The following is a 54616-nucleotide window of genomic DNA, read 5'->3' on the forward strand; positions in this document are numbered from 1 at the left end:
AGAGAAGCAGCTTTCCGAATTTTAAAATTTGCTTGGCGACCATAGCATTGTGGACCCACCTGATTCCATGCCGAACTCAGAAGTGAAACACAATAGCGCCGATGGTAGTGTGGGGCTTCCCCATGTGAGAGTAGGACATCGCCAGGCTTTATATTTGAACACTTGTCAGCGACGACAAGTCTTCCACTGCGGAGTGGTAGTTCAGTTGGTTAGAATACCGGCCTGTCACGCCGGGGGTCGCGGGTTCGAGTCCCGTCCACTCCGCCACTTATTAAAAAAGCCCTGCTAGTAATAGCAGGGCTTTTTTACATTTGAAGAAAAGTGTTTTTCTCCAGCAGAATGGGCTCCGTTAAGGTTTTGTCTCCAGTCGGTAAATCTGCATTAAGTACCCTCGCTATTTCGGCATATATTAGAAAGCCTAGTCTGACGACTAGGCTTCGTCGCTTTTGGTGTATGAGCTTCGGATTTTTGCTACAGACCTCATCGCTACCTATTGAGGCGTCTCTCTAGAAATCGACAGGAGCTGCTAGGCTATCTTGTAGATACAAAAACGCCTAGCGTTTGCTAGGCGTTGATAAATAGTGTTTCTAGTACATCGACTACAGTATTTGTTTAAGCACTCTGTCGGCTTTTACACGAGTGATCTTACGAATCAACTTCTGAACTTCCATCGGGTAGCTCTCTATCTTATCTAACTGCTTATAAGTACAGATAAGCTGAGTGTGTTGAAGGATATTATCCACTTCAGCCTGGAACTTGTCTGTTAGGTGGTGGTAGTTATCTTGGATAAAGATACCGTTCTCTAGGTCCAGCTTCCATGCGCGAGGGTTTAGGTTATTACCTGTTAGTAGCATGTAGCGCTTATCGACCCAAATGCCCTTTAGGTGGAAGCTATTGGAATCGTGTTGCCAAAGTCGAATTGATAGATTGCGGCTAGCAATATGAGCTTCATTGGCCTTAGCGAAACGACGTAAGTTCAATTCGTAAAGGTATGGTAAACCACCAATCGTTTTAAACTCTTCTTCTGGTGAGATAAAGAAATCATTTGCTGTCTTATCGCCAACAACAATGCTGACCTTTACGCCACGCTTAAGCGCTTTCTTCACTTCTTTAGCTAGACTAGGTGGGAAGTTGAAGTAAGGTGTGCAGATAAAGATTTCATCTTTAGCTTGAGCTACGAGTTGATTGATTCCCTGATTTAGACGGTTACGTCTCTTACCGATACCAACCAATGGTGTTACAGCAACTTGATCTGCTGAAACCTCCTGACCATCAAATTGATACTGAGATCTTGCCAATGATGCACGAAATTGACGAATCGCTGGTTTCAGTTCTTTGGTTACCGGCTTATTCTTATCAGCCAAGTCATAAACAGCGCTGTCCGCAACCATCTGTTCGTGTACGTAGGTAAACATCGAGTCCGCAAGCGCTGCGTTGTTTAAAACGTGGTAACGATCAAAGCGATAGCGGTCATGGTAATTCAGGTAGATATTGTTAAGGCTTGCGCCGCTGTATATCACGCTATCATCGACGATAAAGCCTTTTAAGTGCAATACGCCAAAGACTTCTTTGCCGCGAACTGGAATGCCATAGACAGGTACAGAGTGCTGATATTTTTCTGCAAACTCTTTATACATGGCCGCATTGCCTTCAGAAGACTCTGCACCAATCAATCCGCGCTGCGCTCGGTGCCAATCGACACAAACGCTTACGTCTAATTCTGGATTCTTTTGCTTTGCTTCATATAAGGCAGTTAGGATCTCACGGCCAGCCTCATCATCTTCAAGATACAAAGCGACTAAACTAATACGAGTCGTTGCGCGAGATATCTCATCAAGTAGGCGAATTCGAAACTCTTGCGCTGATAGTAGTACTTCAAACTTGTCAGGATTCTGCGCTATGGTTGGCAACTGTATGAATGGATTCCTACTGGCAATCATATTGACTGTTTTACCTTAAAAATATGCAAAATTGCGAACCTTTAATTTTACCAAAGGGATAGCACCAAATACTAGATAATCGAGGCATTCTCTAACAATTTTGCTGATAATGCATAGGAATGAGATCTTTTCCGCTATTCGAATAGCGCTTGTATAAAACTCTTAATCCATTTGGCAGATCTTTAGGGTCTACTCGTACGAATTCATGTCGCGCGTAAAAATTGGTGAGATGAGCGTAAGCAAAGCAGTAATCGTCTTCCGTAAGCGTATGTTGCGCACAATAATCCATAAGCTGCGAGCCTAATTGTTTGCCGCGATGTTGTTTTGATATAGCCATACCGGTAAGTAAGCGATTATTTTCTATTGTACGAAAACGCACGACTCCGCACAGCTCGTTATCCAGTAATAAAGAATAGATCAGTTCACTTTTATTCGCTTTTCCCGTTGGGTAATGTTCTTTATAGAAACGTTTAACTAGGGGAACCTTTACTGGGTCTAATTGAGTAATGATGACATTGTTCATTCAGTCACTGCGCCATTGGTTTATCTGCTGTAGAATGACCGCAGTGTAAGTTAATTGAATATCGCCATGCAATTCCATCTCAATGCTAGTTTAAAAAATGTTCATACTTTTTCCATCGATCAGACGTGTGATGCGTTGGTTGAAGTAACCACTACCGAAGAACTGATTTCGCTTTACAAAGACCCTAAATGGTCAGCTTTACCTAAGTTGATACTGGGTAAGGGCAGTAATATGCTTTTTACTGAGCACTTCGCAGGCCTGGTCATTGTGAATAAATTAGCCGGGATTGAGTTGACCGAGACTGACAGTCACCACCTACTGCATGTAAGTGGTGGGGAGGATTGGCCAAGCTTAGTTGAGTGGAGTGTGGATAAAGGGCTTGGTGGGCTAGAAAATCTAGCAATGATACCCGGCTGTTCAGGCTCTGCTCCGATTCAGAATATTGGTGCGTATGGTGTTGAGTTGCAAGACGTATGCGGGTATGTCGATACCCTGTGCCTGGATACTTATACAGTTAAGCGATTAAGCAACGAAGAGTGTCTCTTTGGTTACCGAGATTCTATTTTCAAACATGCTCTCTACGGTAAAGCGATTGTTGTTGCGATTGGTTTAACGTTGCCTAAAGAGTGGGAGCCATGTAATCACTATGGTCCGTTGAAAAGCCTAGCAGCCGATAGTCTCTCTCCTCGTACTATATTTGATGAAGTGTGTGCTATCCGTTCAAGTAAGCTGCCAGACCCTAGAGTACAAGGGAATGCAGGCAGCTTCTTCAAAAACCCTGTGATCACCAAAGATCATTTTGATCGCCTGTTAGCTCTATACCCAAACATTGTCGGTTATGAGAGTAATGATATGATCAAAGTCGCTGCTGGTTGGCTGATTGATCAATGCCAGTTCAAGGGCGTGATAGAAGGTGGTGCTCAGGTTCACCCCAATCAAGCATTGGTTATCATCAATTATGATGAGGCTTCTGCTGTGGATATCCTTAAGCTTGCAGAGCGAGTGCGTCAGTCCGTCTTGAATAAATTCGATATTCGATTGGAACATGAAGTACGTTTTATGGGGCGAGACCGCGAGACAAACCTAGATAAGGCTTTGGAGTCCCTGACATGAGAGAACACAGTACCAAGCTAGCGCTATTGAGATGTCTTGCTGACGGTGAGTTTCATTCAGGTGAAGACCTAGGTGAAATGATAGGTGTATCACGAGCGGCTATCAGTAAGCACATTAAAGGTATTCAAGAGTGGGGTTTAGATATCTACCGAGTACAAGGCAAGGGCTACAAGCTAGCAAGCTGTTTAGATATGCTTGACCAAGAAAAATTGTCTGCAGTTAGTCGCGATGCTTCTCTTGAGCTCATTCCAATCATAGGTTCTACAAACCAGCATCTATTAGAGCGAACTAACACCCTCGAATCGGGTTCTGTTTGTATTGCTGAATATCAAGCTGCAGGACGTGGACGCCGTGGACGAGAGTGGGTATCGCCATTCGGTGCAAACCTCTATCTTTCAATGTATTGGAGACTCGACGCAGGGATGGCTGCCGCAATGGGCTTAAGCCTTGTGGTTGGTGTCGCTGTTGTTGAAGCTTTGGAAGAGATGGGTGTAGAAGGTGTAAAGCTCAAATGGCCGAACGACCTTTACCACAATGACAAGAAGCTTGCTGGTATCTTGGTAGAGCTGTCAGGACAGTCCGGTGGCGCTGCTCATATTGTTATTGGTTTAGGGCTAAACCTATCCATGGATCCTACAACATCAGGTATTGGACAGCCATGGACTTCTCTTAAAGAGGTGTGTGACGGTCAGGTGCCAGACCGAAATCAGTTAGCGCAGGCTCTGATCAATGCCTGGGATAAATCTCTTGTTGATTATGAGCTGAAAGGGATGTCCAATTTTATAGAGCGTTGGAACCGCTTGGATAATTTCTTAGGCCGCAATGTTAGGTTGATCATTGGACCTAGAGAAATTGAAGGTGTTGTTCAAGGCATCGATGAACAAGGTGCTGTATTACTCAAAACTGAGAATGGTGTCGAGAGCTATATTGGCGGAGAGATATCGCTAAGAAAAGGCGATTAAGGCGTTACTACTTTCTTAGTAACACTTCTTCAACCATATGATCGGCGCCTTTACGTAGAATCAAGTGAGCCCTTTCTCGTGTAGGAAGAATATTTTGTTCTAGGTTCAAGCCATTAATTGAACTCCAGATACCTTCAGCTTTATCCAATGCGGCTTGGTTCGATAATTTCGTGTAATGACTAAAGTAAGAGCCGGGCTTAGTAAACGCGCCATCGCGGAACTTCATAAAACGATTGACGTACCACTCTTTAATTTGCTGGCTATCCGCATCGACATAGAGTGAAAAATCAAGGAAGTCTGAAATAAACACGCGATGTGGCTCGTGTGGATAATTCATTCCGGTTTGTAAAACATTAAGCCCTTCAATAATAAGCACATCTGGTAGGTCGACGCACTTAACGTCATCAGTAATATTGTACGTAAGATGCGAGTAAACAGGGGCTGTGACATTTCTCTTGCAAGCTTTTACATCCGAAACAAAGTTCACTAAACGCTTGATATCGTAAGACTCCGGAAAGCCCTTTTTGCTCATCAACCCTTTATCTTCTAACACCTCGTTTGGATATAAAAAGCCATCGGTTGTCACTAGTTCAACTTTTGGGTGGTTTTCCCAGCGAGAGAGTAGGGCTTTAAGCAGACGCGCAGTGGTACTTTTGCCAACAGCTACGCTACCCGCAATACCGATGATAAAAGGTGGCGCTTTCTCTTTCTTATCTAGAAATTGGTGGAGTACCGAGTTTCTATTCTGTCTGGCTGCCACATAGAGGTTCAATAGACGAGATAGCGGTAGATAGATCTCTACTGCCTCTTCCATTGTGAGCTTTTCATTGATGCCTTGAAGCTCTTTTAAGTCGCTCTCAGAAAGTGTCATCGGAACTAAATTCCTTAGCTCAGACCAACGTTCGCGGTCAAATGACATGAATGGGCTCATACAAAACTCTATAGTGGATAACAAAACAAGTGCATCGAAAATACATCAAGCGATAGATAAATAAAATATCTTCCTGTACTAGATGCGGGTTAAAGACGTAAACCTTGAGCTAAATAGCCGTATGTAGGAGTTTGCTCAGAGAATTTTGCACTTTTTTTCAATTTGCTATTGCAAGGTGGAAAATCATTCAATAAAATGCGCCCCACTTGTGCCGACTTAGCTCAGTAGGTAGAGCAACTGACTTGTAATCAGTAGGTCACCAGTTCGATTCCGGTAGTCGGCACCACTTTCTCCCTTCCTTTAAGGCAAGCGAGAGAAAGCTCAAAATTTGGAGAGGTTCCCGAGTGGCCAAAGGGAGCAGACTGTAAATCTGTTGGCACTGCCTTCGATGGTTCGAATCCGTCCCTCTCCACCATATTCTAAAGGTTAAATAGCTCAAACAGAGTTACGTGTTGCGTGCATCGTATAATGGCTATTACCTCAGCCTTCCAAGCTGATGATGCGGGTTCGATTCCCGCTGCACGCTCCAACTCATTTTGTGTGCTGATATAGCTCAGTCGGTAGAGCGCACCCTTGGTAAGGGTGAGGTCCCCAGTTCGACTCTGGGTATTAGCACCAGTCTAAAGCTTCTTCTCCTTTAATAAAGAAAACCATTTTTTTTGGTTGCGTGGTCTTATTTTAAGCCACCTAATCCGTACCTAGAGGGACACCCCATGTCTAAAGAAAAATTTGAACGTACGAAACCGCACGTAAACGTTGGTACTATCGGCCACGTTGACCACGGTAAAACAACTCTAACTGCTGCTATCTGTACTACTCTTGCAAAAGTATACGGCGGTGTTGCTAAAGATTTCGCATCTATCGATAACGCTCCAGAAGAGCGTGAGCGCGGTATCACAATCGCAACTTCTCACGTTGAGTACGACACTCCAGCACGTCACTACGCACACGTAGACTGTCCAGGACACGCGGATTATGTTAAAAACATGATCACTGGTGCTGCACAAATGGACGGCGGTATCCTAGTTGTTGCTGCGACTGACGGCCCTATGCCTCAAACTCGTGAGCACATCCTACTTGGTCGTCAAGTTGGTATCCCTTACATCATCGTATTCATGAACAAATGTGACATGGTTGATGACGAAGAGCTACTTGAGCTAGTTGAGATGGAAGTTCGTGAACTTCTTTCTGAATACGACTTCCCAGGTGATGACCTACCAGTTATCCAAGGTTCTGCACTTGGCGCACTAAACGGCGAGAAGCAGTGGGAAGACAAGATCGTTGAGCTTGCAGAAGCACTAGATTCTTACATCCCTGAGCCAGAGCGTGCAGTTGACCAACCGTTCCTACTACCAATTGAAGATGTATTCTCAATCCAAGGTCGTGGTACTGTTGTAACTGGTCGTATCGAGCGCGGTATCCTACGTGTAGGTGACGAAGTAGAAATCGTTGGTATCAAAGAGACTACTCTTACTACTTGTACTGGTGTTGAAATGTTCCGTAAACTGCTTGACGAAGGTCGTGCAGGTGAGAACGTTGGTGCACTTCTACGTGGTACTAAGCGTGATGACGTTGAACGTGGTCAAGTACTTTCTGCGAAAGGTTCTATCAACCCACACACTAAGTTTGAGTCTGAAGTATACGTACTTTCTAAAGACGAAGGCGGCCGTCACACTCCTTTCTTCAAAGGTTACCGTCCACAGTTCTACTTCCGTACAACTGACGTAACAGGCGACATCACTCTACCAGAAGGCGTAGAAATGGTAATGCCAGGTGACAACGTTCAAATGACTGTTGAGCTAATCGCTCCAATCGCAATGGACGAAGGTCTACGTTTCGCAATCCGCGAAGGTGGCCGTACAGTTGGTGCTGGTGTTGTAGCTAAAATCTTCGCTTAATAGCATTTAGATTTTTGCACACTCTTCATTAGAAGAGCACGCATCTGAAAAGGGGAGCTTCGGCTTCCCTTTTGTTTTCTCGAAAGAAATATTACCTTCCATCTATCTTCTTCCCTCTCGATACAAAACCAACTTCCAATAAATTCCGATTATTTTTCCAACACTACTTGCATACTAAAGTGTGATCTGTATAATGCATCGCACTGGCTAACGCTGGTTGTGAACCAATGAGCACTGAGGAGTAGGTCTTACCTAGTAATGTATACTCAGCTTATGTTCGCGGTTAATAAAAATAGTAAACTTTTTGTTTGCTTCAAAAGTTAACTGACAATGCGTCCTAATTTTGGATGCTACGGTTTCACATAAATCAATCGGCATTCTCTCGTTTTATCGGGCTTGAGTGGCGATATTGTTTGTGTAATTTTTAATAATTGGAGCTCTGTCTCATGCAGAACCAACGTATTCGTATCCGCCTTAAAGCGTTTGATTACAAGCTAATCGATGCTTCAACTGCGGAAATCGTTGAAACAGCAAAACGTACTGGCGCACAGGTTCGTGGTCCTATTCCACTTCCTACTCGTAAAGAGCGTTTCACTGTTCTTACCTCTCCACACGTCAACAAAGATGCACGTGATCAGTACGAAATCCGTACTCACAAGCGTTTGATCGACATCGTTGAGCCAACAGATAAAACTGTTGATGCTCTAATGCGTCTTGATCTTGCAGCTGGCGTTGATGTTCAAATCAGCCTAGGTTAAGGGAGATAAGAATAATGATTGGTCTAGTCGGACGTAAAGTGGGTATGACCCGCGTATTTACTGAAGAAGGCGTTTCTATCCCAGTAACTGTTGTTGAGGTTGAAGCGAACCGTATTTCTCAAGTTAAAACTCTTGAGACAGACGGCTACGCAGCAATCCAAGTAACTACTGGTGCTAAGAAAGCTAACCGTGTAACTAAACCTGAAGCTGGTCACTTCGCGAAAGCGGGTGTAGAAGCAGGTCGCGGTCTTTGGGAATTCCGTTTAGAAAACGGCGAAGAGTTTGAAGTTGGCGCTGAGCTAAACGTAGAACTTTTCAACGAAATTAAAAAAGTAGACGTTACTGGTACATCTAAAGGTAAAGGCTTCCAAGGCGCTATCAAGCGTTGGAACTTCTCTACTCAAGATATGACTCACGGTAACTCTTTGTCTCACCGCGCACCGGGTTCAATTGGCCAATGTCAAACTCCAGGCCGCGTGTTTAAAGGCAAGAAAATGGCAGGTCACATGGGTGCTGAGCGTGTAACGACTCAAAACCTAGAGATCGTACGTGTTGACGCTGAGCGCAATCTACTCCTTATTAAAGGTGCAGTACCGGGCTCAACAGGCGGAAACGTGATCGTAAAACCTGCTGTTAAAGCATAACGTCTAGGAGTAAGTAATGGAATTGATGGTTAAAGGTGCTGATGCACTAACTGTTTCCGAGACTACTTTCGGACGTGACTTCAACGAAGCTCTTGTACACCAAGTAGTTGTTGCATATGCAGCAGGTGCTCGTCAAGGTACTCGTGCTCAAAAGACTCGTTCTGAAGTATCTGGCGGTGGCGCTAAGCCATGGCGTCAAAAAGGTACTGGCCGCGCACGTGCTGGTACAATTCGTAGCCCAATCTGGCGTACAGGTGGTGTTACTTTTGCTGCGAAACCACAAGATCACAGCCAAAAAGTAAACAAAAAAATGTACCGCGGTGCTATGAAGAGCATTCTTTCTGAGCTAGTTCGTCAAGAGCGTTTAATCGTTGTTGATAACTTCTCTGTAGAAGCACCAAAAACAAAAGAACTTGTAGCTAAGCTTAAAGAGCTTGAGCTAAGCGACGTTCTGATTGTGACTGGCGAAGTAGATGAAAATCTATTCTTAGCTGCTCGTAACCTATACAAAGTAGATGCACGTGATGTTGCTGGTGTTGATCCAGTATCACTAATCGCTTTCGACAAGGTTCTAATGACTGCTGACGCAGTTAAGCAAGTTGAGGAGATGCTAGCATGATCACTGAAGAGCGTATCTTAAAAGTTCTACGTGCTCCGCACATCTCTGAAAAAGCAACTATGGCAGCTGAGAAAGCGAACACTATCGTTTTCAAAGTAGCTAAAGATGCAACTAAGAAAGAGATCAAAGCAGCTGTAGAAAAGCTATTTGAAGTTGAAGTTAAGTCTGTAAATACTCTTGTATTAAAGGGTAAGACCAAACGTCAAGGTATGCGTGAAGGCCGTCGTTCAGACGTGAAAAAAGCCTACGTTACTTTGAAAGAAGGTCAAGATCTTGACTTCGTTGGCGGCGCGGAATAACAGGAGTAGTAAAAATGGCTATTGTTAAATGTAAGCCGACTTCCCCTGGTCGTCGTCACGTCGTTAAAGTTGTTAACGCTGACCTACACAAGGGTAAGCCATACGCACCACTTCTAGAGAAAAACTCTAAGAACGGTGGTCGTAACAACAACGGTCGTATTACAGTACGTCACATCGGTGGTGGTCATAAGCACCATTACCGTGTAATTGACTTCAAACGTACTAAAGATGGCATCCCAGCGAAAGTTGAGCGTCTAGAATACGATCCAAACCGTAGTGCTAACATCGCTCTAGTTCTGTACGCAGACGGTGAGCGTCGTTACATCATTGCACCTAAAGGTGTTAACGCAGGCGACCAGATTCAATCTGGCGTAGATGCTGCAATCAAAGCAGGTAACACTCTGCCGATGCGCAACATCCCAGTAGGTTCTACTGTACACTGTGTTGAACTTAAGCCTGGTAAAGGTGCTCAACTAGCTCGTTCGGCTGGTGCTTATGCTCAAATCATCGCTCGCGATGGTGCATACGTAACTATCCGTCTACGTTCTGGTGAGATGCGCAAAGTACTTTCTGAAGGTCGTGCAACGATCGGTGAAGTTGGTAACTCTGAGCATATGCTACGTGAACTTGGTAAAGCTGGTGCTTCACGCTGGCGCGGCGTACGTCCAACCGTACGTGGTGTAGTAATGAACCCGGTGGATCACCCACATGGTGGTGGTGAAGGCCGCACATCTGGTGGTCGTCACCCAGTTTCTCCTTGGGGCGTTCCTACTAAGGGCTTCAAGACTCGTAAGAACAAGCGCACTGACAAGTACATCGTACGTCGTCGCACTAAATAATTTATAAAGAGGAATCGCCATGCCACGTTCTCTCAAGAAAGGTCCTTTTATTGACCTACACTTGCTGAAGAAGGTAGAGAAAGCGGTGGAAAGCGGAGACAAAAAGCCTATTAAGACTTGGTCCCGTCGCTCAATGATCATCCCAACAATGATTGGTTTGACCATCGCTGTCCATAATGGTCGTCAGCACGTTCCAGTTTTCGTTACCGAAGAAATGATCGGTCACAAACTGGGCGAATTTGCACCAACTCGTACTTATCGCGGTCATGCTGCAGATAAGAAAGCTAAGAAGAAATAAGGAGTAGATGATGGAAGCTTTAGCTAAACATAACTTTGCTCGTATTTCTCCACAGAAAGCTCGCTTAGTTGCAGACCAAATTCGCGGTAAGTCGGTAGACCAAGCTCTAGAAATTCTAACTTTCAGCAACAAAAAAGCTGCTGTATTAGTTAAGAAGGTTCTTGAGTCAGCTATCGCTAACGCGGAACATAACGAAGGTGCAGATATCGACGATCTAAATGTCGCTAAAATCTTCGTAGATGAGGGCCCTATCATGAAGCGTATTATGCCTCGTGCTAAAGGTCGTGCGGATCGTATCTTGAAGCGTTCAAGCCACATCACTATTGTTGTAGCAGATCGCTAAAGACTAGGAGAGTAAGCAATGGGTCAGAAAGTACATCCTAATGGTATTCGTCTTGGCATCGTTAAGCCTTGGAATGCTACATGGTTTGCTAATACCAACGAATTCGCTGACAACCTAGACGGCGACTTCAAGGTACGTCAGTTCCTTACAAAGGAACTACAAAAAGCATCATTATCTCGTATCGTTATCGAGCGTCCAGCTAAGAGCATCCGTGTGACTATTCACACTGCTCGTCCTGGCGTTGTTATCGGTAAGAAAGGTGAAGACGTAGAGAAGCTACGCGCAGCTGTAGCTAAAATCGCAGGTGTACCAGCGCAAATTAACATCGCTGAAGTACGTAAGCCTGAGCTAGATGGTCAGCTTGTAGCTGATAGCATCGCGTCTCAACTAGAGCGTCGTGTTATGTTCCGTCGTGCAATGAAGCGTGCGGTACAAAATGCTATGCGTCTAGGCGCTAAAGGCATCAAAGTACAAGTAGGCGGCCGTCTTGGCGGTGCTGAAATCGCACGTTCTGAGTGGTACCGTGAAGGCCGTGTGCCTCTACACACTCTACGTGCAGACATTGATTACGCAACTTCTTCGGCTCACACTCAATACGGTGTGATCGGCATTAAAGTTTGGATCTTCAAAGGTGAGATTCTAGGCGGTATGCCAGCTGCTAACGCAGTAGAGCCAAAAGGCGATAAGCCTAAGAAGCAGCGTAAAGGCCGTAAGTAAGGAGTCGAACGATGCTACAACCAAAACGTACTAAGTTCCGCAAGGTTATGACTGGTCGTAACCGTGGTCTAGCTAAAGGTACTGAAGTAAGCTTCGGCGAATTCGGTCTTAAAGCTGTTGGCCGTGGTCGTCTGACTGCACGTCAAATCGAAGCGGCACGTCGTGCTATGACACGTCACATTAAGCGTCAAGGTCAAATCTGGATCCGTGTATTCCCAGACAAGCCGATTACTGAAAAGCCTCTTGAAGTTCGTCAAGGTAAAGGTAAAGGTTCAGTTGCGTACTGGGTTGCTCAAATCCAACCAGGCAAAGTTATGTACGAGATGAATGGCGTACCTGAAGAGTTGGCACGTGAAGCGTTCCGCCTAGCGGCACGTAAACTGCCTGTTAAAACTACTTTTGTAACTAAGCAGGTGATGTGATGAAAGCACAAGATCTACGCGAAAAGAACGTTGAAGAGCTTAACGCTGAGCTATTGAATTTGCTACGTGAACAGTTCAACTTGCGCATGCAAGCTGCAACTGGTCAACTACAGCAAACTCATACTCTAAAAGCTGTACGCCGTGACATCGCACGTGTGAAAACTGTTTTGACTGAAAAGGCAGGCGCATAATGAGCGAAACTAACCGCATCCAGCAAGGCCGTGTAGTAAGCGACAAGATGGACAAGTCTATCGTTGTTGCTATTGAACGCACTGTAAAACACCCAATTTACGGTAAGTTCATCAAACGCACGACTAAAGTACACGCACACGACGAAGACAACACTTGTGGCCTAGGCGACAAAGTTGAAATCGCTGAGTGTCGTCCTCTGTCTAAGACTAAGTCTTGGACATTGGTTAAAGTTCTAGAAAAAGCGAAGATTTAATCTTTGTAATTCTATAACTTATAAGCGGCTCCAAATAATTTTTTGGAGCCGCTTGTTTTTTGTCTACCCAATTTAAAAAAAGGGTGGTACAATTCGCGTCCCTTTTAAAGAGGCAGCCCGACCCGAGAGGGTCTAGTTTTAATATTTAGCGGAGCACTAACAATGATCCAGATGCAAAGTACACTTGACGCAGCAGATAACTCTGGCGCGCGCAAGGTAATGTGTATTAAGGTTCTGGGTGGCTCTCACCGCCGTTATGCACATATCGGTGACGTCATCAAGGTTACAGTGAAGGAAGCGATTCCTCGCGGTAAAGTAAAGAAAGGTGATGTTCTGAAGGCGGTAGTAGTGCGCACCCGTAAAGGCGTTCGTCGCCCAGACGGTTCTGTCATTCGCTTCGACAGTAATGCTTGTGTATTGTTAAATGACACTACTGAGCAACCAGTCGGCACACGTATCTTTGGTCCTGTGACTCGTGAACTTCGTAACGCGAAATTCATGAAGATTGTATCACTAGCACCTGAAGTTCTGTAAGGAGCGGCAATATGGCAGCTAAAATCCGTCGTAATGACGAAGTAATCATTCTTGCTGGTAAAGATAAAGGCAAGAAAGGTAAAGTAACTAAGGTTCTGACAACTGGTAAAGTTATCGTTGAAGGCATCAACCTTGTTAAGAAACACCAAAAGCCGGTTCCGGCTCTAGGTCAACAAGGTGGCATCGTTGAACAAGAAGCAGCTATTGATGCTTCTAACGTTGCTGTTTTTAACGCGGCTACTGGTAAAGCAGACCGTATCGGTTTCCGTATCGAAGATGGCAAGAAAGTTCGTTTCTTCAAATCTAACGGCGAAACTGTTTCTAACTAATTAGAAGTAATTTGGAGTTCTACTATGGCGAAACTGCATGATTACTACAAGTCGTCTGTAGTCGCTGAGCTTACCAAAGAGTTCAGCTACACAAGCGTCATGCAAGTCCCTAGGATTGAGAAAATCACCCTAAACATGGGCGTTGGTGAAGCAATCAACGATAAGAAACTGCTAGAAAACGCAGCAGCTGATATGGCAACGATCTCTGGTCAAAAGCCACTTATCACTAAAGCGCGTAAATCTGTAGCTGGTTTCAAAATTCGTGAAGGCTACCCAATTGGTTGTAAAGTAACCTTGCGTGGTGAGCGCATGTGGGAATTTTTAGAGCGTTTAATCTCTATCGCACTTCCACGTGTACGTGATTTCCGTGGTGTTAGCGCTAAGTCTTTTGACGGTCGCGGTAACTACAGCATGGGCGTTCGCGAGCAAATCATCTTTCCGGAAATCGACTACGATAAAGTCGATCGTGTCCGCGGTCTTGATATCACTATCACGACTTCTGCGGGTTCCGATGAGGAAGGCCGAGCTCTGCTGGCTGCCTTTAACTTCCCATTCCGTAAGTAAGGGTAGGGTTACTGTTATGGCTAAACAATCAATGAAAGCACGTGAAGCTAAACGTGCAAAACTAGTAGCTAAGTTCGCTGAAAAGCGTTCTGCGCTAAAAGTTATCATTAGCGATGTAAACGCATCTGAAGAAGATCGTTGGAATGCGGTTCTTAAACTGCAATCTCTTCCACGTGATTCAAGTGCATCACGTCAGCGCAACCGTTGCAACCAAACTGGTCGTCCACACGGTTACCTACGTAAATTCGGTCTAAGCCGCATTAAGGTTCGTGAAGCTTGCATGAAAGGCGAGATTCCGGGTCTTCGTAAGGCTAGCTGGTAATTGCCACTTAATCATTTGGAGTAAATCTTATGAGCATGCAAGATCCGATTTCGGATATGCTGACCCGAGTTCGTAACGGTCAGGCAGCAAACAAAGTTGCTGTAAAAATGCCTTCTTCAAAGCTTAAAGTTGCAATTGCTGCATTACTTAAAGCTGAAGGTTACATCGTAGACTTCGCTGTTAACAGCGAAGCAAAACCTGAGCTAGAAGTTACTCTTAAGTACTTCCAAGCTAAACCTGTAATCGAGCAAATCAAGCGTGTATCACGTCCTGGTCTAAGAGTTTATAAAAATAAAGACTCTTTACCTACAGTGATGGGTGGTCTTGGTATTGCAGTTGTTTCTACTTCCAAGGGTCTGATGTCTGACCGTGCTGCTCGTAAAGCAGGTCTTGGCGGTGAAATCATCTGTTACGTAGCTTAAGGAGTAGATTATGTCTCGTGTTGCTAAAGCACCTGTCGCTATTCCAGCTGGCGTAGAGGTGAAACTAAACGGCCAAGAAGTTACTGTAAAAGGTAGCAAAGGTGAGCTTACTCGCGTTCTTAACAGCGCCGTAGTTATTGCACAGGAAGAAACCAACCTAACTTTCGGTCCGAAAGAAGGTGTTACTAACGCATGGGCACAAGCTGGTACAGCTCGCGCTCTAGTTAATAACATGGTTATGGGTGTTACTGAGGGCTTCACTAAGAAGCTAACTCTTAAGGGTGTTGGTTACCGTGCTGCTATGAAAGGCAACTCTGTAGCTCTAACTCTTGGTTTTTCTCACCCAGTAGAGCACGCTCTACCTGAAGGTATTAAAGCTGAGTGCCCTAGCCAAACTGAGATCATCATTACTGGTTGCGATAAGCAAGTAGTAGGTCAAGTTGCGGCTGACATTCGTTCTTACCGTGCTCCTGAGCCTTACAAAGGCAAAGGTGTTCGTTACGCAGATGAAAATGTGCGTACTAAAGAAGCTAAGAAGAAGTAAGGTATCACTATGGATAAGAAAGCATCTCGCATCCGTCGTGCTACACGTGCACGTCGTAAGATTGCAGAACTTGGTGCAACTCGCCTGGTAGTACACCGTACTCCTCGCCATGTTTACGCACAAGTTATCGCGGCAAACGGCTCTGAGGTTATCGCAGCTGCTTCTACTGTAGAAAAAGCGATCCGTGAGCAAGTTAAGAACACTGGTAACGTTGATGCAGCTAAAGCAGTTGGTAAAGCTGTTGCTGAGCGCGCTCTTGAAAAAGGCGTAGCTTCAGTTGCATTTGATCGTTCTGGTTTCCAATACCACGGTCGAGTAGCGGCGCTAGCAGAATCTGCTCGCGAAGCTGGTCTGAAATTCTAAGGTAGGGTTGGAAGATGGCTAAAGAACAACAACAAGCTAATGATTTGCAAGAAAAGCTGATCGCAGTTAACCGTGTATCTAAGACGGTTAAAGGTGGTCGAATCATGAGCTTTACTGCACTAACAGTAGTTGGTGACGGTAACGGTCGCGTAGGTTTCGGTTACGGCAAAGCTCGTGAAGTACCTGCTGCGATTCAAAAAGCAATGGAAAAAGCGCGCCGTAACATGGTTACAGTATCGCTTAACGAAGGCACTCTTCACCACCCGGTGAAAGGTCGTCATTCGGGCTCTAAAGTTTACATGCAGCCAGCTGCAGAAGGTACAGGTGTTATTGCCGGTGGTGCAATGCGTGCTGTACTTGAAGTTGCGGGCGTACATAACGTACTTTCTAAAGCATACGGTTCAACGAACCCGATCAACATCGTTCGTGCAACGATTGGTGCTCTAGTAGACGTTAAGTCACCAGAAATGGTTGCTGCTAAACGTGGTCTAACTGTTGAATCTATTTCGGAGTAAGCACACGATGGCAACTATTAAAGTAACTCAAACTAAAAGCTCAATTGGTCGCCTACCTAAGCACAAAGCGTGTCTTAAAGGTCTAGGTCTTCGTCGCATCAACCATACAGTAGAACTTGAAGATACTCCGTGCGTACGCGGTATGATCAACAAGGTTTACTACATGGTTAAGATTGAGGAGTAATCAGAATGCGTTTGAATACTCTATCACCGGCTGCTGGCTCTAAACCTTCTAAGAAGCGTGTAGGTCGTGGTATCGGTTCTGGCCTTGGTAAAACAGGTGGCCGCGGTCACAAAGGTCAAAAGTCACGTTCTGGCGGCTCTGTTCGTCCAGGTTTTGAAGGCGGTCAAATGCCTCTAAAACAACGTCTACCTAAATTCGGTTTCACTTCTCGTAAGAGCCTAGTGTCTGCTGAAGTTCGCCTAGCTGAGCTAGCGAAAGTAACAGGTGACGTAGTTGATCTTAACAGCCTTAAAGCTGCTAACGTTATCACTAAGAACATCGAATTTGTTAAGATCGTTCTTTCTGGTGACCTAAGCAAAGCTGTGACTGTTAAAGGTCTACGCGTGACTAAAGGCGCTAAAGCTGCAATCGAAGCTGCAGGCGGTAAAATCGAGGAATAATCTCGAGGAACGAGGTACAGATGGCTAAGAAACCAGGACAAGATTTTCGTAGTGCTCAGAGCGGCTTAAGTGAACTAAAGTCGCGCTTATTATTCGTAATTGGTGCACTTTTAGTATTCCGAGCCGGCTCTTTTGTGCCGATCCCTGGTATTGACGCAGCTGTACTTGCCGATTTGTTCGATCAGCAAAAAGGTACCATCGTTGAAATGTTTAACATGTTCTCCGGTGGTGCTCTTGAGCGTGCATCTATATTAGCATTGGGTATCATGCCGTACATTTCGGCATCGATCGTAGTCCAATTGCTAACTGTAGTTCATCCAGCGTTAGCGGAACTCAAGAAAGAGGGTGAAGCAGGCCGTCGTAAGATAAGCCAATATACACGCTACGGCACGCTTGTACTTGCAACATTCCAAGCTATTGGTATCGCAACAGGCTTACCAAACATGGTCGACAATCTGGTTGTTATCAACCAAACCATGTTTACGCTTATTGCTACCGTGAGTTTAGTAACTGGTACCATGTTCTTAATGTGGTTAGGTGAACAAATCACTGAGCGAGGAATCGGTAATGGTATTTCCATTCTGATTTTTGCAGGTATTGTTGCTGGATTGCCTTCTGCAATCGGTCAAACAATCGAGCAAGCGCGTCAAGGTGAATTGCATGTGCTTCTTCTGCTGTTGATTGCTGTATTGTCTTTTGCTGTTATTTACTTCGTAGTTTTCATGGAACGTGGTCAACGCCGTATCGTCGTTAACTATGCGAAACGTCAACAAGGTCGTAAAGTTTTTGCAGCACAAAGCTCTCACTTGCCTCTTAAGATTAATATGGCAGGTGTTATTCCAGCGATTTTCGCATCAAGTATTATTTTGTTCCCAGGAACATTAGCGCAGTGGTTTGGTCAAAATGGTGAAAGCAGCGCGTTCGGTTGGTTAACTGACGTGTCATTAGCTCTTAGCCCAGGTCAACCTTTGTATGTAATGCTTTATGCAGCAGCTATCATCTTCTTCTGTTTCTTCTATACAGCGTTGGTGTTTAACCCACGTGAAACAGCTGATAACTTGAAGAAGTCTGGTGCATTCGTACCCGGTATCCGCCCAGGTGAGCAGACAGCGAAATATATCGATAAAGTGATGACTAGACTAACCCTTGCGGGCGCTCTATACATTACTTTTATATGTCTGATTCCTGAATTCATGATGGTCGCGTGGAACGTTCGTTTCTACTTCGGCGGCACATCACTACTAATCGTAGTGGTAGTTATCATGGATTTCATGGCACAGGTACAGACTCATCTGATGTCACAACAGTATGATTCTGTGTTAAAGAAAGCGAATCTGAAAGGTTACGGCCGTTAATTCGGTGGTAATTATTTCGATTCCATTTACGGAGTTTAGCAATGAAAGTTCGTGCTTCCGTTAAAAAAATCTGCCGTAACTGTAAAGTTATCAAGCGTAACGGTGTCGTTCGCGTGATTTGCAGTGAGCCAAAGCATAAGCAACGCCAAGGCTAATTAGCAGAAATTTTTACTTGAAATACAAGGTAGAGTCGAGTATATTCCTCGGCCTACCTTTTGCGTGCAAAAGAAGTAGTATGCCGCAGCGTATCCATAACGGGCTTTGCTGCGGATAATTCTTTTATGAACCCCTTAGGAGTGAATAATGGCCCGTATAGCCGGCATTAACATTCCTGATCATAAGCATTCTGTAATTGCACTTACTGCAATCTACGGTATCGGTAAAACTCGCTCTCAAGCTATTCTAGCTGAAGTGGGTATTGCTGAAGATGCTAAGATCAGTGAACTAACTGAAGAGCAGATCGATCAACTGCGTGATGGTGTAGCTAAGTACACTGTAGAAGGTGATCTACGTCGTGAAGTATCGATGAACATCAAGCGTCTTATGGACCTTGGCTGTTACCGCGGTCTTCGTCATCGTCGCAGTCTACCACTACGTGGACAGCGTACTAAAACCAACGCTCGCACCCGTAAGGGTCCGCGCAAGCCGATCAAGAAATAGTCGGATAAGGTAGAGTACAATGGCAAAACAACCAACTCGCGCGCGTAAGCGCGTACGCAAGCAAGTAGCTGATGGCGTAGCGCACATTCATGCTTCTTTCAACAACACAATCGTAACTATCACTGACCGTCAAGGCAACGCTCTTGCATGGGCTACAGCAGGTGGTTCAGGTTTCCGTGGTTCTCGTAAATCTACTCCGTTCGCAGCACAAGTTGCAGCTGAGCGTTGTGGTGAAATGGCTAAAGAATATGGCCTAAAGAACTTGGAAGTTATGGTTAAGGGTCCAGGTCCAGGTCGCGAATCTACTGTTCGTGCACTGAACGCTGCTGGTTTCCGTATCACTAACATTGTTGATGCGACACCAATCCCTCATAACGGTTGTCGTCCACCTAAGAAACGTCGCGTTTAAGTTTCGTTTCTAGGAATATTGGAGAAAGATCATGGCAAGATATTTGGGTCCTAAGCTGAAGCTTAGCCGTCGCGAAGGTACTGACTTATTCCTTAAGTCTGGTGTCCGTGCGATCGATACCAAGTGTAAAATTGATAACGCACCAGGTGTACACGGCGCTCGTCGCGGTCGTCTATCTGAGTATGGCGTTCAGCTTCGTGAGAAGCAAAAAGTTCGTCGTATCTACGGCGTTCTAGAAAAACAATTCCGCAACTACTACAAAGAAGCTGCACGTCTTAAAGGCAACACAGGTGCAAACCTGCTTCAGCTTCTTGAAGGTCGTCTTGATAACGTAGTTTACCGTATGGGCTTTGGCGCTACTCGTGCTGAATCTCGTCAACTAGTTAGCCACAAGTCTATCCTAGTTAACGGTAAAGTTGTAAACGTTCCTTCTTTCAAAGTAGCGGCAAACGACGTTGTTTCTATCCGCGAGAAAGCTAAACAGCAATCTCGTATTAAAGCGGCTCTAGAAGTTGCTGAACAACGTGAAAAGCCAACTTGGATTGAAGTAGATGCTGGCAAAATGGAAGGTACATTCAAGCGTATGCCTGAGCGTTCTGACCTATCAGCTGACATCAATGAACACTTGATCGTCGAACTTTACTCTAAGTAAGGTTAAAAAAAGAGAGGACACAATGCAGGGTTCTGTAACAGAATTTCTTAAGCCGCGTCTTGTTGACATTGAACAGATCAATACGACACACGCGAAAGTAACTCTTGAGCCATTAGAGCGCGGTTTCGGCCACACTCTAGGTAATGCTCTTCGCCGCATTCTTCTATCTTCTATGCCGGGTTGTGCCGTAACAGAAGTTGAAATCGAAGGTGTGCTACACGAATACAGCACTAAAGAAGGCGTTCAGGAAGATATCCTGGAAATCCTTCTAAACCTTAAAGGTTTGGCTGTACGCGTTGCTGAAGGCAAAGATGAAGTGTTTATTACACTGAACAAATCAGGCTCAGGCCCTGTTGTTGCAGGTGACATCACCCACGATGGTGATGTAGAGATCGCTAACCCTGAGCACGTAATTTGTCACCTAACGGATGACAATGCTGAGATCGCTATGCGTATCAAAGTAGAACGTGGTCGTGGTTACGTTCCAGCTTCAGCTCGTATCCATACTGAAGAAGATGAGCGTCCTATCGGTCGTCTACTAGTTGACGCTACTTACAGCCCGGTTGATAAAATCGCTTACGCTGTAGAAGCGGCACGTGTAGAACAACGTACCGATTTAGACAAGCTTGTTATCGATATGGAAACGAACGGTACTCTAGAACCTGAGGAAGCAATCCGTCGTGCAGCTACTATTTTAGCTGAACAACTGGATGCGTTCGTAGATCTTCGTGATGTACGTGTACCTGAGGAGAAGGAAGAGAAGCCAGAATTCGATCCTATCCTACTACGTCCTGTAGACGATCTTGAACTAACAGTTCGCTCTGCTAACTGTTTGAAAGCAGAAGCGATTCACTACATCGGTGATCTTGTACAGCGCACTGAGGTTGAGCTACTTAAAACGCCAAACCTTGGTAAGAAATCTCTTACAGAGATTAAAGATGTGCTTGCTTCACGTGGTCTGTCTCTAGGCATGCGTCTAGAAAACTGGCCACCAGCGTCAATCGCTGAAGATTAATCGAAAAGTTAGAAGGATTAGGTCATGCGCCATCGTAAAAGTGGTCGTCAACTCAACCGCAACAGCAGTCATCGCAAAGCGATGTTCAGCAACATGGCTAGCTCTCTTGTTCGTCACGAAGTTATTAAAACTACCGTGCCTAAAGCAAAAGAACTACGTCGCGTAATTGAGCCATTGATTACCCTAGCTAAGACAGACAGTGTTGCTAACCGTCGTCTTGCATTTGCTCGCACTCGTGATAACGAAGTTGTGGCAAAACTATTTAATGAACTAGGCCCGCGTTTCGCGGCTCGCCAAGGTGGTTACACTCGCATTCTTAAATGTGGTTTCCGTACTGGTGATAAAGCTCCAATGGCTTACATTGAGCTTGTAGACCGCCCAGCTGCTGAAGAAGCTGCTGAGTAATCTATACTAGATTCTTAATACAAAAGCCGAGCATTAGCTCGGCTTTTTTGTATCTGTAGAATAAGGAAATCTATACTAAGTAATAGCACCACGATGTTTGGCATTTTTGCTTGTCTTATCTGCTCCATTTTTCAAAAATATCTGATATGACCCCATAAAAGTAGACACTTAATACAGAGCATTGAGTGTAATGAAAGTAAAATCACAAAGACAATATACAGACGAATTTAAACGAGAAGCTGTTCAGCGATCTCTCGATTCTTCTGACACCGTTAAGTCAATAGCACTATCCTTAGGAATATCGCCGGTGCTACTTTCTAAATGGAGATGCCAAATGACGTCGAAGAAGACTAACTCCCTCCCAATACCTAACCACGGTCCCGAAACATCCGTTACACAACTGGAGAAAGAGATCCGTCAATTGAAAAAGAAGCTTGAGATGGCAGAGCTGGAGAATGATTTCTTAAAGGAAGCGAAGGCTTTCTTCGACAGCCAAAAAGAATAAGGTTCGAGTATATCCTTAAGAAGGCCAGTGTGAAGCTTCCTGTCATTCGACTATACCAATGGTTGGGCGTTTCTAAAGCGGGTTATTAGAAGTGGCTAACAAGGAAACCATCGAAGCGAGAGACAGACAATGAGTCTTTAAGTCACTACTTGAGGAGAGAAAGCGAAGCTCAGTATTGTATTCCAGGCTATCGAAAGCTTTGGGAAGCAGCAGTCGCTAACGGCTTTATTTGTAATAAAAAGCGAGTACAGAGGCTTTTGCAGAATATGGGCTATCGCTCTTGCGCGAGCAAGAAGCGATATGGACGAGCGCCAAGACAAAATACGCTTATACCTGCCTATAACATTCTTGCCCGTCAATTTAAGGTGGATAAACCCGATCGAGTTTGGGTGTCAGATATCACTCAGGTGCGCTGTACTGATGGTTGGCAATACCTGTGCGTCGTCTTAGATTTGTTTTCACGCAAAGTGATTGGTTGGTCGACAATTCGTATTAATAACGCAAAGTTAGTGCTAAGAAGCCTGAATAAGGCTTGGGAACAAAGGCAGCCCTTAGGTCACGAGCTTTTGTTTCACTCCGATCAAGGTATACAGTATCGAGCGTTGGAGACGATCCGTTGGCACCGTAAACGAAAGATTAAAGTCAGCATGTCGAGAAAAGGAAACTGTTGGGATAACGCTTGTTCCAAAAGTTTCTTTGCGCAATATAAGAAAGAGTGGATGAACAACTTAGATCAGCTTTCACGACAAGAAATGACGATGCAAAATCGAATTTATATCGATACCTATTATAATCCAGTAAGAAGACATGGGACTCTAGGTGGAGTGAGTCCCATGGACTTTGAACTAATCAACTAAATCCCTGTGTCTACTTTTTAGGGGCCATATCAATATCATATCTCGTATCTCAAATATCTTTTCTTTCACGCATAAAAAAGAGCACCGAAGTGCCCCTATCAGATTTCCATACTAGCTATTAATAATTAGCTATTATTGCCATACAGCAGCAAGTGAATCCATTAGACCGCTTGTTGCGCCTTGCGACTGCAGTGCTTGAAGAACGATTGGCGCAAATGTTGAAACCATCGATGAGTCCATTCCTAGACTTGTGAAGGCACTTTCAACCGCACTTTGCGAGTTAAGTAGTGATGATAGTCCAGTTGACTCAAGAGTCGACATGCCAGGAATAAGTGTCGCGAGTTCTTTGTTGTCGGCTGTGCCAAGTGAATTTTGTGCAAGGGCCAACATTGAACCGATGCCGCCAATTGCTTGATCGCTGGTAACAGAAGCTTGGTCAGCGACAGTATCTGCAAGAGGTGTTGTTTCATTCTGTTGAGACCACATATTCACTGCTGCCATTAGTGCAGTTTGTGATAGTTGGGAATAATTGGTATTTGATGATGAACTGGTTTGTTCTGAGTCGCTAGTGCTAGCGCAAGAGACAACAGCAAGGCTGCTTAAAACTGTGATGAGTACTTTCTTCATTATTCGTCCTTAAGTAATAAAGTAATTTACTCTTTCACTATAAACGAAAAACGGCGATGTAGTCACATCGCCGTTGGATTATTTCAATTTTATTTGCCTATAGTATTTTGTTTTACTATAGGATTTTATAAAAATTAAAGAATTGCTAGAAGTTCTACTTCAAATACTAGAGCAGCAAATGGTGGGATTGCAGCACCTGCGCCGCGCTCACCGTATGCTAGATCTTGAGGGATGTATAGCTTCCACTTAGAGCCAACAGGCATCATTTGTAGAGCTTGTACCCAACCTTGAATTACGCCAGTTACTGGGAATTCAGCAGGTTGACCGCGAGATACAGAGCTGTCGAAAACAGTACCGTCAGTTAGTTCACCGTGGTAGTGAACACGTACTTGCTTGTCTGCAGTAGGGATTTCGCCAGTACCTTCAGTTAGTACTTCGTACTGAAGACCAGACTCAAGAACTGTTACTTCTGAACGAAGAGCGTTGTCAGCTAGGAAAGCTTCGCCGTCAGCAGCAGCAGCTTTAGCTAGTTCTTGACGTGCAGCTTCACCACGAGTGTGTAGCTCTTGTAGTGCGTTGTTGATTTCGTCAACTTCGATAGCTGGCATGTCACCAACTAGAGCTGTTGCAATACCAGCAGCGATTGCGTCAACGTTTAGGCCTTCAAGACCAGAACCAGCAAGTTGTTGGCCCATTTGTAGACCGATACCGTAGCTAGCTTTTTGCTCTACAGTTTCAAATTTTACTTCAGACATGAAAAGTCACTCTTTTTGTCAGTACGAAAAGGGTAAGAATACCAGTATTAGCAGCGTGAAGAAACGGCTAGCCCCTGATCACTTACGCTTTACCGTGTCCAAATCACAGCTATGTCAATTTTCTTGCTTTGGTCTCTGTTGTAGCGGAAAGATCTATACTGTTGGTACTTTGGTTTTTATACTGTAGTTATTCAATGTATAGGACGCTGTGGCATGAATCGTCGTCAAAAGAAAAAACAGAAAGTAGACCACTTAGCAGAATTCAAGGATCGACTGAATCAGGTCAAAGAGAAGTTGAGTTCGATCGATATGAAGAAAATAAAAACCTCAACAGTGCAAACTTGGGGGTCATTGCCGAAGTTACACCAAAGACTGTTGATGGTGATTTCTCCGATCGTACTGATATTACTTTTTGTGCCGCTACCAGAACCTAAAGTAGACGCTGCGCCAACAACATCGCGCGTTGAGCTTGAGATAAACACCGTTGGTTTAAGCGAACAGCAAAATGCCAAGAGCAGTTCATCAGAACTGAGTAACAACAATTGGCAGGAGTACCTCGTAAAGCAAGGGGATACGTTAGCGCAGGTTTTTAGAAACAACGATTTACCGTTGTCGGATTTGAACGCGCTAGTGCGTATTGAAGGCTCAGACAAACCACTAAGTCAGATTCGTAAAGGCCAACTAGTTCGATTCAAACTTGCCGAGACCGGGCAGCTGGACATTCTTCAGTTAGAAAAAGGCGACACTTCGGTAATGTTCTTCCGTTTATCTGATGGTGGCTTTGGTCGCAGTAAATAGATGAATAGTGGTCCTGAGTTAAAGCATTTCACCAGACATAGATAGACAATAGAAAAGAGCTAAGCATTAGCTCTTTTTTTTGGTCGCTTGAAAGGGGCCAGCGGTAAGATGATCAGCATAATTCCAATAAAGGTTAATGTGTCTGGAATCTCATTGAACCATATAGCACCGATCAACGCGACAAACACCAACCCTGAATACTCAGCCAAAGCAATTTGGCTAGAGTGTGCTTTTTGATAGGCAGCAACCGCAAGGCCGTTGTAGCTCAATATCAGTGTTGCACTCAGGGCGATGTATCCCAAGTGTTCGACAGATACCGGTTGCCAGTATAGGAAGCACAGTATCAATGATGCAGGAATAGAGAATAAGGTTGTCCACCACAGCGTAGTGACCACCGTTTGTTCGCTAGGAAGCTTTCTTACCAATACATTAAATAGTGCGAGGGTAAGTGCTGTGCCTAACGCAAACAGTGCTGCCCAATGAAATTGTGATGGCCTCAATACAATTAATGCACCAATAAAACCTATGGTCGTGGCGATAACCTTGCCGAGTGCCGGTTGCTCTTTCAACAGCAACATAGATAGAGGTAACATCAACAGGGGGGCGACGTAAAATACTGCGTTGGCGGTAGCCAAAGACAAGTGGGTGATCGCGACCACCATACACCCACTGCCGATTAGAATTAACTGACCTCGAACGAAGGTGACCTTGGCTTGTTGTAAGCGGCGCTGTGCTTTGTTTTGTTGCAGCCACAGAGGGGTAATGAGCAACAGGGATATCAGCTGACGGAAAAAAATATACTGAAGAGGCGGTACTTCGCCGTTCAATAATTTCACGGCTACGTCAGAGAGCGAGGCAAACAGGTTACCTGCAATCAGCAGTAGGATACCGACAGTGATATTCGACATTACTTCTCTAATCTCATATCGACGTGCGGAATATCGTCTTCCAAGTACATCTCAGAGATCGTCTTGAAGCCGTGGCTCGCATAGAAGTTTTCTAAGTGTTGTTGCGCACCAATATCGATAGTCGTGCTCGGCCAAAGAGCATCACAGCGTGTTAACGCTTCTTTTATCAATTGATGTCCTAAACCATCACCTCTTGCCGATTGCTTAGTCGCCACTCGGCCGATGCTCGTGTTGTCGTAAGAAGTACCTGGTGGTAACAAGCGTGCACACGCCACCAGTTCTGCGTCAGCATAGCCAAGCAAGTGTTCAACACCTGCGATTGTATCTTTACCATCGAGCTCTGGATAAGGGCAATTTTGCTCAACGACGAACACATCTACTCGTAATTTAAGTAGTTGATAAAGCTGTTGTGTTGAAAGTTCAGAGAAGGGAATTGAGTGCCAAGTGATCATGTTTACATCCAGAGGTTATCGATGCTCTGAATGTACTATGTGCGATGATTATTGGCATTAACTATTGTTAATTCGACCTTTAATTCTGCTAAGGCTGATTGCAGTTATACCTAGGTAAGCGGCAATTTGATTGTCGTTCAAGCGCTGTTCAAGGTCGGGATAGTGTTCGCAGAACAGCTGATAACGTTGCTCTGGTGTATAGAGCAGCATGAAGCGTTCTTTGTTTTCCTTATGCATCAGTTGAGTTTCTAATAGCTTTAAATACAAAGGATTATTTGATGCACGCCACTCGATAACCGCATTCATTGGCAGCTCTAACATTGTGATGGGAGTCAGCGTTTCTAATAGGTAAGGAGACGCTTGGTTCTTTATCAAACTCTCGAAGCCAATTATCCAATCTTGTTCCCAGTAGAACTCTTTGCTGTACTGTTTACCGTCATTGGTCAGGTAGCAAGCATGGCACAAGCCTTCAAGCACGAAGTAAATTGATCCTGCCATCTCTCCTTGATTGATTAGGATGTGTCTGGTTGGCAGCTCAAGTGGCTTCGCGACAGCTAGTAGCGATTCAATCTGGCTTTCAGAGAAGTCGAAGCTTTGTAGTTGTTCGATAAAAGAGGTGTGCATGAAAATAACCGATCCCAAATAAGTGCCGAAATCATCGCACTTATTTATGGATAGGTACAGAGTAAGATAAATCAGCGTCGTGCGTGTTGCTGTAGGTAATCTTGAGCAAGTTCTCTGCCCATGTATTTACCCAGAGTCTTCAGCGGTACCTTTTTGAGGTTCACCACAATCAAGCCATCCAAGGCATCATTAAATGATGGGTCAACATTAAAACACACCAGTTTGCCGTTCATCCCTAGGTATTGGCGCAGCAATACCGGTAGGCCTTTTCCTTGTTCCATCCGTGCTAATACTTTTGAAAGTAGGGGGACACTCGCCAGCGACGACAATAGGTGATTCTGCCAGAACACATGACTACTGGTATTAAGCGGTGATGAAGGAGAAACCAGATTCGCTTTTTCTTCATCGTAGTGGTGAATTGATAAGGTGGTCGCGATCAACAGGCGCGCATTGTGGCTGTAATCATTGCTGATACTGACCGGACCAAATAGATGGGTGTATTGAGGGTGTCGAGATACAAAGGTCGCGATGCCTTTCCACAATAGTAACAGTGAGTTCAGGCTCTTTTGGTAAGGTTTACTTACTACTGATCGCCCAAGCTCAATGCTGTTTTCTAGAGTATCAATGAATTCTTGGTTGTAGTTAAACAGGCTACGAGAGTAGAGCTGATCAAGTCCGTGCTCTGCGATGAGTTTGTCGACCATACCGAGTCGATACGCGCCGACCAGTTCTGCCTTAGCTTTATTCCACACAAACAGTTGATGGTAGTAAAGGTCGTACTCATCCAAATCACAGGCAAGCCCGCTGCCCTCTCCGACTTCTCTAAAGCTCTCTTCTCTTACTCGACCAATCTCACGCATTAAGTTAGGAATAGATTGGCTTGGCGTGCAGTAGACCTCGAAGCCCCCTTGCTCAAGTAACTTCATCTCTTCCGGAAGAGAATCGACCTCTATTGACAACACTTCTGGTGGAATAGGCGCAATCACTTGGGTATCAAAAGAGGGGGCTTGGATTGGCGTGTTCGGACTATCTTGTTGACTCATTAGGTAGGTATTGAGTCGTAGGTAGTTGACGATATCCATCTCTTTTTCAAACGATTTTATCTCTGAGTATAGAATCGAAGAACCGATAGAAATCGAGATGGTCGAAGCTCGTTTATTAAGAAGTTCACGCCCGAGTAGAGCGGTTCTCAGTAATGGATGAACACGACCTGCTTGATAGAAAAGCTCACTGTTTTTACCATTGATAAAGATAGGCACCGTGGTGGCTTGGTGACGCTTCACGAATTTCGCGACCGACTTGCTCCACTCGATGTCTGTCAGTGTTTTTACCCCTTTACGGTAGCTCGATACTTCACCTGCAGGGAACACGATCAACAGCCCGCCGTCGGCTAAGTGATGATTGGCATCTCGAATGGCTTTAGCATTGGTTCGTTTCGACTCTTTACTATTAAAGACATCAACGCCAATGAAAAGATCATCCAGTTCAGGTAGTCGCTTGAGCAATTCATTCGCCAACACCTTCACATCCTTCCTGACTGATCCTACGAGATCGGCAAGGATCACACCTTCAATGGCGCCAAGTGGGTGGTTCGCCACAATCACGACAGGCCCTTCTTCCGGGATATTCTCTGTGCTTCCTGATGCAATCGAGTAGTCGATATTAAGTGCCGATAGGGTGTAATTCATGAATTCAAAGCTAGATAACTCGTTTTTTCGATCTTGGTAGAGTCGGTCTAGCTTAGATAGCCCAGTTGCCCACTCGACAACAGACTCACCTAAACCAAAAGGCGTGTAACGTGGTAAACGAAAAGGACTATCAATCATAATGAAGCTACCTTATTGACTAAAGTTGTTTAGGAAACCGTCTTGATTCTTGAAATCTTTCACACTTAAAAAAGCACCGCATAACCACACTAGGCATGCCATGCCAAACAATAATCCACCGTCGTAACCGACAATTTCACCCGCAGCATTGAACTCAGGCATTTGAATGCCGAGCGGCGTAAACAGGTGGAAAAATATCGCACCACTCATGATGCCAACGCTCATAATGGCACCCAGGCCGTGCCAACGCGTGAAGAGCAAAATGGCAGCAATCAATTCAGCGAATCCAATCAAGTAGCCGCCAAACGAGCCGAACCAACTGAGCCCTGACCATGTCGCGAGCGTGCCAAAGATATGCTCTGTCTCGTATGAGCCAGTGAACTTAAAGAACAGCGACTGAATAAACACAAACGCGATAAATGCCGCAGGGATATGTTTGGCTGGAGTGAATGTCATGATTATTCCCTTACTTAATCAGTTGCGGCCAAACTTTATCGGCTTGTTGAATATGCTGTGCTTGGTCTTGCTCCCAACGCAGCTTAATCTCTTGGTCATAGTTGAGGTAAAGCTTGTTATCAACAATCGTCCATTGATGTGGGTCACCCGGTGCAAAGTCACTCTTCGCTGATACTGCCCAAGCGCAATAGCCACCATATTGAGGGGCATATTTTTCAGGATTATTAACAAATAAAGTCAGATTCTTTTCAGAAGAGAAATACCAATCCGCCCCTTTGTACTCGGTGCTGAATTTTTTACTGCCTTCAATGGGCTTACCGGAAGTGAAATACGCGACGGTATCGTAGCCATCGAGCGCCTTACTGCTAAAGAAACCAGTGTAGATTTCATCGGCGGCAAATACGTACGGGCTAACAAGTAGCAGAACCATAGTTAATAGTTTTCTCATGATGGACTCCATCTATAGATTGATTGCGGGTGATAAATCGAACGTAAAGCGCTGTTGATTTATCTGGCATTGCTTAATGGGTTCACAAGGCGAGCCGGGTGCATAAAACATCGAGGCTTGGCCATGTAGATTATGTAAGTGTGTAAAGCTCACCGTATGTGCGTCTTCACGATGCATACAGGTCGCTAAATGATGCTGTTCGCTATGATGGTGGGAGTGAAATTGAAGTAAGTTATGCTGATTCTTGCCTGTTGTCATAAGTTGATCGTATTTTGCTTGTCGGTAGGCTTGTACTCGCTCTAAATCAACACCGGATGAGAAGAGTGGAGAATCAGTGTTGACGATGTGCTGTTGAATACCATCCCACATGTAGGCGATAACCAAACCATTGTTCTGAGTTAAATTCGGCGCGAAAGCCAACAAGGTAAAGGGGGCAAAAGAGTTCAGATCGAGCTTATGAAATGCTTCAGAGAGCTGACTGATATTACGACTCGATGATAGGTTCTTGAGTAACAAACCACGGCTGACTAAAAGTCCATCAGGTACGATGCCTTGATAGTTATTGAGTAGGCATAACGAAAGCCCGAACTCATTGATACTGATCCAGCTACCACCGCCGGTTGGGTCGAGTGGCATGATGATATCGACGCCGTTAACTCGATATTGTTTAGGTGGCATCGCCAGTGCCCGTGTCTTTTGTTCATCACGATTAAAGAAGACCTGATAGCCATTGTCTTCAAGCAGCCAAGATACTGAACACATGATTATTGCTCCCTCAGATAGCTGCTGGTGGTTGGGGCATAACCAAAGGTGTTGCATGTTTCGACATCAAGAAAGGTCGTGATCACCTTGATCATCGCGTAATGATGATTGGCGTGCAGCGCAGCAAAGGTGACTTCTCTTTCTAGCGTAGAAGGTAGGCTTGCAAACACCTGAACATCCATCGAAACCTCGGTTTGGATCATGATAGGCGCTTCGAGATCTCTGCGGTCTAATCGTTCAAGCCAGTTGATCACGTAATGGATCTCTTTTACTGCGATTGACCTGTCGAATTCGACAGGGTGACCACGGCGACGAGTGTTGTAATCAACGGTCGCATTCTCTTTTAAAATAAGCGCATGAAAAAGATCGAGCGTGTGGCGAGTATGCTCACCAATAGAGCTTGTGATGTGCGGATTCGCTCGTGTCAGGTAGTCGCTGTCAGATATCGTTAACAAAAACTCTAAACCCTGATTCAATATCTCTACCGCTCCCTTGATACTAGGAGAGAAAGAAGTGAGGGCGCTCGGTTGGGCTATGGGGTTCATTCATTGTCCTCGTACAAAGTTAGTCAGTGGTCGGATATTGTTGAACAAGACGTCGCTCTTCTTGCCACGCAGCGAATAAGCTCTTGAAAGAAGGAGTCTTATGGCCTCGTTGTTTTTGCTGAGCGCCAATATCAAAAAGAATGCGGTATTGCAGAAGTAGCGTAGAAAATATCTCTCGCAGCGGTGTGTTGCGATCCCAGATATGCCCAGCCTCACTGCTTGCGCCATTGACCTCAAGGATCGTGAAATCCTCGCCGTTCATTAAGCTGTGCATGTCTTTAAACTTGACGTCGAGTCGGCCAAAATGAAAACCATCGAAGTCATCGAATATCTCGTCTAAACGTTCAGTTAAAGCCTGAGTAATGTATTGATTGCCATCGCGGAAGATGCAGCCACGGCTATGGCTACCTGCGAACGCGAGTTGGAACTCTTCGCCCTCTGCGAGCACTTGATCCAATCTATCTTGATGTCTTGGCAGATAGAGGTGACTGAGCTGCCCAGCACGCGGGCTATTTTCAATTAACTGTTTGATTGTCGACTTGCCATCACCCATCACCATTGGCGCATATTTGAGTGTGATCGAGATGATCTCGCCTTGCTTTTTGTTTGGGTAACGAACATAGAAAACGCCAGCTTCTGCCTGATAAGGCGCCTTTTCTTGCAGTAGAAAGCGAGCATTATTTGGGAAAGATTCAACATATTGCTCAAGTTGATCTTGTGTGTTGATTAGCTTGACGCCAACGCCTCGACAGCCAAGATCTGGTTTAGCTACAATCGGGAAATCAAGATCTGATTGTATGAGTGCGCTGCGTGCATCTTCAGCTTGTTTCTTACCGCTGAGATCCGTTTTGGTGAGGGTGATAAACGGAGAGATCCAACGCTGACTTGAAGATCCGGCAAGGCTTAATATCTCGTGTTTTGATTCGCCGACCATGCCGCTTAACTTGATGCTTGGGTTGGCAATGAGCGGTAGCGCCCAGTCAAAGTGCCGTAACCCTTGCATCAGGCTTTGAATCACCACTGGTGTGTAGAAGAACCAAGTTGGAAGAAACTCATAAGGAGAGACACTGCGCACGGTATCTTTTTCAAGCAAAGGCATGCCTGCATTGATTTGATGTGCGGGAATGATGCGAATATCTTGCGGTGAACTCATGATAATCCTCTAGAGTAGGTTTTATTCATTAATCGATTACCGATAAACAGTAAAGCGATGGCACACGGGATGATGATCCATTGATATTCAGAGGCTTGCAGCCACGCTGATGTCCCTAAATAGTAGATGGCAGAGAAGACAATGCCAGTCCAGATCGCAGTGGCACTAATAACGGCAAACAAGAAAGTAGGCAGTGGGATTGCGAAAAAGCCACTTAAGGTAAAGCCGACGGTACGAAGCCCTGGAATAAAGCGGATGACAAAAAGACTGCTGAAAGCGTTTTGACGTAATTTAGTGCGAAGTGCACGAAAGTATCGGTTGGTGAGGGCTTTGTAACGAACGCCTCGGAAATAATTTCCTGATTTACCTAGGTAATAGAGACCGAGATCACCTGTGGCAATGCCGATGAAAATGGCAAGCAACGCATATTGAGGAAGAATCAGTCCTTGTGTTGCTAAACCTGCCGCCGTAACAATCGCAAGATCTTCAAGCAGGTAAGAAAGCGCGATAATGCCAAGCATCAGCCATAGCAGCGACTCTTCTCCTGAGTGTAACCATGCTTGAATGCTCTCGACGGTGCTCATCAAATGTCCTTATCTATCCTATAGATGAATGCCTTAATAGCTATTCATTGAGTGTAGTAAATTAAATAGACAGGAAGAGCCGAGAAAAACTTACAACGAATTGCAGCTTTTTTAATCTGGTTGGGCGCCGTTGGGTATCAACTTAGTATGTTTCGATGAGGGAACGCGATAAGAGGCTGTGATTTTAAAAGCAGTTTGAGAGTGACGAATTATTAGAGGTTCAGAAATAATCTATCTGCTATTCAATTGCTTAAGTTGTTTGAAAACAAAAAGGCTGAGTCGTGAGACTCAGCCTTTAGAATGTTAACTATTAATTACTTGGGTAATCTATTTAGTTAGGTCAATCTGGTAAACAGCGAAACCAACATCGTCAGTCGCAACACGTTTCATCGGGTATTGACCCTTCTCTTTGATGAACTCTGCTGCTTTCTCGCTTGGCGACGTTTCAAAGCGGATATCTAGCTTGTTATCTGTTTTGATTGGCGCAAATGACCAGTTGTTATCAGCAGTTGGGCTTACTTGACCTTGCTCTTTGCTTACGCGAGAGATGTAGTTTGCAAGAACAGTACGGTTCTCATCTGGTGCATCAAATGCGATGAAATCTTCACCTGTACCTGGGAACTTAGCACTGTATGCACGGTAGTTGTTGGTTGCGATCAGGAAGTCTTGCTTCATGTCTATTGGCTTACCTTGGTAAGTTAGACCAACAATACGCTGTGAGTCAGGGTTAACCACTTTACAGTTTGCATCGTATTTCGCAGGTTGAGTGACGTCGATTTGGTAATCAACACCGTCGATAACATCGAAGTTGTAAGTACGGAAGTTATCCCACTCGATCAGCTGTTGTGGTGCAGTTGAGTTCACGTCGATCTGGTTGAATTGACCAGCAGAGCACTCAAGCCACTCTTTTACTTCGTGACCTGTTACCTTCATCGCCACTAGAGTGTTCGGGTAAAGGTATAAGTCAGCTGCGTTACGAAATGTCAGTTGACCAGATTCAACTTCAGTGAAGTTAGCTGGGTCATTCTTACGACCGCCCGCTTTGAATGGTGCAGCTGCTGAAAGTACTGGCGTACCATCTAGGTCAGGATCGCCTTGGATGAACTGCTCAACGTAATCTTTCTGTGCAAGGTTAACAATTTGTACTGTTGGGTCGTCTTGTACTAGAGATAGGAAGCTGTACATCACATCGTCTGCTTTACCAATTGGTTGGTTAACAAACTCACGCGTACCTGCGTGGTCTTTTTCTAGTGCTGTTACGATGCCTTCATCAGCTGCAGCAAGCGATTTTTTCTCAACCTTGTCGTAAATAGGGCGTGCTTCTGATTGGCCTTTAACCACTTCCCACTTACCGTCTTTTTGTGCAAGTGTTAAGTCCATAACACCCACGTGGCTACCCCAACGACCTGGCATGACTGCCGCAACACCGTTCATGGTGCCATTTTCGTTATCAACACCTTGGATATTGTCGAATCCTTTACCTGGGAATACCGCGTGAGAGTGACCGAATGCGATAGCATCAATGCCTTCTACTTCAGAAAGGTAAAGCGTAGAGTTTTCTTCGCCAGCTTTGTATGGGTCTTGAGATACGCCAGAGTGAGGGATTGCAACGATAACGTCTGCACCTTCAGCCTTCATTTGAGGCACTAACTCGTTAGCGGTTGCAATGATGTCACGAGCAGTAACTTTACCTTCAAGGTTCTTCTTATCCCACGTCATGATTTGTGGTGGAACGAAACCGATGTAACCCACTTTGATCTCATGTTCTACGCCAGCTGTATCTTCAAACGTGTGTGTCTTGATGATGTAAGGCGTGAAGTAGTGCTCTTTGGTTTCTGCGTCGTAAACGTTAGCACTGATGTATGGGAAATCAGCGTCGTTGATAGACTCTTCTAGGAACTCAAGACCGTAGTTGAATTCGTGATTACCGATGTTTGCTGCATCATAGCTTAGTTGGTTCATTGCTTTGTATGCAGGGTGAACTTCACCTGCAACGATGCCTTTGTCTGCCATGTAGTCACCCATTGGGCTACCTTGCAGCAAGTCACCGTTATCAACTAATACGCTGTTGGTTACTTCGTTTTGAGCTTCTTTTACTAAAGTTGCAGTACGTGCTAAGCCGATTTTTTTCGATGGCTTGTCTTTGTAGTAATCGTAATCCATTAGGTTGGTATGGATGTCCGTTGTCTCTACGACACGTAGTTTAATCACTTCATCGGTATCTGGTGTTGTTGTACAGCCTGCTAGAGTCAAACCAAGCCCCGCAAGTACAGCCAATGACAAAGGTTTCATTGCAACTTTCATTTTGTAGCTCCAAAGTGGATAGTAGAAAATTCGTTGCGTAATGTAACAAAATGGAATGAAACAATGATTACAACGAATGTTAATTCGTGACTTAGATCGATTACTTTATGGTGTTCTGCAAGACGCCTCCCAAAGCTGCTCAATCGATGCGCAATTGGTATCAATTATATTAGTCCATTCATTTCACTTGCTTATCGATAAATTTAATCCCTTATCAGCTTTTCGAATAAAAAATGAAATTTTAGAATTTCCAGTAATATGAGAGGCTCGTCATAATGCCTATATCAAGGACGTATCAGGCAGATGAATAGCAAGGATAGCTCAACACGAAGCTTCTGTTTTCTTCTAGTGCCAATACTCCCATTCACTCAAGTGGATGAGTTAAATCCCATGCTTGGCAAGACCAAGTAATGAATTGCTCGTAACGCGAGCCTTAAAGGAAGCACTGAAATGGACCAAGAACGTTTAACCCACTTAAAACAGCTCGAAGCGGAAAGTATTCATATTATCCGTGAAGTGGCGGCTGAGTTTGATAACCCAGTGATGATGTACTCCATCGGTAAAGATTCTTCTGTGATGCTTCATTTAGCTCGCAAAGCGTTTTACCCAGGCAAGATTCCATTCCCATTATTACACGTTGATACGGATTGGAAATTCCGCGAGATGATTGAGTTTCGTGACCGCACAGCAGAAAAGTACGGTTTTGACCTTTTAGTACATAAGAACCCTGAAGGTATCGAGATGGGTTGTAGCCCATTCGTACATGGTTCTTCGAAACACACAGACATCATGAAAACTCAGGGCCTTAAGCAGGCGTTAAACAAGTATGGGTTCGATGCCGCTTTCGGTGGTGCGCGTCGTGATGAAGAGAAATCTCGAGCGAAAGAGCGTGTTTACTCATTCCGCGATAAGAACCACACATGGGACCCAAAAAACCAACGTCCAGAGTTGTGGCACACCTACAACGGTCAGGTAAATAAGGGCGAAAGCATTCGCGTATTCCCTCTGTCAAACTGGACTGAACTGGATATTTGGCAATACATCTATCTAGAGAGTATCGATATCGTTCCACTTTACCTTTCTGATAAACGCCCAGTTGTTGAGCGTGATGGCATGCTGATCATGGTTGATGATGAGCGAATGGAGCTGCAAGAAGGTGAAGTAATTGAAGAGAAAAGCGTTCGTTTTCGTACTTTAGGCTGTTACCCACTAACCGGAGCGGTTGAATCTGAGGCGAATACGCTAACAGGCATTATTGAAGAGATGCTGGTGGCGACGTCTAGTGAGCGTCAAGGTCGAGCTATTGACCATGATCAGTCGGGCTCTATGGAGCTGAAAAAGCGCCAAGGTTATTTCTAAGAATCTAAGGAAAGAAAAATGAATAGTGCAGTAGAAGCCGAATTGGCTGAACTAGGGATTGAAGGTTATCTAAGTCAGCATCAGCATAAATCTATGCTTAGATTTTTAACTTGTGGCTCAGTCGATGATGGTAAAAGTACGCTAATCGGTCGCTTGCTCCATGATACAAAACAGATTTATGAAGATCAGCTAGCAGCCGTTCACTCGGATAGCCAACGAGTGGGTACGACAGGTGAGAAACCTGATTTGGCACTGCTTGTTGATGGCCTGCAGGCTGAGCGTGAGCAAGGAATTACGATCGATGTGGCTTACCGTTACTTCTCGACTCAAAAACGTAAGTTCATTATTGCTGATACTCCAGGGCATGAGCAGTACACGCGCAACATGGCAACAGGTGCTTCAACCTGTGATCTAGCGGTGATCTTAATTGATGCTCGTAAGGGCGTTCTGGATCAAACACGTCGTCACTCGTTTATTTCTAACCTGCTTGGTTTGAAGCATTTCATTGTCGCTATAAATAAGATGGATCTCGTGGATTACGCACAAGATCGTTTTGAAGAAATTCGCGATGAATACCTAGAGTTTGCTGAAAACCTAGAAGGCGAAACTAACATTCAGATCTTGCCAGTTTCAGCGCTTGAAGGCATCAACGTTGCTGCACCAAGTAAAGAACTAGCATGGTTCGAAGGCCCATCTCTATTAGAAGTGTTAGAGAATGTCGACATCGACCAAAAACGTTCTGCAGGTGAATTCCGATTCCCAGTTCAGTACGTAAACCGCCCTAACTTAGACTTCCGCGGTTTTGCAGGCACTGTGGCTTCTGGCCGCGTGAGTGTCGGTGATGAAATCAAGGCGCTGCCGTCTGGCAAAACCTCTAAAGTTGCACGCATTGTGACCTTTGATGGTGATTTGGAATCTGCGCAAGCGGGTTTAGCGGTAACGCTGACCCTTGAAGATGAGATCGATATCAGTCGCGGTGATTTGATTGTGCTGGAAAACGCTCAGATTGAATCTACTAACCACGTATTGGCTGACATCGTGTGGATGACAGAGCAACCGTTGCAACCGGGCAAAGCTTACGACATCAAGATCGCAGGCAAGAAAACTGTCGGTCAGGTTGAAACGGTTCGTCACCAATATGACATCAACAACCTGTCGACTCACGCTGTCGATGAGTTGCCACTGAATGGCATTGGCTTGTGTGAATGGTCACTGAACGAGACTGTCGCGCTGGATAAATACCGTGAGAGTGCTGATACCGGTGGTTTCATCGTTATCGACCGACTAACCAACGTGACGGTTGGTGCGGGTTTGATTCGAGACCGTTTGGACTCTGTTGAACAGCAAGTCGGTAACATCTCTGCATTTGAACTTGAGTTCAACGCTCTGGTTCGTAAGCATTTCCCTCATTGGGATGCCAAAGATTTAAGCCAATTACTGAAGTCATAAACGACCAAGTAACAGCTTATTGAATCAGGCGGAAACCGATCGTTTCCGCCATAAAGGACGGGTATATGTGGCAACAAGGATTTGTATTAGCGATTTTGCTCGGCATCATTACTTGCCTGCTCGTTACCCGTATTAAGCCAAGCTTTATCTTTGCTGGCGCGGCGTTTATTGCTTTTATGGCTGGCATGATCGACTTGTCGAGCCTAGCTAATAATTTCACTAACTCCTCGTTACTGACTTTAATTCTTCTGATCCTCGCATCAAGTGCGTTGGAGAAAACTCGCTTAATCAGTTGGGTTAGCCGCAATATCTCTGAAGGTAGGCTAGGCACAGTGGTTGCGAAGTTGGGTATTTCCACAGCGCTACTTTCTTCTTTTACTAATAACACTGCGGTGGTTGTCTCTTTGATCGGAGCGATCAAACGTAATCAGCAACATGCGCCATCTAAACTACTTATCCCATTGTCATACGCTGCCATTTTAGGTGGAACGCTGACATTGATCGGCACCTCAACCAATTTGATCATTAATAGCTTTGTTGAAGATGCCGGACTGCCGAGCTTAAACTTTTTCACACCAACCTTGATCGGTCTGGCGGTCTTGGTCGGTGGCGTGTTGATCCTTATCCCTCTGAGTTATTTCTTACCAAGCTACGATGATGGTTCCCAAGATGATTTGCCTTACTTCTTAGAAGCTAGAGTTGAGCCGGGCTCACCACTAGTTGGCCGCAGTGTAAGTGAGAATAACCTTCGAGCATTGAGAAAACTGTTCTTAGCAGAAGTGATTCGCGACGGTAAGACCACGGCATCGATTGATCCTGATTTTATTCTTCAAGCTCGTGATCGATTGCTGTTTTGTGGCGATGTCGAGAGTGTGGCGACACTACAAGAAATTCAAGGTTTAACCCTGTTTGGTCAGCATCATTTGAATGGTCAGAGTTTTGTTGAAGTTGTAGTGAGCTCGTCGGCAAGCTTCTGTAATAAAACATTAAAAACCAGTCAGTTTAGAGACCGTTTCGATGCGGTTGTGGTTGCTATTCGTCGTGGCCATGAACGCCTTGAAGGTGGTCTTGGAAACATCATATTGACCGCTGGTGATACTTTGATTTTGGTTCCCGGCAAACGCTTTGAAGAGCAGCGTCAGCAACACAACAAAGAGTTTGTGTTGATGAATGACTTAGATTCGAGTGCCAAGCTTGATGCAGATAAGTCGACGTTCGTGTTGCTTGGTTTTGCCAGTGTGATTGGCCTCGCTCTGGTTGACGCAGTACCAATTATCAAAGGCTTAGCTGGTTTTCTATTGTTGCTGGTGGCATTTGGCGTGGTACAGCTGGGTGAGCTCCGCCGCCGTTTCCCAGTCGATATTGTGGTGATCGTGGGCTCTGCACTTTCTATTGCCCAACTGATGATTTCATCGGGTTTGTCTGAGCGCATGGGGCTGATGTTCATGGAGGCATTTAATGGTTGGGGCGTATTCGGTGCGTTAGTTGCGACCTACTTTATGACCTTGGTTCTGACTGAGCTGGTGACCAATAATGCGGCCGCAGCACTCTCATTTCCGATTGGCTACAGTATGGCAGTAGGCTATGGCGTTGACCCTATGCCATTCATTATGGCGGTACTGTTTGGTGCCAGTGCCAGTTTTATCTCTCCATACGGCTACCAAACCAACTTACTTGTTTATAGCGTAGGTAATTACCATTTAACGGATTATCTACGTATTGGTATTCCAATCTCGATTGTTTATTCGGGTTTGGTATTGACCCTAATTCCTTACTTTTTCCCATTTTAATGCTGTTTATTTAAAGGACTAATTATGACCGCAGTACTCAAACCTAAAGATGAGAATGTTGTGTGGCATCAACACTCGATTGATAAAACATTTCGCGCGGATCTGAAATCACAAAAGCCAGCCGTGCTCTGGTTCACGGGGTTGTCTGGTTCTGGTAAATCGACAGTCGCTGGAGCATTAGAAAATCGCTTAGCACAGCTTGGTTACCATACTTACTTATTGGATGGTGACAATGTGCGTCATGGCTTATGTAGCGACCTTGGCTTCTCTGAACAAGATCGTCGAGAGAATATTCGTCGTATTGGCGAGCTTGCTAAATTGATGGCAGATGCAGGCTTAATTGTGCTGTCTGCTTTTATTTCTCCACATCAAGCGGAACGACAACTTGTGCGAGATTTATTACCTGAAGGCGAGTTTCTTGAGGTGTTCGTTAATACACCATTAGAGGTTTGCGAACAGCGTGACCCTAAAGGTTTGTATAAGAAAGCACGTGCGGGAGAAATTCTTAACTTCACAGGGATTAGTTCGACTTACGAAGCGCCAGAGAACCCTGAGATTGATCTACCAGCAGGAGAGAAGACGATCGATGAATTGGTAGAGTTGTGTATTGATGCGTTGGAGAAGCGAAATATTTTAGCCAATTGAGATCGTTGGTATGACTAAGGCTGCCAACTTGCTTATCGTTTTATTCATGACTGATAAGTAGTGCAGCCTTGGTTTACCGAGACAAGAAACCTACCTTTTAGATTCTCTTTATTCTTCTCAATACACTTCACTTTTTACACCGTCTATTTTTTACACCGTCGATTGTCTAGACGGTGTAATTCACGCTGCTTTTTACTTCTGTCTGAACCGTGAATTTTTGGCTTAATAGCGCAATCAATTGGTCGTAATACTGCGTGTTTGGCTTGTTGCCAAGTAAGGTACAAAGCTCATTACCTGTTGGGCTGAATCGGTAGTAAACCAGCTTCACCCCTTTTGATAACGGTGCCAGTGACATACTCTTACCTTGATAGGTTAGGTGCAGAGCTGGATCGAAATCAATTTCTCCAGACTCTAACTCAGTGCCCAGAATGATACCGAGTTCAATCAAATGGAGCAGACTAGAGTAGGGAAGGTTATGCCCACCAAGGTTGATGGTGTTGGTGGTGTCCCTTTTGCCAAAACTAAATAGTCCTGCGTGAGATTTGAAGCCGAGTAAGAGCTTTCTGCTGTTATCGCTACCAAAGCTACAACCCAGTGATGCAGCTCTTTGTAGGGTCAGTGCTTCCTTTGGCGTCATGTCTTTTAAGATCTGAAGCGCCTTCATCGACGTCGAGCCTGGGTTAGTGACCTCTCGTTTCAGTACTTGAGCCCATAGCCTTTGCATCGATGTATTGTGGATCTCTTGTGCCATATCGAAAAAGCGGTACAGCCAGTCCTGATCCGGGTCTCCGGCCGCTTCATCCTTACATGAAGAGTGCGCCAACTTTAGAATCTGTTCTAGGTTTTTTTGGCGAAGCTCTCTACGTTTTTTCTCTCGCAATAGTGCCCGTTCGATAAGGGTACTCTCACCTCTATCGTTTGGCTTTGCATTGTGACTAATTAAAGAATCGAGGCTGAAGCTTTGTGCGATGTGCAGCATTCTGCTGGCACTATCGGCAATATGAGGCTTTTTCTCATGCTTGTGCTGTGTATCGCTAGCATGCTCGATGATCACTGGCTGTTTGGTTTCTGACATAAGAGTACCCTAAGGAAACGACTTAACTGTCTAAAATGTAACTCTTTATCTTATTGGTGGCTAGATTTTGCGTGCAGAGTTGAAGGTTTCAACAAAATTTTACTGTTGCCAATGATAATAAAATGTTAAATTTGTTGCAGTTCTCAAGGAGGAGTTATGAATCAAGTCAATGATAACAAGCTGAAGAAACAGCTTTGTATAGGGTTATTACTCGCGACTTATGTCGCTGTGCTAGCTTACTTATCTAATTACATTGCGTAATTCAGAAGAAAATTATCGTTATTAAACTGTTATTGAATGATATCACTCGTTCAGTGACGGCAGCTCATCCTTGAGCCACCCTTCTAATGACTACATGTCGTCATATTCTTCAATCGCAGTACCTTCAATAAGATAACCGGTCTGCGCTAAGTCATGGCTGATCGACTCAGTTTTCAGCGTACCGACTAAATAAATCACATCCCATAACTGCTGTATTGGTGCACCTTTCGGGAACTTCACGTAGATGATTTGGTTCGGTGGTGGCGGTGGTACGTGGATACATGCGCCAAAGTAGGGTACTAGCAGAAACTCAGTGATCATATTCTCATCACCTTCCAATGGAATCACAAAACCAGGAATCTTTACTGTGCTGCCATTCAGTTCTGGGCGAACAGCACCAAGTGTCGATTGTTGAGGTTTGTCCATACTATTGTGGTCAACCATCGGCATGCCAAATGAATCTAGTTGAGCACGCTCTGATTCTGGAATCAAATCAATCCAATCAAGTGTTAACACCGATTCGTCGTTCTGAGTGGTTTCAGCGTGAGCTGTGCTGATAAATGGGAACAGAAGTAGCCCAAATATCAGGAGGAATTTGCGTTGCATCGTAGGTTCCTATTTTAGATTCGAATAGTCATGCCATCAGATAATGACTGACGGTAAGCCCTGAAAGCGGGAATAAAGCCGATAATGATTCCGGCAACTTGCACCAACATAAGCAGTTTCCACTCATGAGGTGTGATTGCGGATATCGATATGTTGATACCATAACTTTGTTGCACAATAGGAGCAACCACTGCGATCAGAGCAAACAACACCGCAACACCTAATGTAATGCCAAGGAAGGTTAGCGCACTGGCTTCACTGATCAGTAAACCAAACACATGACGAGGTCTGGCACCCATCGCACGCAGAATGGCCATCTCTCGACGTCTTTCTTGCAAGCTAGTGAGTAGACTACTCAGCATCCCTAGCAGTCCCGCGACTACAACAAACCCTGAAACAATCAGTAGTGCTTGTTCTGCTACTGCCATCATTCCCCATAATTCGTGCAGAGCAATGCCTGGCATAATGGCGCTCAAAGGTTCTTGGCGGTAGTTATTGATTTCTCGTTGCAGTGCAAAGGTTTGGATCTTCGAGTTAAGGCCAACCATCATCGCGGTAATCTGCTTTGGTTGGAAGTCACGTTGCTTTAGCGCTTCAGCATCCGGTGTGTGCCCGAGGTTAGCTCCCGATTCCCAACCAACGTGAATCGCTTCAATGGCCTCTAACGAAACATGTACCGTTTTATCTACTGGTGTGCCGGTTGGCGCGAGTATTCCGACAATGGTGAAGGGCAGATTGTCGTGGCGACTGAAGGCGACATCACTGATACCGTGCGCCAGAATGATGTGATCACCAATCTTGTAATCTAACTTCTTCGCGACATCGGCACCAATCACGACATCAAATAGCTGATTAAACTCTTTACCTTGCTGAAAAGTAAGTGGTTGCTTACTTCCATAGCGATAATTCTCGAAGTAGCTATGGTTAGTGCCCATTACGCGGAAGCCTTTATGTGAATCACCCAATGAGATTGGGATCGCCCACTTTACAGCGTTGTGCTGGCTAAATTCTTCATAGCTTTTCCAGTCGATGTTGTTGGTCGCATTACCGATTCGAAATACGGAATAAAGCAGCAGGTTTACCTGACCTGAGCGGCCACCGACGATAAGGTCAGTACCTGAAATCGTATTCGCAAAGCTGCTCTTAGCTTCGGTTCTTACACGTTCCACACCGAGCAAGAGAATCACTGACACCGCCACGGTGAGAATAGTCAGAATGGCTGTGGCTTTACGGTTGAGTACGCTTTTTAAGGCTAAGTGAGTAATTACTTTCATACGACAACCTTAGCTTGGTTAACGGTTTTTAAATCTATGGTTCGAGTGAACAGTTTTTCTAGTGTTGGATCGTGACTAACAAAGATCAAGGTTGAACCCGCCTGATTCGCTTGTTCTAGCAACAGTTCGATAAAGGCTTCTCGGTTGTCATGATCCAGAGCCGATGTCGGTTCGTCGGCAATAATGATTTTGGGTTGGCCGATCAAAGCACGAGCGGCAGCAACACGTTGTTGTTGACCAATACTCAACTCGGTAACGGGCTTGTCCATGAGGGCTTGAGGTAGCTTTAATCTGAGCAACAACTCTTGAGCGGTGGCTTGCAGGCTGTTCTGACTTTTAGTGACTTGCTGCTTACGAATCTTAGAAAACTGACAAGGAAGCGTCACGTTGTCGATGACTGACAAGTAAGGAAGCAGGTTAAATTGTTGGAATATATAACCAATATGATCGGCTCTGAATTTGTCTCTCTGGCGAGGTGTTAGCTGTGTGAGATCTTGGCCAAGGATAGATACTTCGCCTTGTTCAGCTTGGTTGATTCCGGTCAGTAACCCTAACAATGTTGATTTCCCGCAACCACTAGGCCCTTTGATGAAAAGGTGCTCTTGGGCTTGGATATGCAGTGAGGTGATCTCTAGCGTTGGGGGCAATTCAGGCTTCCAACGAAAGCTGATATTTTCGAGTTTGACCACAAGTGATGAACTGTCAAAAGACATATTAGCTCCAATAATTAAAGCGGTGTCTCTACTGGACAGTTATCAGAATAATAAATTCCCAGAGCACACCGATTTGTACAGCCAAGTAAGTGAACACTTACTTGGCTGCTTATCTACGTTTAATTCAATCTAATGCTAATTAGAATCGAAAACTAATACGATCTGCGTTAAGCACTTCTTGAATTTGAGCACTGTCAGTTAGCAGGTTTACAGTCATTGATTTTGTGTTGCTGAACTTAGAGAACCACTGAGTATTCACGGTATCCAGTTTTTCAATGTCAGAACATTGGTAGTGGTACTCGACAGTGAACTCACCGTGGCCGCCTTCTGAGTGGTCATGGCCTTCGTGGTCATCATGATCGTGCTCAGCATGGTCATGGCCTTTGTGGTCGTCATGATCGTGTTCTGCGTGGTCATGGCCTTTGTGGTCATCATGATCGTGTTCTGCGTGGTCATGGCCTTTGTGGTCATCATGATCGTGTTCTGCGTGGTCATGGCCTTTGTGATCATCATGATCGTGTTCTGCGTGGTCATGGCCTTTGTGGTCGTCATGATCGTGCTCTGCGTGGTCATGGCCTTTGTGGTCGTTATGATCGTGTTCTGCATGGTCATGGCCTTCATGGTTATCATGATCGCCTTCCAAGGTGTTAGTCACTGACTTGAACTTCAGAGTACAACTTGCATTATTGAAACCAAATAGATCTTCTGGCTTGTTTAATTGCGCGATAGCTTGTTCAAACACTTTCTTTTGCTCAGCCGTTTCTGGAGCATGCTCAAAGCCAACCACATCAGCACCGGGTGCTGTCACTTCAACAAGTAGCTCTTGTCCATCTTGAGCGATGTTCACTTCAACTTTACCGTGCACGTGTGCTTCGTGAGAGCGGAATTCTTCGTTAGCTAGAACACTAGCAGAGACAGTCATGCCGATAACAACGGCTAAGATAGTAGGTTTCATGTTTTTTTCCTGAATAAAGGTTAATTAAAAAGTAGTGGTAATTAAGCGATATTTACAGGAGGTGAGCGTGCCAAATAAGCGAAATATAGGCGTTGTAACGAAATAACTGGCTCTGTGATAGCGACAGTAAATTCCGAATGGAACTCTGGGAGCTGTGGAAGTGAGTGTGCCGTAATAAACTGATTTATCGAAAACAGCTCACAATGGTGTGAGGTGTGGTGTTCTGGTGCGATATCTACTACGTGCGTTGCAGCTAACACGCTTAACATGAGCATAAGCCCAAGCAAGAAGCCTGTTTTGCGTTTCACATTGTTAGGTGTTTTTTGCCACATCAGGATGATTAACCACAGAATTAAAAAAGGATACTGTTATAATATAACAATATCCTTTGCTTAGGTCTCGAAAAAGACGCGATTATCTTATTAAAGACTCGCTTTAATCAATTCAATGACTTGAGTGACTTCTGCTTCGTTTAATGCACCTTCTTTTACAAACAAGATTTTACCTTGCTTGTCTTGAACGATAATCGCTGAGCTTTCTTCTTTCAGAGCCCAAGATGACGCAACGGCGCCGTCTTCATCTAGAACCATAGAAGACCATGGAAACTCTTCTTTGCTACTTTCTGCTGACGATTTAACAAAAGAACCCGTACCCCAGATAGCATCATCTTGGTTGATGATGGTGGTGGTTTGGTAGCTGTCTTCTGAGAACTTCGAGGCGGTAATGGCGGCCATCAATGGTGCGTTTAGCTCTTTAGAGCTGCTGCGGCCAGCGATAGCTTGAACGACACGAACTTTACCTAGGAGATTGTTGGTTGCCCAAGCTTGATATCCGGTATTTCCGTCGTTTAGTACGATTTCACCATAGTTGCTAACATCGACAGCAGGCAGAGTTGCACCTACAGATAGATTGTGAGCATTGGCGAAGAGTGGAGAGGCTGCGGCTAAAAAAGCCAGTAGAGTTTTGTTTTTCATTATATTTTTGTTCCGCTTATTGGTTTGCACTGGAAGTATAATATGAAATTTGAAAAATGCCTCTTTAACTTTTTTATCGTACGGCGTGGAAAGAAGTTGCAGGCTTGTTATCAAAAGGTATAATGCATCAATATCGAGATGAACAATAGATTATCTTGCTGTTTGCTAAAGGAATTAGCGATTAAATCTGCTTTGAATAGTGATGCTGTTCAGGTATGTAACTGTAGTACTCAAATGGAATTGAGGTTGTATTATGTTAAGAAAATTTTCTACTTACCGTCCACATCAAGTGGCGCGTTTCGTTAAAGTCCTGTTCAAAGGCCAGTTTGCTATTGAAGGTATCGGAGAGTTTCGCTTCGACCAAGGCAAAGTGCTTCTCCCTGAAGTTTCAGACAAACAAAAGCTCACCATTTTTAAAGAAGTTAACGGCACGATTGCTGCGCTGCCGGTGTAACTGCGCTTTATCGATTTGTTTACACCGAATAGATAACAATGAAAAAGGGCTTCTTAATGGAAGCCCTTTTTTGATGGATGTCGTTTTAGTTTGCGGTCTAGCACTGTTTATTGTGGTGGGAAGCAGACACCGGTGCCACCCAACCCGCAATACCCATTTGGATTTTTAGCTAGGTATTGCTGGTGGTAGGTTTCTGCGAAAAAATATTTTCCAGCAGGCAGAACTTCCGTCGTGATCTCGTTGCCTAAAGATTCAGTCATTGCTCGTTGATATTCACGTTTAGAGTGCTCAGCGATAGATTGTTGTTCTTCACTGAAGGTGTAAATCGCGGAACGGTATTGAGTCCCTAAATCGTTGCCTTGGCGCATTCCTTGAGTTGGGTCATGACGCTCCCAAAAGGTTTCAAGTATTCGAGCTAGAGAGGTTTGTTCACTATCAAATATGACACGAACGACTTCGGTATGGCCGGTTTGCCCAGTACATACTTGTTCATAAGTGGGGTTAGCTGTGTATCCGCCAGCGTAACCAACGGATGTTGAAATAACGCCATCCAATTGCCAAAACAAACGCTCAGCTCCCCAGAAGCATCCCATACCAAACAGGACTTCTTGTTGAGAGCCCGTAGGCGTATCGAGCAGGTCGGTTTGGTTAACGAAATGGCGCTCAGTGATTCGAATTGGGTCAGCATTTCCCGGTAGTGCGGTTGCTGCAGAAACCAGTTGTTGTTTGTTTAGCATGTTATATTCCTTTTCGCATACGTTTACCGCGCTGGCTTTTATTTACTGTGGGTTCATATTAACGGTTGGTCAAGATTGAATAAGTCTTTAAATTAGACCGTGTTATTCCAGGATTTATTACAGACTCAATGCTTTTTTAGCGGTATTATTTCTTTTCACTTATTAACGTATTGATAACTTCTTCACCCATTAAACATGATAAGAAAAACTTTACCAGTTCTGATTGGCACTCTACTGTCATCGACGCTCGCTTTCGCTGATGTTTCCCTTGAAATTAAAGGGCTGGATGGAGCGCTTGAGGATAATGTTGATGCTTATCTTAGTGCGATCCCTGAAGAAGAGTATTCGGTTTCATTAAGGTTCCAGTCTCGCTTGGAATCTATGATAAAAGAAGCCCTGAATGCGTTAGGCTACTACCAACCTATTATCACGTTTACTCACTCCGAAGATGATACCGAGTTGACCGTTACGGTTGAGGCGGGAGAGCCTGTTGTTATCTATACTTCCGATATCGTTCTGACTGGTGAAGCCAAAGATGATCCAGACTTTTTAGCCTTGATTGCCAAGAGTAAGTTGTCCAAAGGTTCGATTTTGAATCATGGTAATTATGACTCTTTGAAATCGTCGATACGCAACCTTGGCTTAGCGAAAGGCTATTTCGATGGGGCATATGCTCTCAGTAAGCTAGAAGTCGCCCCTGAATTAAACCGAGCTTATGTTCGTCTTCATTATAACAGTGGTATACGCTACCACTTTGGTACCACTCAGGTTACTGGTAGCCAGATTGAAGAAGATAAGGTGCAGTCACTCAAACCATTTGAGGATGGCGAACCTTACTCGATAACCAAAGTCGGTGAGTACAACCAAAACCTGTCCAATACGGATTGGTTTTCTTCTGTTTTTGTTGAACCTGATTTAAGCCAATTGGGCGAAGGCCGTGAAATTCCGATGAAGGTCAGCCTTGCTCCGCAAGCGCGTAACCAAATCGAAACAGGTATCGGTGTATCAACAGACCTTGGTGTAAAAGGCACTCTAAAATGGAAGAAACCTTGGGTTAACGAGAAAGGTCATAGCTTTAATAGTAGCCTGTCGATCTCCAAGCCCGAGCAGACGATTACCGCGACTTATAAAATCCCATTGGATGACGTGCTTAATGACTACTATCAAATTAAGTACGGTATGAAGAATTTGGATAATCGAGATACCAAAAGTTTGGAGTCAAACTTAGCCTTAGAAAGATATTGGCGTCTGGATAATGGCTGGCAACGTACTGTATTTATTCGATACTTGGTCGAAAACTATGAACAAGGTTTGCAAGATGACTTAGCGCAATTCGTGTTGCCGGGTATCTCTTTCTCGCGAACTCGAACGCGTGGTGGGTCGATGCCGATGTGGGGCGATAAACAAACCATTATGGTTGAGGCTGCTGATGACACCTTATTATCGGAAACTAAGGTGGTGCGTTTTCAAGGGCAAACAGCATGGATTCGCAGCATTGGTAATAATCACCGCGGTTTAACTCGCCTTCAATTCGGCGGTAACTTTGCCGACGAGTTTGAAAAGCTGTCTCCCTCTCTAAGATTCTTTGCTGGTGGTGATAATAGCATTCGTGGTTATGGCTATGAGTCTATCTCTCCTCGAGATGAAAGTGGCGCACTAACCGGCGCAAAATACATGGCAACCAGCTCGTTTGAATACCAATACCGCTTAGTTGGAAACTGGTGGGGTGCTGCATTCTACGATATTGGTGATGCATTCAATGATAAGCCAGAGTGGAAGCACGGCACCGGTGTCGGGGTGCGTTGGGCCTCTCCTGTAGGTCCTGTGAGTTTAGACTTTGCTTGGGGCCTAGATGCGAAGAAAGGCGATGAGTTCCAACTGCACTTTAGTTTAGGGCCTGAATTATGATTAACGTTGTGGGTAAGTGCATAAAATGGACTTCGATTTCATTGACGTCTATTTTACTATTGTTGATAGCCTTGCTCGGTTTTGTTTTGTTCACCAATCCGGGGTTGAACACCGTGCTGTGGGGCGCTGAAAAAGCATTGCCACAACTTAAAGTGGAAAGTACTAAAGGCGCTCTTTTTCCAAGCTTTACGCTTAATAATGTCCAGTTCAAAGATGATAGCCTTCATATCGATACTAAGGTTCAAAAGCTGAACTTGGCTATTAATCCACGCTGTCTGCTCGATCCTAAGCTGTGTGTCGATCGTTTAGCTATTCAAGGGTTGGACTTCGCATTTACTGAATTACCGCCAGCTTCTACAGAAGAAGCAGAGCCTACACCGCCCGTAACATCGGTGAAAACACCACTACCAATAGTGATCAACCGTATTGCTTTGTCTGATATCAAACTGAATATCTTGGGGCATGAAATTGAATGGAGCTTGTTCTCCACAGCTCTGAGTATGCAGGGTGAAAAGCTGACGGTATCGCCAACCTTGTTCAATGACCTCAAAGTTAAGCTTGCTGAGTCGACAAAAGAACCGCAAACCGAAAAGGTAGAGCCAGAATCAACCGTTAAAACAGCGATCGAGCTGCCTGAAGTCTGGATTCCTTTACAGGTTGTACTGGAGCGTTTTGACCTCAACCGTTTCACCTTAGAACAAGAAACCCCAATTGTAGTGAACCACCTTGGGCTAGAAGCTCGAGCAGGTAAACATACGGTAGATGTTTCCACTCTAGACCTCGATATGCCACAAGCAAGCGCTAATCTTGCGGCTAAGGTTGAGCTTAAAGGTGGTTACCCGTTAGATCTTTCTTTAGATGCTTTGGTGAAAGAAACCGACCTTGCTGGCCAGAAACTGTCGCTGAAGGCGCAAGGCAGCGTGGCTAAACTGCATCTAGATTCTCAGTTTTCTGAATCGATTGAGGCAAAACTGTCTGGGGATATTCAACCCCTAGAGCCAACTCTACCATTTGACCTTCTTTTAGAGGGAGGTAAAGCGCAATGGCCTCTTACCGGAAAAAGCGATTACCAAGCTGCAATTGAGAAATTCAAAGCCAATGGCTCATTAGATGGTTTTAATGTGCAGCTCAAAGGCGAAGCTGATGGTAAGGATATTCCTGCGTTAGCTATCGACCTACAGGGTAAAGGTACCACTGAGCAGATTGAGCTCGAGCGTCTAAAGCTGAACACGCTAGGCGGTGAACTTAACGGTGTCGTTAAAGCGAACTGGAAGAGTCTCGTTAACTGGCAAGCTGACGTGACACTCAAAGATATTCAACCGGGCCTACAGTGGCCAGAAGCCGAGGGTAACATTAGCGGAAGCATAGTCACCTCGGGTGAGTTGACGGAAGCGGGCGGTTGGGCGATTGAGCTACCTAAGCTTGATATCGAGGGTATCTTGCGTGATTACCCGTTGGACATCGAAGGTCAGTTGTCAGCGTCGGATCGTAGTGCAAGTGGTGAGCCTAAACTGCAAACCAGCGGCTTGAGCTTGGCTCATGGTGTTAACTCGATTAAGGCACAGGGACAGCTTGATAAGCAATGGGATATGGGCGTTGATATTTACTTCCCTGAGCTGGTGAAAAGTGTTCCAGACTTGAAAGGACAAGTGATTGGTAACATCCAACTTAGCGGCCCCACGAAAGAGCCTGAAGTCGATCTTGCACTTAATGTTGATAAGGTCGATTGGAATAACGAAGCAACACTAGAATCCCTATCGCTTAATGGTTCGGTGGTTCCCCTACCATTGCCTGAAGCTCAAGCCGATCTTGTATTAAAAGCTAAGAACCTAACCTATCAAGATCAAAGCGTGGAAAGCATTGATCTTACGGTGAGTGGTGGCGAAAAGAAACACACAGTGACACTTGATGTGATATCCGACATCGTGTCGACTAGCTTGGCTATCTCTGGAGAATTGATTCAGAAGCCTTCTCTTATTTGGGATGGCTCGTTAGACAGAGTCAAAATCACCACTCAGCAGGGGCCTTGGGTATTAGACCAGCCTGTCGCGATAAAGGCGGATGTCGATAAGCAGTTTGCCGACGTTCAAGCGCACTGTTGGAAACAATCTAGTTCGAGTGTGTGTCTGGATGAGGATATCCGCGCCGGAAAATCAGGTGAGGCCAAGATTGCAATCAACCAGTTCGACTTCGAGCAGATCAAAGCCTTTGTTCCTAAAGAGACGCAACTGCAAGGTTTAGTGAATGTTAAAGCTCATGCCAAGTGGTCTGAACAAGGTGAGCCTGAGGTTACGGTAAGCGTTGATATGCCGAAAGGTCAGGTTGTTCAACAAGTTGGCGAGCCAATCACACTGGGTTGGGAAAGTGTTGCATTGAATGCCCAGCTAAAAGACAACAAACTGGATGCCGATTTTAATTTGGATGTTTCTGACAATGGTGATCTGTCTGGAACGGTGTCGCTACCGGATATTCTTGTCGAAGACAAAATGGTCGATGCTGCAATTAAGCTGACCACGTTCCACCTCGATTTCTTGCAACCAATCCTAGGTGAGTACAGCCTATTGAAAGCCGACCTTGAGAGTGATCTTCAAGTTAAAGGCTCTTTGATGCACCCTCAAGTTTTTGGTCAGTTCTCGGTTGATGGTATTCAAGTCAAAGGCGATGTGACGCCTATTGATGTGAAAGATGGCCGTATCGATCTCGACTTTGATGGTTATAGTGCAAAACTGGATGCGAATGTAGAAACGCCTGACGGTCATCTTGATATTGAGGGGAGCGGAGATTGGCAAGATCTTAAAGCATGGCACTCTAACGTTAGAGTTTTTGCCGATGAGTTGATGGTTGATATCCCGCCGATGGTCAAGGTTAAGGTCGTACCTGATATGACTATTGATGTCACGCCCGAGCTGGCAAAAATTACGGGTGACATAGCACTACCATGGGGACGAATTGTGGTAGAAGACTTACCACCGTCAGCGGTTGGTGTGTCTTCCGATCAGGTGATATTGAACAAAGATCTTGAGCCTGAAAGTGAAGATACGATCCCATTCAATGTGATGACCAATATTAATATCTCCATTGGTGATGACTTTAAATTGTCTGCCTTCGGTCTTGAAGGCGACTTGGTTGGTAAGCTCAATGTAGCTCAAAAAGACCAAGGCCCATTCATCACTGGTGAAGTGAATATCGTCGATGGTACTTACCAATCATTCGGGCAAGACCTCTTGATCGAAGAGGGTAAAATTCTAATGAATGGTCCACCGGATCAGCCATATGTAGCCATTAATGCGATTCGTAACCCTGATAATACTCAGGATGATGTGACCGCAGGTATTCGAGTGACAGGCCCTGCGACAGAGCCGACCATCGAGATTTACTCTGATCCAGCGATGCCACAAGCGAACGCGCTGTCTTATATTTTGCGTGGCCAAGATATCGATGGTGAGTCGAGCGGTTCGATGACAACAACCTTGATCGGTTTGAGTTTGGCGAAGAGTGGTAAGGTTGTTGGCGAAATCGGCGAAGCCTTTGGTGTACAAGATTTACAACTGGATACAGCAGGCTCTGGGGATGACTCTCAGGTTACGGTAAGCGGCTATATTCTCCCAGGTTTACAGGTGAAATATGGTGTGGGTATCTTTAACTCGTTAGGCGAGTTTACCGTTCGTTATCGATTGATGCAGGATCTCTACGTTGAGGCAGTATCGGGTCTAGACAGTGCTGTGGATCTTCTCTATCAATTTGAATTTGAGTAACACTTTGAGCGGTGATTGATTAGCGGATGACGAATACTAGGGAGTGAGTATGCAGCACCTCGTTTTTGTTTATGGGACATTGAGAAAAGACCAATCGAACCACCACTATTTAAAACAGTGTGAGTGTTTAGGAAGGTTTGACACACCTGAGGAATACGCACTTTTTGATTTAGTTGCGTATCCGGCGATGATTTTCGGAAAGAAAAGTGTCGCTGGCGAGGTCTATATCATTAACGACGAAATTTTGGAGTCGCTCGATCGGCTAGAAGATGTTCCTGTTGAGTATCGTCGCGAGCAAATAGAGACTATATTTGGATTAGCATGGGTATATTTGTATCAGCTTGATCTAACAGCTAATAAAGAAATACTTTCGGGTGACTGGTGTAAGCAGAACAACCCGCTATAGTGAATGAACTACTGGAAGCATTCTGACGCAATAGCTAAAAGTCTCAATGTACAGGCTAGTCTTTTCCACTAGGAGGAAATTATGAAATATCTATTATTAGTGCTATCAGTAATGTTATTTGGTTGTGCGCAAACTCCGCCACCAACGTCAATGAACACAGCCGATTGGCAGAGCTTTGGCGAAGAAATGGCGCTAAAAGGAAAAACCAAGCAGACTGAAGCAAGTTTGGCTGAAGCCGCGTCTTCACCATCCATTGATGCAGACTTATATGGCGCTTATGGTCAGGGTTATGAAATGGGTAAAACTCAGTATTGTTCTCAAAACCCGAGAGCGCTAGGGCGCCGTGGTGAGACTTACCTTGGGATTTGTGACGACGTCGATAAATGGTTCCGTTTCAACTACGAACGTGGTGCTGAATCAAAGTATAGCGTTCAATAATTCGGTGATTGTTTAACGCAGCGAACAACAAAAAGCCAGCATATGAATGCTGGCTTTTTTGATGACGTTAATTTTATAAATAAACGAATGGTTTAGTCTGGGTTAAGCTCAAGAAACTCTTCTACTTTTTTTACCATGCTCTTCGAACCGACAAAGAAAGGTACACGTTGGTGTAGCTCTGTTGGTTTGATATCCATGATGCGTTGGGCACCATCGGAGGCGATACCACCAGCTTGCTCCATTATGAAGGCTATTGGGTTGCACTCATACAATAGACGCAGCTTACCTTGAGGATGGCTTTCTGTACTTGGGTACAGGTAGATGCCGCCTTTAAGTAGGTTACGGTGAAAATCAGAGACAAGAGAACCAATGTAGCGAGAAGTGTAAGGACGATTATCACTTGGTTCGCTTTCCTGGCAGTACTTGATGTACTTCTTAACACCTGTAGGGAAACGAATGTAGTTACCTTCGTTGATTGAGTAAATCTTACCTTCGTCAGGGATCATCATATTTTCATGAGACAGGCAGAAGGTACCCAGTGATGGGTCGTAGGTGAAGCCATTTACGCCAGCACCAGTTGTGTATACCAGCATGGTTGAAGAGCCGTAAATCACGTAACCAGCAGCTACTTGCTTATGCCCTGGTTGTAGGAAATCTTCTTGTGTTGGTGGAGTACCAATCGGTGATACTCGGCGGTAGATTGAGAAAATTGTACCAACCGATACATTCACATCGATGTTTGAAGAACC

Annotated in this window: 66 protein-coding genes, 5 tRNA genes, 1 rRNA gene and 1 pseudogene (1 of these 73 cut by a window edge); 48 read left to right on the forward strand and 25 right to left on the reverse strand. The window is 44.8% G+C overall.

Annotation, left to right across the window (positions count from 1 at the left end; all coding sequences use genetic code 11):
* The first annotated feature begins 31 nt into the window (after nt 1–31).
* Nucleotides 32–147: ribosomal RNA gene (rrf, locus tag L4C44_RS19990) — 5S ribosomal RNA — on the forward strand.
* Nucleotides 148–190: 43 nt separating this feature from the next.
* A tRNA-Asp gene (locus tag L4C44_RS19995) sits at nt 191–267 on the forward strand.
* Nucleotides 268–599: 332 nt separating this feature from the next.
* Here the strand turns inward: L4C44_RS19995 and pssA are convergent.
* Complete coding sequence (gene pssA, locus L4C44_RS20000; protein WP_146492021.1) at nt 600–1940, reverse strand: CDP-diacylglycerol--serine O-phosphatidyltransferase; 1341 nt, start codon at nt 1938–1940, stop codon at nt 600–602.
* 91 nt (nt 1941–2031) lie between these two features.
* Nucleotides 2032–2463, reverse strand: a complete 432-nt coding sequence (locus L4C44_RS20005; protein ID WP_428805624.1) for a GNAT family N-acetyltransferase — start codon at nt 2461–2463, stop codon at nt 2032–2034.
* A 66-nt stretch (nt 2464–2529) separates the two neighbouring features.
* On the opposite strand from L4C44_RS20005, the gene murB reads away from it, so the two are divergent.
* Both murB and birA read left to right on the forward strand, forming a co-directional pair.
* The gene (gene murB / locus L4C44_RS20010; protein WP_146492022.1) at nt 2530–3576 is read left to right on the forward strand and encodes a UDP-N-acetylmuramate dehydrogenase; all 1047 of its coding nucleotides are present in this window, start codon (nt 2530–2532) and stop codon (nt 3574–3576) included.
* Nucleotides 3573–4538 carry a bifunctional biotin--[acetyl-CoA-carboxylase] ligase/biotin operon repressor BirA gene (gene birA, locus L4C44_RS20015; protein ID WP_146492023.1) on the forward strand — a complete coding sequence of 322 codons (966 nt, stop codon included), beginning with the start codon at nt 3573–3575 and terminating at the stop codon, nt 4536–4538. Before murB ends, birA begins: the two co-directional genes overlap by 4 nt.
* Nucleotides 4539–4545: 7 nt before the next feature.
* Here the strand turns inward: birA and coaA are convergent, their stop codons facing one another.
* The gene (gene coaA / locus L4C44_RS20020; RefSeq protein ID WP_019823834.1) at nt 4546–5469 is read right to left on the reverse strand and encodes a type I pantothenate kinase; all 924 of its coding nucleotides are present in this window, start codon (nt 5467–5469) and stop codon (nt 4546–4548) included.
* A gap of 210 nt (nt 5470–5679) precedes the next feature.
* Between coaA and L4C44_RS20025 the strand changes: the two genes are divergently transcribed.
* The 34 genes and pseudogenes from L4C44_RS20025 (at nt 5680) to L4C44_RS20190 (ending at nt 22826) form a co-directional block, all read left to right on the forward strand.
* Nucleotides 5680–5755: transfer RNA gene (locus L4C44_RS20025), tRNA-Thr, on the forward strand.
* Between the two features lie 44 nt (nt 5756–5799).
* Nucleotides 5800–5884: transfer RNA gene (locus L4C44_RS20030), tRNA-Tyr, on the forward strand.
* Between the two features lie 39 nt (nt 5885–5923).
* Nucleotides 5924–5998: transfer RNA gene (locus tag L4C44_RS20035), tRNA-Gly, on the forward strand.
* Nucleotides 5999–6011: 13 nt separating this feature from the next.
* Nucleotides 6012–6087 (forward strand) — tRNA-Thr (locus L4C44_RS20040).
* Nucleotides 6088–6182: 95 nt separating this feature from the next.
* Nucleotides 6183–7367 (forward strand): elongation factor Tu, encoded by a 1185-nt coding sequence (gene tuf / locus L4C44_RS20045; RefSeq protein ID WP_010435158.1) that lies wholly within the window; start codon nt 6183–6185, stop codon nt 7365–7367.
* A gap of 446 nt (nt 7368–7813) precedes the next feature.
* Nucleotides 7814–8125 (forward strand): 30S ribosomal protein S10, encoded by a 312-nt coding sequence (gene rpsJ / locus L4C44_RS20050; protein WP_004736761.1) that lies wholly within the window; start codon nt 7814–7816, stop codon nt 8123–8125.
* A gap of 14 nt (nt 8126–8139) precedes the next feature.
* Nucleotides 8140–8769, forward strand: a complete 630-nt coding sequence (gene rplC, locus L4C44_RS20055; RefSeq protein ID WP_004736763.1) for a 50S ribosomal protein L3 — start codon at nt 8140–8142, stop codon at nt 8767–8769.
* Nucleotides 8770–8785: 16 nt separating this feature from the next.
* Nucleotides 8786–9388: a 50S ribosomal protein L4 gene (rplD, locus tag L4C44_RS20060; protein ID WP_004738803.1), complete on the forward strand. Its 603-nt coding sequence runs from the start codon at nt 8786–8788 to the stop codon at nt 9386–9388.
* On the forward strand, nt 9385–9687 hold the full coding sequence (gene rplW / locus L4C44_RS20065; protein ID WP_004736765.1) for a 50S ribosomal protein L23: 303 nt from the start codon (nt 9385–9387) through the stop codon (nt 9685–9687). Before rplD ends, rplW begins: the two co-directional genes overlap by 4 nt.
* Nucleotides 9688–9701: 14 nt before the next feature.
* Entirely contained in the window at nt 9702–10526 is an 825-nt protein-coding gene (gene rplB / locus L4C44_RS20070; protein ID WP_010435149.1) for a 50S ribosomal protein L2, read from the forward strand.
* Nucleotides 10527–10545: 19 nt separating this feature from the next.
* A complete protein-coding gene (rpsS, locus tag L4C44_RS20075; RefSeq protein WP_004736729.1) occupies nt 10546–10824 on the forward strand; it encodes a 30S ribosomal protein S19 in 279 nt (92 codons plus the stop codon).
* Nucleotides 10825–10834: 10 nt separating this feature from the next.
* Nucleotides 10835–11167 carry a 50S ribosomal protein L22 gene (rplV, locus tag L4C44_RS20080; protein WP_004736732.1) on the forward strand — a complete coding sequence of 111 codons (333 nt, stop codon included), beginning with the start codon at nt 10835–10837 and terminating at the stop codon, nt 11165–11167.
* 18 nt (nt 11168–11185) lie between these two features.
* Nucleotides 11186–11884 carry a 30S ribosomal protein S3 gene (rpsC, locus tag L4C44_RS20085; RefSeq protein ID WP_004736734.1) on the forward strand — a complete coding sequence of 233 codons (699 nt, stop codon included), beginning with the start codon at nt 11186–11188 and terminating at the stop codon, nt 11882–11884.
* Nucleotides 11885–11895: 11 nt separating this feature from the next.
* The gene (rplP, locus tag L4C44_RS20090; RefSeq protein WP_004736736.1) at nt 11896–12306 is read left to right on the forward strand and encodes a 50S ribosomal protein L16; all 411 of its coding nucleotides are present in this window, start codon (nt 11896–11898) and stop codon (nt 12304–12306) included.
* Nucleotides 12306–12497: a 50S ribosomal protein L29 gene (gene rpmC / locus L4C44_RS20095; RefSeq protein ID WP_004736737.1), complete on the forward strand. Its 192-nt coding sequence runs from the start codon at nt 12306–12308 to the stop codon at nt 12495–12497. Before rplP ends, rpmC begins: the two co-directional genes overlap by 1 nt.
* The gene (gene rpsQ, locus L4C44_RS20100; RefSeq protein ID WP_004736739.1) at nt 12497–12751 is read left to right on the forward strand and encodes a 30S ribosomal protein S17; all 255 of its coding nucleotides are present in this window, start codon (nt 12497–12499) and stop codon (nt 12749–12751) included. Before rpmC ends, rpsQ begins: the two co-directional genes overlap by 1 nt.
* A 162-nt stretch (nt 12752–12913) precedes the next feature.
* Nucleotides 12914–13285: a 50S ribosomal protein L14 gene (rplN, locus tag L4C44_RS20105; RefSeq protein WP_004736740.1), complete on the forward strand. Its 372-nt coding sequence runs from the start codon at nt 12914–12916 to the stop codon at nt 13283–13285.
* Nucleotides 13286–13296: 11 nt separating this feature from the next.
* A complete protein-coding gene (rplX, locus tag L4C44_RS20110; RefSeq protein ID WP_004738792.1) occupies nt 13297–13614 on the forward strand; it encodes a 50S ribosomal protein L24 in 318 nt (105 codons plus the stop codon).
* A 24-nt stretch (nt 13615–13638) separates the two neighbouring features.
* The gene (gene rplE / locus L4C44_RS20115; protein WP_004738790.1) at nt 13639–14178 is read left to right on the forward strand and encodes a 50S ribosomal protein L5; all 540 of its coding nucleotides are present in this window, start codon (nt 13639–13641) and stop codon (nt 14176–14178) included.
* A 16-nt stretch (nt 14179–14194) separates the two neighbouring features.
* Entirely contained in the window at nt 14195–14500 is a 306-nt protein-coding gene (gene rpsN / locus L4C44_RS20120; RefSeq protein WP_004738789.1) for a 30S ribosomal protein S14, read from the forward strand.
* 29 nt (nt 14501–14529) lie between these two features.
* On the forward strand, nt 14530–14922 hold the full coding sequence (gene rpsH, locus L4C44_RS20125) for a 30S ribosomal protein S8 (protein ID WP_017061309.1): 393 nt from the start codon (nt 14530–14532) through the stop codon (nt 14920–14922).
* Nucleotides 14923–14932: 10 nt separating this feature from the next.
* Nucleotides 14933–15466 (forward strand): 50S ribosomal protein L6, encoded by a 534-nt coding sequence (gene rplF / locus L4C44_RS20130; RefSeq protein WP_017061308.1) that lies wholly within the window; start codon nt 14933–14935, stop codon nt 15464–15466.
* A gap of 9 nt (nt 15467–15475) precedes the next feature.
* Nucleotides 15476–15829, forward strand: a complete 354-nt coding sequence (gene rplR / locus L4C44_RS20135; protein WP_004738784.1) for a 50S ribosomal protein L18 — start codon at nt 15476–15478, stop codon at nt 15827–15829.
* Nucleotides 15830–15843: 14 nt separating this feature from the next.
* Nucleotides 15844–16344, forward strand: a complete 501-nt coding sequence (rpsE, locus tag L4C44_RS20140) for a 30S ribosomal protein S5 (RefSeq protein WP_017061307.1) — start codon at nt 15844–15846, stop codon at nt 16342–16344.
* 7 nt (nt 16345–16351) lie between these two features.
* Entirely contained in the window at nt 16352–16528 is a 177-nt protein-coding gene (gene rpmD / locus L4C44_RS20145) for a 50S ribosomal protein L30 (protein WP_004736756.1), read from the forward strand.
* A 5-nt stretch (nt 16529–16533) separates the two neighbouring features.
* Nucleotides 16534–16968, forward strand: a complete 435-nt coding sequence (rplO, locus tag L4C44_RS20150) for a 50S ribosomal protein L15 (RefSeq protein WP_004736758.1) — start codon at nt 16534–16536, stop codon at nt 16966–16968.
* A gap of 20 nt (nt 16969–16988) precedes the next feature.
* On the forward strand, nt 16989–18323 hold the full coding sequence (gene secY / locus L4C44_RS20155) for a preprotein translocase subunit SecY (RefSeq protein WP_004738781.1): 1335 nt from the start codon (nt 16989–16991) through the stop codon (nt 18321–18323).
* 41 nt (nt 18324–18364) lie between these two features.
* Nucleotides 18365–18478, forward strand: a complete 114-nt coding sequence (gene rpmJ, locus L4C44_RS20160; RefSeq protein ID WP_000868186.1) for a 50S ribosomal protein L36 — start codon at nt 18365–18367, stop codon at nt 18476–18478.
* A 148-nt stretch (nt 18479–18626) separates the two neighbouring features.
* The gene (rpsM, locus tag L4C44_RS20165) at nt 18627–18983 is read left to right on the forward strand and encodes a 30S ribosomal protein S13 (protein ID WP_004738779.1); all 357 of its coding nucleotides are present in this window, start codon (nt 18627–18629) and stop codon (nt 18981–18983) included.
* Nucleotides 18984–19002: 19 nt separating this feature from the next.
* A complete protein-coding gene (gene rpsK, locus L4C44_RS20170; protein WP_004738778.1) occupies nt 19003–19392 on the forward strand; it encodes a 30S ribosomal protein S11 in 390 nt (129 codons plus the stop codon).
* 31 nt (nt 19393–19423) lie between these two features.
* On the forward strand, nt 19424–20044 hold the full coding sequence (gene rpsD, locus L4C44_RS20175) for a 30S ribosomal protein S4 (protein WP_004738777.1): 621 nt from the start codon (nt 19424–19426) through the stop codon (nt 20042–20044).
* A 22-nt stretch (nt 20045–20066) separates the two neighbouring features.
* Entirely contained in the window at nt 20067–21059 is a 993-nt protein-coding gene (locus L4C44_RS20180; protein ID WP_004729813.1) for a DNA-directed RNA polymerase subunit alpha, read from the forward strand.
* A 24-nt stretch (nt 21060–21083) separates the two neighbouring features.
* Nucleotides 21084–21464 (forward strand): 50S ribosomal protein L17, encoded by a 381-nt coding sequence (gene rplQ / locus L4C44_RS20185; RefSeq protein WP_004729812.1) that lies wholly within the window; start codon nt 21084–21086, stop codon nt 21462–21464.
* A gap of 190 nt (nt 21465–21654) precedes the next feature.
* Nucleotides 21655–22826 (forward strand): annotated as a pseudogene (locus L4C44_RS20190) (IS3 family transposase).
* A 132-nt stretch (nt 22827–22958) separates the two neighbouring features.
* On the opposite strand, the gene L4C44_RS20195 reads toward L4C44_RS20190, so the two are convergent.
* Nucleotides 22959–23453 (reverse strand): DUF2780 domain-containing protein, encoded by a 495-nt coding sequence (locus L4C44_RS20195; RefSeq protein WP_428805625.1) that lies wholly within the window; start codon nt 23451–23453, stop codon nt 22959–22961.
* A 134-nt stretch (nt 23454–23587) separates the two neighbouring features.
* A complete protein-coding gene (gene bamJ, locus L4C44_RS20200) occupies nt 23588–24208 on the reverse strand; it encodes a BamJ family beta-barrel-assembly machinery protein (RefSeq protein WP_008220519.1) in 621 nt (206 codons plus the stop codon).
* Nucleotides 24209–24421: 213 nt separating this feature from the next.
* Between bamJ and L4C44_RS20205 the strand changes: the two genes are divergently transcribed.
* Entirely contained in the window at nt 24422–25006 is a 585-nt protein-coding gene (locus tag L4C44_RS20205; RefSeq protein ID WP_428805626.1) for a LysM-like peptidoglycan-binding domain-containing protein, read from the forward strand.
* A gap of 59 nt (nt 25007–25065) precedes the next feature.
* Here L4C44_RS20205 and L4C44_RS20210 read toward each other — a convergent pair whose 3' ends face one another.
* The 11 genes from L4C44_RS20210 to L4C44_RS20260 all read right to left on the reverse strand — a co-directional run bounded on the left by L4C44_RS20210 (nt 25066) and on the right by L4C44_RS20260 (nt 35068).
* Nucleotides 25066–25914 (reverse strand): DMT family transporter, encoded by an 849-nt coding sequence (locus L4C44_RS20210; protein ID WP_210446789.1) that lies wholly within the window; start codon nt 25912–25914, stop codon nt 25066–25068.
* The gene (locus tag L4C44_RS20215) at nt 25914–26366 is read right to left on the reverse strand and encodes a GNAT family N-acetyltransferase (protein ID WP_428805627.1); all 453 of its coding nucleotides are present in this window, start codon (nt 26364–26366) and stop codon (nt 25914–25916) included. Before L4C44_RS20215 ends, L4C44_RS20210 begins: the two co-directional genes overlap by 1 nt.
* Nucleotides 26367–26423: 57 nt before the next feature.
* Nucleotides 26424–26990, reverse strand: coding sequence for a Crp/Fnr family transcriptional regulator (locus tag L4C44_RS20220; protein ID WP_285953126.1), 567 nt, complete (start codon nt 26988–26990; stop codon nt 26424–26426).
* 71 nt (nt 26991–27061) lie between these two features.
* Nucleotides 27062–28816 (reverse strand): bifunctional lysophospholipid acyltransferase family protein/GNAT family N-acetyltransferase, encoded by a 1755-nt coding sequence (locus tag L4C44_RS20225; RefSeq protein ID WP_428805628.1) that lies wholly within the window; start codon nt 28814–28816, stop codon nt 27062–27064.
* 12 nt (nt 28817–28828) lie between these two features.
* Complete coding sequence (locus tag L4C44_RS20230) at nt 28829–29272, reverse strand: hypothetical protein (RefSeq protein WP_017096575.1); 444 nt, start codon at nt 29270–29272, stop codon at nt 28829–28831.
* Between the two features lie 10 nt (nt 29273–29282).
* Nucleotides 29283–29720: a YHS domain-containing (seleno)protein gene (locus tag L4C44_RS20235; protein ID WP_146489843.1), complete on the reverse strand. Its 438-nt coding sequence runs from the start codon at nt 29718–29720 to the stop codon at nt 29283–29285.
* A gap of 12 nt (nt 29721–29732) precedes the next feature.
* Nucleotides 29733–30482: an NRDE family protein gene (locus L4C44_RS20240; protein WP_327785109.1), complete on the reverse strand. Its 750-nt coding sequence runs from the start codon at nt 30480–30482 to the stop codon at nt 29733–29735.
* 2 nt (nt 30483–30484) lie between these two features.
* A complete protein-coding gene (locus L4C44_RS20245; RefSeq protein WP_428805629.1) occupies nt 30485–31027 on the reverse strand; it encodes a hypothetical protein in 543 nt (180 codons plus the stop codon).
* Between the two features lie 19 nt (nt 31028–31046).
* Nucleotides 31047–32180, reverse strand: coding sequence for an ATP-grasp domain-containing protein (locus L4C44_RS20250; RefSeq protein WP_146489840.1), 1134 nt, complete (start codon nt 32178–32180; stop codon nt 31047–31049).
* The gene (locus L4C44_RS20255) at nt 32177–32764 is read right to left on the reverse strand and encodes a DedA family protein (RefSeq protein ID WP_146489839.1); all 588 of its coding nucleotides are present in this window, start codon (nt 32762–32764) and stop codon (nt 32177–32179) included. The genes L4C44_RS20250 and L4C44_RS20255 overlap by 4 nt, the downstream gene beginning before the upstream one ends.
* Before the next feature lie 327 nt (nt 32765–33091).
* A complete protein-coding gene (locus L4C44_RS20260) occupies nt 33092–35068 on the reverse strand; it encodes a bifunctional 2',3'-cyclic-nucleotide 2'-phosphodiesterase/3'-nucleotidase (RefSeq protein ID WP_428805630.1) in 1977 nt (658 codons plus the stop codon).
* Nucleotides 35069–35482: 414 nt separating this feature from the next.
* On the opposite strand from L4C44_RS20260, the gene cysD reads away from it, so the two are divergent.
* The 4 genes from cysD (at nt 35483) to cysC (ending at nt 40311) form a co-directional block, all read left to right on the forward strand.
* Nucleotides 35483–36427 carry a sulfate adenylyltransferase subunit CysD gene (gene cysD, locus L4C44_RS20265; protein ID WP_261383389.1) on the forward strand — a complete coding sequence of 315 codons (945 nt, stop codon included), beginning with the start codon at nt 35483–35485 and terminating at the stop codon, nt 36425–36427.
* Nucleotides 36428–36445: 18 nt separating this feature from the next.
* Nucleotides 36446–37876 (forward strand): sulfate adenylyltransferase subunit CysN, encoded by a 1431-nt coding sequence (gene cysN / locus L4C44_RS20270; protein ID WP_285953131.1) that lies wholly within the window; start codon nt 36446–36448, stop codon nt 37874–37876.
* Nucleotides 37877–37941: 65 nt separating this feature from the next.
* Nucleotides 37942–39666, forward strand: coding sequence for an SLC13 family permease (locus L4C44_RS20275; RefSeq protein WP_285953132.1), 1725 nt, complete (start codon nt 37942–37944; stop codon nt 39664–39666).
* 24 nt (nt 39667–39690) lie between these two features.
* Entirely contained in the window at nt 39691–40311 is a 621-nt protein-coding gene (gene cysC, locus L4C44_RS20280; protein ID WP_146489834.1) for an adenylyl-sulfate kinase, read from the forward strand.
* A 166-nt stretch (nt 40312–40477) separates the two neighbouring features.
* Here the strand turns inward: cysC and L4C44_RS20285 are convergent, their stop codons facing one another.
* The 7 genes from L4C44_RS20285 to L4C44_RS20315 all read right to left on the reverse strand — a co-directional run bounded on the left by L4C44_RS20285 (nt 40478) and on the right by L4C44_RS20315 (nt 46169).
* Nucleotides 40478–41386: a TIGR03899 family protein gene (locus tag L4C44_RS20285; protein ID WP_428805631.1), complete on the reverse strand. Its 909-nt coding sequence runs from the start codon at nt 41384–41386 to the stop codon at nt 40478–40480.
* Between the two features lie 351 nt (nt 41387–41737).
* Nucleotides 41738–42253: a DUF3299 domain-containing protein gene (locus L4C44_RS20290; RefSeq protein ID WP_061019147.1), complete on the reverse strand. Its 516-nt coding sequence runs from the start codon at nt 42251–42253 to the stop codon at nt 41738–41740.
* Nucleotides 42254–42267: 14 nt separating this feature from the next.
* Nucleotides 42268–43527, reverse strand: a complete 1260-nt coding sequence (locus tag L4C44_RS20295) for an ABC transporter permease (RefSeq protein WP_285953133.1) — start codon at nt 43525–43527, stop codon at nt 42268–42270.
* Nucleotides 43524–44240, reverse strand: coding sequence for an ABC transporter ATP-binding protein (locus L4C44_RS20300; protein ID WP_146489831.1), 717 nt, complete (start codon nt 44238–44240; stop codon nt 43524–43526). The genes L4C44_RS20295 and L4C44_RS20300 overlap by 4 nt, the downstream gene beginning before the upstream one ends.
* 139 nt (nt 44241–44379) lie before the next feature.
* A complete protein-coding gene (gene zrgA / locus L4C44_RS20305) occupies nt 44380–45195 on the reverse strand; it encodes a zinc uptake protein ZrgA (protein ID WP_428805632.1) in 816 nt (271 codons plus the stop codon).
* Between the two features lie 41 nt (nt 45196–45236).
* Complete coding sequence (locus tag L4C44_RS20310; RefSeq protein ID WP_428805633.1) at nt 45237–45527, reverse strand: DUF2607 family protein; 291 nt, start codon at nt 45525–45527, stop codon at nt 45237–45239.
* 90 nt (nt 45528–45617) lie between these two features.
* Nucleotides 45618–46169, reverse strand: a complete 552-nt coding sequence (locus tag L4C44_RS20315; RefSeq protein ID WP_102480206.1) for a YtfJ family protein — start codon at nt 46167–46169, stop codon at nt 45618–45620.
* Nucleotides 46170–46422: 253 nt separating this feature from the next.
* On the opposite strand from L4C44_RS20315, the gene L4C44_RS20320 reads away from it, so the two are divergent.
* Nucleotides 46423–46623, forward strand: coding sequence for a DUF1107 family protein (locus L4C44_RS20320; RefSeq protein WP_004735283.1), 201 nt, complete (start codon nt 46423–46425; stop codon nt 46621–46623).
* A 107-nt stretch (nt 46624–46730) separates the two neighbouring features.
* On the opposite strand, the gene msrA is transcribed toward L4C44_RS20320, so the two are convergent.
* On the reverse strand, nt 46731–47360 hold the full coding sequence (gene msrA, locus L4C44_RS20325) for a peptide-methionine (S)-S-oxide reductase MsrA (RefSeq protein ID WP_146489828.1): 630 nt from the start codon (nt 47358–47360) through the stop codon (nt 46731–46733).
* A gap of 195 nt (nt 47361–47555) precedes the next feature.
* Here msrA and tamA point away from each other — a divergent pair, with 195 nt between their 5' ends.
* The 4 genes from tamA to L4C44_RS20345 all read left to right on the forward strand — a co-directional run bounded on the left by tamA (nt 47556) and on the right by L4C44_RS20345 (nt 53867).
* A complete protein-coding gene (gene tamA / locus L4C44_RS20330; RefSeq protein WP_146489827.1) occupies nt 47556–49268 on the forward strand; it encodes an autotransporter assembly complex protein TamA in 1713 nt (570 codons plus the stop codon).
* Nucleotides 49265–53023, forward strand: a complete 3759-nt coding sequence (gene tamB, locus L4C44_RS20335; RefSeq protein ID WP_428805634.1) for an autotransporter assembly complex protein TamB — start codon at nt 49265–49267, stop codon at nt 53021–53023. The genes tamA and tamB overlap by 4 nt, the downstream gene beginning before the upstream one ends.
* Nucleotides 53024–53072: 49 nt before the next feature.
* A complete protein-coding gene (locus L4C44_RS20340; RefSeq protein ID WP_146489825.1) occupies nt 53073–53429 on the forward strand; it encodes a gamma-glutamylcyclotransferase family protein in 357 nt (118 codons plus the stop codon).
* 81 nt (nt 53430–53510) lie between these two features.
* Nucleotides 53511–53867, forward strand: coding sequence for a DUF2799 domain-containing protein (locus tag L4C44_RS20345; RefSeq protein WP_146489824.1), 357 nt, complete (start codon nt 53511–53513; stop codon nt 53865–53867).
* Nucleotides 53868–53959: 92 nt separating this feature from the next.
* Here L4C44_RS20345 and fbp read toward each other — a convergent pair whose 3' ends face one another.
* On the reverse strand, nt 53960–54616 hold the 3' portion of the coding sequence (fbp, locus tag L4C44_RS20350; protein ID WP_060983522.1) for a class 1 fructose-bisphosphatase. 354 nt of this gene lie beyond the right edge of the window; the window shows 657 of its 1011 coding nt (coding positions 355–1011); its start codon lies off the right edge, out of view; its stop codon occupies nt 53960–53962.

Source organism: Vibrio satsumensis, assembly GCF_050337435.1.
GTDB classification, from domain to species: domain Bacteria; phylum Pseudomonadota; class Gammaproteobacteria; order Enterobacterales; family Vibrionaceae; genus Vibrio; species Vibrio satsumensis.

Bases quoted from the DNA above. Each gene is read 5' to 3' on its own strand.
- L4C44_RS20245 (WP_428805629.1), bottom strand. From the start codon at position 31,027: ATGAACCCCATAGCCCAACCGAGCGCCCTCACTTCTTTCTCTCCTAGT.
- tamB (WP_428805634.1), top strand. From the start codon at position 49,265: ATGATTAACGTTGTGGGTAAGTGCATAAAATGGACTTCGATTTCATTG.
- L4C44_RS20240 (WP_327785109.1), bottom strand. From the start codon at position 30,482: ATGTGTTCAGTATCTTGGCTGCTTGAAGACAATGGCTATCAGGTCTTC.
- L4C44_RS20260 (WP_428805630.1), bottom strand. From the start codon at position 35,068: ATGAAAGTTGCAATGAAACCTTTGTCATTGGCTGTACTTGCGGGGCTT.
- zrgA (WP_428805632.1), bottom strand. From the start codon at position 45,195: ATGAAACCTACTATCTTAGCCGTTGTTATCGGCATGACTGTCTCTGCT.
- pssA (WP_146492021.1), bottom strand. From the start codon at position 1,940: ATGATTGCCAGTAGGAATCCATTCATACAGTTGCCAACCATAGCGCAG.
- L4C44_RS20310 (WP_428805633.1), bottom strand. From the start codon at position 45,527: ATGTGGCAAAAAACACCTAACAATGTGAAACGCAAAACAGGCTTCTTG.
- L4C44_RS20295 (WP_285953133.1), bottom strand. From the start codon at position 43,527: ATGAAAGTAATTACTCACTTAGCCTTAAAAAGCGTACTCAACCGTAAA.
- rplW (WP_004736765.1), top strand. From the start codon at position 9,385: ATGATCACTGAAGAGCGTATCTTAAAAGTTCTACGTGCTCCGCACATC.
- rplX (WP_004738792.1), top strand. From the start codon at position 13,297: ATGGCAGCTAAAATCCGTCGTAATGACGAAGTAATCATTCTTGCTGGT.
- L4C44_RS20285 (WP_428805631.1), bottom strand. From the start codon at position 41,386: ATGTCAGAAACCAAACAGCCAGTGATCATCGAGCATGCTAGCGATACA.
- rplN (WP_004736740.1), top strand. From the start codon at position 12,914: ATGATCCAGATGCAAAGTACACTTGACGCAGCAGATAACTCTGGCGCG.
- L4C44_RS20225 (WP_428805628.1), bottom strand. From the start codon at position 28,816: ATGATTGATAGTCCTTTTCGTTTACCACGTTACACGCCTTTTGGTTTA.
- L4C44_RS20180 (WP_004729813.1), top strand. From the start codon at position 20,067: ATGCAGGGTTCTGTAACAGAATTTCTTAAGCCGCGTCTTGTTGACATT.
- secY (WP_004738781.1), top strand. From the start codon at position 16,989: ATGGCTAAGAAACCAGGACAAGATTTTCGTAGTGCTCAGAGCGGCTTA.
- cysN (WP_285953131.1), top strand. From the start codon at position 36,446: ATGAATAGTGCAGTAGAAGCCGAATTGGCTGAACTAGGGATTGAAGGT.
- rpsC (WP_004736734.1), top strand. From the start codon at position 11,186: ATGGGTCAGAAAGTACATCCTAATGGTATTCGTCTTGGCATCGTTAAG.
- L4C44_RS20235 (WP_146489843.1), bottom strand. From the start codon at position 29,720: ATGAGAAAACTATTAACTATGGTTCTGCTACTTGTTAGCCCGTACGTA.
- L4C44_RS20250 (WP_146489840.1), bottom strand. From the start codon at position 32,180: ATGAGTTCACCGCAAGATATTCGCATCATTCCCGCACATCAAATCAAT.
- L4C44_RS20230 (WP_017096575.1), bottom strand. From the start codon at position 29,272: ATGACATTCACTCCAGCCAAACATATCCCTGCGGCATTTATCGCGTTT.
- L4C44_RS20210 (WP_210446789.1), bottom strand. From the start codon at position 25,914: ATGTCGAATATCACTGTCGGTATCCTACTGCTGATTGCAGGTAACCTG.
- L4C44_RS20205 (WP_428805626.1), top strand. From the start codon at position 24,422: ATGAATCGTCGTCAAAAGAAAAAACAGAAAGTAGACCACTTAGCAGAA.
- rpmD (WP_004736756.1), top strand. From the start codon at position 16,352: ATGGCAACTATTAAAGTAACTCAAACTAAAAGCTCAATTGGTCGCCTA.
- L4C44_RS20345 (WP_146489824.1), top strand. From the start codon at position 53,511: ATGAAATATCTATTATTAGTGCTATCAGTAATGTTATTTGGTTGTGCG.
- rplQ (WP_004729812.1), top strand. From the start codon at position 21,084: ATGCGCCATCGTAAAAGTGGTCGTCAACTCAACCGCAACAGCAGTCAT.
- rpmJ (WP_000868186.1), top strand. From the start codon at position 18,365: ATGAAAGTTCGTGCTTCCGTTAAAAAAATCTGCCGTAACTGTAAAGTT.
- L4C44_RS20275 (WP_285953132.1), top strand. From the start codon at position 37,942: ATGTGGCAACAAGGATTTGTATTAGCGATTTTGCTCGGCATCATTACT.
- rpsH (WP_017061309.1), top strand. From the start codon at position 14,530: ATGAGCATGCAAGATCCGATTTCGGATATGCTGACCCGAGTTCGTAAC.
- tamA (WP_146489827.1), top strand. From the start codon at position 47,556: ATGATAAGAAAAACTTTACCAGTTCTGATTGGCACTCTACTGTCATCG.
- L4C44_RS20340 (WP_146489825.1), top strand. From the start codon at position 53,073: ATGCAGCACCTCGTTTTTGTTTATGGGACATTGAGAAAAGACCAATCG.
- L4C44_RS20005 (WP_428805624.1), bottom strand. From the start codon at position 2,463: ATGAACAATGTCATCATTACTCAATTAGACCCAGTAAAGGTTCCCCTA.
- rplE (WP_004738790.1), top strand. From the start codon at position 13,639: ATGGCGAAACTGCATGATTACTACAAGTCGTCTGTAGTCGCTGAGCTT.
- rpsE (WP_017061307.1), top strand. From the start codon at position 15,844: ATGGCTAAAGAACAACAACAAGCTAATGATTTGCAAGAAAAGCTGATC.
- msrA (WP_146489828.1), bottom strand. From the start codon at position 47,360: ATGCTAAACAAACAACAACTGGTTTCTGCAGCAACCGCACTACCGGGA.
- L4C44_RS20255 (WP_146489839.1), bottom strand. From the start codon at position 32,764: ATGAGCACCGTCGAGAGCATTCAAGCATGGTTACACTCAGGAGAAGAG.
- rpsS (WP_004736729.1), top strand. From the start codon at position 10,546: ATGCCACGTTCTCTCAAGAAAGGTCCTTTTATTGACCTACACTTGCTG.
- L4C44_RS20315 (WP_102480206.1), bottom strand. From the start codon at position 46,169: ATGAAAAACAAAACTCTACTGGCTTTTTTAGCCGCAGCCTCTCCACTC.
- bamJ (WP_008220519.1), bottom strand. From the start codon at position 24,208: ATGTCTGAAGTAAAATTTGAAACTGTAGAGCAAAAAGCTAGCTACGGT.
- rplC (WP_004736763.1), top strand. From the start codon at position 8,140: ATGATTGGTCTAGTCGGACGTAAAGTGGGTATGACCCGCGTATTTACT.
- murB (WP_146492022.1), top strand. From the start codon at position 2,530: ATGCAATTCCATCTCAATGCTAGTTTAAAAAATGTTCATACTTTTTCC.
- L4C44_RS20195 (WP_428805625.1), bottom strand. From the start codon at position 23,453: ATGAAGAAAGTACTCATCACAGTTTTAAGCAGCCTTGCTGTTGTCTCT.
- cysC (WP_146489834.1), top strand. From the start codon at position 39,691: ATGACCGCAGTACTCAAACCTAAAGATGAGAATGTTGTGTGGCATCAA.
- rpsM (WP_004738779.1), top strand. From the start codon at position 18,627: ATGGCCCGTATAGCCGGCATTAACATTCCTGATCATAAGCATTCTGTA.
- L4C44_RS20320 (WP_004735283.1), top strand. From the start codon at position 46,423: ATGTTAAGAAAATTTTCTACTTACCGTCCACATCAAGTGGCGCGTTTC.
- L4C44_RS20215 (WP_428805627.1), bottom strand. From the start codon at position 26,366: ATGATCACTTGGCACTCAATTCCCTTCTCTGAACTTTCAACACAACAG.
- rplD (WP_004738803.1), top strand. From the start codon at position 8,786: ATGGAATTGATGGTTAAAGGTGCTGATGCACTAACTGTTTCCGAGACT.
- coaA (WP_019823834.1), bottom strand. From the start codon at position 5,469: ATGAGCCCATTCATGTCATTTGACCGCGAACGTTGGTCTGAGCTAAGG.
- rplR (WP_004738784.1), top strand. From the start codon at position 15,476: ATGGATAAGAAAGCATCTCGCATCCGTCGTGCTACACGTGCACGTCGT.
- L4C44_RS20220 (WP_285953126.1), bottom strand. From the start codon at position 26,990: ATGCACACCTCTTTTATCGAACAACTACAAAGCTTCGACTTCTCTGAA.
- rplB (WP_010435149.1), top strand. From the start codon at position 9,702: ATGGCTATTGTTAAATGTAAGCCGACTTCCCCTGGTCGTCGTCACGTC.
- tuf (WP_010435158.1), top strand. From the start codon at position 6,183: ATGTCTAAAGAAAAATTTGAACGTACGAAACCGCACGTAAACGTTGGT.
- rpsQ (WP_004736739.1), top strand. From the start codon at position 12,497: ATGAGCGAAACTAACCGCATCCAGCAAGGCCGTGTAGTAAGCGACAAG.
- rpmC (WP_004736737.1), top strand. From the start codon at position 12,306: ATGAAAGCACAAGATCTACGCGAAAAGAACGTTGAAGAGCTTAACGCT.
- rplP (WP_004736736.1), top strand. From the start codon at position 11,896: ATGCTACAACCAAAACGTACTAAGTTCCGCAAGGTTATGACTGGTCGT.
- L4C44_RS20290 (WP_061019147.1), bottom strand. From the start codon at position 42,253: ATGCAACGCAAATTCCTCCTGATATTTGGGCTACTTCTGTTCCCATTT.
- rplF (WP_017061308.1), top strand. From the start codon at position 14,933: ATGTCTCGTGTTGCTAAAGCACCTGTCGCTATTCCAGCTGGCGTAGAG.
- rpsJ (WP_004736761.1), top strand. From the start codon at position 7,814: ATGCAGAACCAACGTATTCGTATCCGCCTTAAAGCGTTTGATTACAAG.
- rplV (WP_004736732.1), top strand. From the start codon at position 10,835: ATGGAAGCTTTAGCTAAACATAACTTTGCTCGTATTTCTCCACAGAAA.
- rplO (WP_004736758.1), top strand. From the start codon at position 16,534: ATGCGTTTGAATACTCTATCACCGGCTGCTGGCTCTAAACCTTCTAAG.
- rpsD (WP_004738777.1), top strand. From the start codon at position 19,424: ATGGCAAGATATTTGGGTCCTAAGCTGAAGCTTAGCCGTCGCGAAGGT.
- rpsK (WP_004738778.1), top strand. From the start codon at position 19,003: ATGGCAAAACAACCAACTCGCGCGCGTAAGCGCGTACGCAAGCAAGTA.
- L4C44_RS20300 (WP_146489831.1), bottom strand. From the start codon at position 44,240: ATGTCTTTTGACAGTTCATCACTTGTGGTCAAACTCGAAAATATCAGC.
- birA (WP_146492023.1), top strand. From the start codon at position 3,573: ATGAGAGAACACAGTACCAAGCTAGCGCTATTGAGATGTCTTGCTGAC.
- rpsN (WP_004738789.1), top strand. From the start codon at position 14,195: ATGGCTAAACAATCAATGAAAGCACGTGAAGCTAAACGTGCAAAACTA.